Here is a 57,671-nt window from a genome sequence, read left to right on the forward strand (position 1 = left end):
GCGGATACCCGTGTGAAAGTAGGTAATCGTCAGGCTCCCCTTAAAAACCCCTTGTAGCACTAGCTACAAGGGGTTTTTGCTTTGGGCTCTCGCTCTGTGCGCTCGCTTTGCCCTCACGCTTTGCATCCGCAGTGGCGCGCCACGTTTAACTCGTGTTGATCGCCGCTTCTGAGGTCCGTCGGGCGCCTCGGTGGCGATGCATTTACCCAATGCACTGCGTCCACTGCGGGCCGATTTCTTCAATTCCCCTCCTGTTGCTTTGCTGCCGCGGCGCGGGACCGACGTCTTGGTATTCATACCGCAGCTGTGCCGACGCTTTATATCTACGCGTTACATCCACGCTTTGCACCGATATTTGGCAGCCGAGGCTTTGGCTGCCGGATCCCGTTGCTGCGCCCGTGTCGGCTAGTCTGATTTCCACGAGGCGTCCGGAAGAAGACGACGCGCTCCGTTATCTCGGTGTACGTCACGTAATGCCCTCCAATGCTCCCAACCTAATCGCAGCGTGGCCTGCGGCTAGTGCCGTACTTTTTGCGATGCTTTGTATCTGATCGGCCTCAACGGTCAGCCGCTACTTTCGATAAGCGCGATGCACTCATGAGCACTATCGCAATGACGAGATCGCGGTGGTTAAGGCATTGCGAACTGATGCTGCCCTGGAGTCAGGATGGCCGCCCGGTGGCCTCGGCCACTGTCGATCGGAGAGATAGCACCCAAGAGCACTGCGGCTTGAAAAGATCGCGGGGGCTTCGGCGCTTTGAACTGACGCCAGCCCGCAAGTCGATAATGACCCGCAGGGTAACGGTGATTTTCGGTGGATTGGGACGATGACGGACTGTGGGGCAGCGCCGTCGTTGAGAGGGCTACCAACTTGCGGATACCGCTGCCATCGTCCTGTGACTGAGAGGCGGGGAGATACGAGTCGATGCCCTCAATCTGCCGGGTATCGACTCGTAAAAACAACTGAAACAGCTAGGCAGCTAGCCGACGACGTTGGGCGTCGGTGCGGTAATTCTTTAGCGCGCTGTGGCCAAGACTCTGCGCACGATGACTACGCAGATGCCGACGAATACGATCAGTGCGAGCCATTCGGAAGTCGGGGCGAAGCTGCTGCCGACAAGCGCGAGAGGGGCGTCCGAGCCAGTGAAGCCGACGACCATCGCCATCGCAACGCCAACGAGACTTTCGCCAACGATCAGGCCGGATGCCAGTAACACGCCACGTCGCTCTGCCGCTTCCGCGTATGGGCCGTAGTCCTCACCCTTCGCCTTCGCACGTGCCTTCAATACACGCTGTGCAATCCATCCCAGCAACGCACCAATCACCAGCACCGAACCGATCGTCGGCGGCAAGTAGATGCCGATACCCACGGCAATGACCGGTACACGTGCAACACCACCGCGCTTGGCCAACATCGCATCGATGGCAATCAACGTGAGACCGAGCACCGCACCGATGCCCAGCATCGACCAGTCGAGCTGGTGCGTGAAGATACCCTTGGCAATCGCCGTCATCAGAATCGCCTGCGGCGCCGACAATGCTTGCGACGGATCCATTCCCGGACGCGGCAACGCATCCGTAAATCCGTAAGCGTTGTAGAGCAGGTTGAGCACCGGCGGAATCACCGCCGCACCCACCACGCAGCCGACGAGCAACGCGACCTGCTGACGCCACGGCGTCGCGCCCACAAGCCAACCCGTCTTCAGATCCTGAAGGTTATCGTTCGAGATGGTCGCGATAGCGATGACGGCAGCCGTCGTGAAGAGTGCCAACGCAATCGCCAGCTTGCTTCCCGCGCCCGTGTCGAGCAACCCACTCGCCTGGCTGACGCTCAGAATCAGCAGCGAGACGAGTACCACAGCCACAATCCCGATGCCCGAAATCGGACTGGCAGACGATCCCACCAACCCGGCCATGTAGCCGCACGCGGCAGCCACCAGAAAACCGAAGACGACCGCAAACACCACGCTGCAAATGACCAACGTCGCGATCGCACCGAACGACAGCGGCGCATCCGCCAGGAACACTCCGAACGTCACGACCCAGACGGCCACACACAGCAACGTCAGCCCGATCACCCAATACGGCGACAGATCCTGCTCCGTTCGCGCCAGCGCACCTGCCCCGCGCGCACCACGCGACTTACCCAACGCGGCAAACGACGTCTTCACGCCATCGACCATCGGCTTTGCCAACGTAATCAACGTCCAGACAGCGGCCACGCCGATCACGCCGGCGCCGATGAAGCGCACCTTGTGCTGCCACAGCCCGTTGGCGAACGCGGCAATCGCCAAGCCATCGGGATTCGGCGTGATGGAAGTGAGCACCGGCACCGCGATACCCCACGTCAACACAACGCCGAGCAGGATCGCCAGCCCGGACACGATACCGATGAGATAGCCGGCACCGATCAACGCGAGCGAGAAACCCGTCGTGAGACGAAAGACAGCGGCACCCGCAGGAATCCACGCAGTGATGCTTTCGCCGAGCACCTTCAGTCCGGCCGTGGCAAACGCGAAAAGCGCCGACACCACGCCGCCGAACGCAATCTCCCGCACGCCACTGGATTCGTTACCCGTCGCGGCCTTCTTGCCGGCCGTAGGCGTGCCTTCATCCCCCTCACTGCCGACGCGCAGAATTTCCGCCGCCGCGACACCTTCGGGATAAGGCAGGTCGCTGTCGACGACCATCGCGCGTCGCAGCGGAATGGTGAACAGCACGCCGAGAATGCCACCCGACGCACAGATCGCCAGCGTCAGGCCGAACGGAAAGCCTTGCCAATGCCCGATCATCAGCAAACCGGGCAAGACGAAGATGATCGACGAGAGCGTGCCGGCTGCGGACGCCTGCGTCTGCACCATATTGTTCTCGAGGATGTTGCCGCCCCGCAGCGCCCGCAATACGGCCATCGAAATGACGGCTGCGGGAATCGAGGACGAAAACGTCAGACCGACCTTGAGGCCGAGATATACGTTGGATGCGGTGAACACTACGGTGATCAGCGCACCGAGGATCATGCCGCGCACCGTCAGCTCGGGAAGCGAGACGGCGTCGGGAATTCGGGTCGGATGAGATGCCATGTACGAATCGGGGGGGATTTTTCGCCCAATGGGAATGTGGCGCAGATTGTATGCGTCCACGTGGTGTATCGCCAGTCTTGACGCGCGCGCTAGAACAGTCGTTCGAATCTGACCCTATGAAGCGTGCATCTCCGCGTAACCTCGTTCATCCCCGTCTCACATACGCCATACGCAGAATGCTGCCTACATCCATCTGCTTTCCAGATGGAATCTAACTTTTCTCAATTGATTTATTGATGGATGATGCGGGTTTTCCCTAGAAATAAATGAATGCGCCGGATAGCTCGGAAGTCACGCAGACAACCGGACCGGCGCGAAGAAGCAAAGGAGTTTTCCGATGTCCAGTCTGCATACCTCAACACGTCCGGTTCCCCACACTCGCGACACCCGTCGTTGGTGGGTACTGGCTATCGTGTCGGTGGCGCTGCTGCTCATCGTGATCGACATGACGGTGCTCTATACGGCACTGCCGCGTCTGACCCACGATCTCGCAGCGACGGCCTCCGCCAAGCTGTGGATCGTCAATGCCTACGCACTCGTCGTATCGGGTCTGTTGCTCGGCATGGGCACGCTCGGCGATCGCCTTGGCCACAAGCAACTGTTTCTCGCCGGCCTCGTCGTTTTCGGCATTGCATCGCTTGCTGCGGCCTTCGCGCCGAGCGCCAATGTGTTGATCGTCGCGCGCGGCTTCCTCGGTGTGGGGGCTGCGATGATGATGCCCGCTACGCTTTCGCTGATTCGCCTGACCTTTGCCGATCCCCATGAGCAAGCGCTCGCTATCGGTATCTGGGCGTCGGTCGCCTCGGGCGGCGCGGCGTTCGGCCCGATCGTCGGCGGGGCGCTGCTCGAACACTTCTGGTGGGGCTCGGTCTTTCTGATCAACGTACCCATCGTGCTGATCGCGCTGCCGGTGGCCTGGTGGCTGATCCCGAATCGTGGAGCGACGTCGACGCAACCATGGGATTGGCTCGGCTCGTTGCTCTTCATGGTCGGTCTGATCGGCGTGACGTACGCGATCAAGAGCGCGGGCAAGATGTCGCCCGACTGGACGACGGTCGGCGTCGCGGTGCTCGTCGGCGCCGTCTTCCTGTGGGCGTTCGTCAAGCGTCAGCAACGCAGCGAGCACCCACTGCTCGACTTCGGACTGTTCCGCAATCCGGTGTTCGCCGGCGCCGTTGCCGCAGCACTGATCGCTGCTGCCGCGTTGATCGGCATGCAACTGGTGTTCAGTCAGCGTCTGCAACTGGTCCTGGGTTACTCGCCGCTTGCCGCCGGACTGGCGGGGATGCCGTTGTCGCTGGCGGCGTTCGTCGCGGGGCCGATTGCGGGACGTATGCTGCCGCGCACGGGAAGTACGCGCTTGCTGTCGATTTCGCTAACGATGTCTGCCGCCGGCATGGCGGGCTACCTCTTCCTGCGTGATTCCGGGTTCGTCCTGTGGGGACTCGCGCTGGTGATCCTCGGCCTTGGCGTCGGGGCGACGATGACCGCAGCGTCGCACACCATCATGCAGAGTGCGCCGCCGGAGCGCGCGGGCATGGCCGCGTCGGTGGAAGAAGTGTCATACGAACTCGGTGGCGCGCTCGGCGTTACGTTCATGGGTAGCTTGCTGACGTTCGTCTACGGCCGTGCGATGGATGTGCCGCAAGTCGCTTCGTTGCCCGACACCGTGCGCGATAGCCTCGACGAAGCGCAGATCGTCGCCGAGCATCTTTCGCCGGGAATGGCTGATGCGCTCACGACGTTGTCCAACACGGCCTTCAATCAAGGCTTCGACGCCGTGATCGGCACCGGGGCATTGCTGCTGCTCGTCACTGCTATCTGGGGACGCTGGCACGCACGCAAGCGCTAACCGGTCGTCTTCATCCCTACACAGCACCTACCGCAAGGAACACGACAGCCAGTGTGCGATACGCACACCGTCCAGTCGTGAGCCTTCGGGGGTATCGCTACCGAGCATGGTCACGATGACGGGACGCGTCTTGTGCACCATCACGCGCATCACCATGTTGTGTCCCGACTCGTTGATGAAGCCGGTTTTCTGCACGCTCGCGTGGACCTTCCCGTAGCGCACCAGTCGATTCGTATTGACGTACTGCAACTGTCCTTTGCCCGTAGGCACGAGCTGCTGGTTATCAATCGAGTAGCGGCGAATGAGCGGATATCCGTTCGACGCGCGCACCAGTCGCGCCAGTTCGCGCGCCGTCGACACGTTTCGCGGCGACAGCCCTGTGGAATTCTCGAAGCGTGTATTCGGCATGTTGAGCAGGCGCGCCTTGGCATTCATCGCCGAGATAAACGCGGGACGTCCGCCCGGATAGTCGCGGCTCAGCGCTGCCGCCGCGCGATTCTCGGAGGCCATCAGCGAGATGTGCAGCATGTCGGCACGCGAGAGTGTCGATCCCACCGCCAGACGCGAATGCGTGAACTTGAGCGTGTCGAGATCTGCGCGGGTGACGCTCAGCGGCGCACGCATTGCCGGGCCGCTATCGAGCCAGACGACCGCCGTCATGAGTTTCGAGAGCGACGCGATGGGGCGCACCTGATCTGCGTTGAGCGCGAACAGTGGCGTGTGGGTCTTCTCGTCGACGATATAGACGGCCTTCGAGAACAGGCGCTTGCGCGACGCTGGCGTGAAGCCGCATCGCGCGAGCAGACGCGGCTTGGCGTCGGTGCTCACTTGTGCAGAAGCGGGCGCCGTGCTGGTCGTAGCCGTGGCCGCCCCTGGCGCTCCAGCCGCCACACTCCCGGCGCCCGCAACGACCGCCGCCTTGGCCGCTGCCTTGCGTTGGGTCGCCGTCGGCGCCCGTTGAGCTGTCGATCTCGCTGCTTTGGCATGACGCGGCGGCACAGCCTTCTTCGCGCCTCGCGCGGCCCGCGATTTCACCGAATGACTCGCCGCACGCTTGCGCGAGGCGCTTGCCGTCGCCTTGCGCTGCGGGGCTGCCTTGGCCTTCTTTGCCACGGGCTTTTTCTTCTTGACGACGTCGTGGCGGCGTTTGCCGGTACTGGTCTGATGCGCAGTGGCAGCGAGGGCGTCGCTCACCGGCAGCCCCGCAATCAGCAAAATGACGCCGAACATCACCAGACGGGCGAGGGCAATGGCGCGAGGCGACATGCGGTAAAGGCGGGGCAGGGACGGGCTGAGCAGCGGGTACCACAAGGCGGACATCTTCGCGCGGTTCCGTAGAGACAAGCGGTGGGCGGGTGACTCGCGTCGGCAAAAGAGCCGCGCTGCGCGGCAGACATCGCCACACAAAGCACGGACGCAATTCACGGGGAAACCTGTTGGACGACGCGTCAGCGAGGAGTTCCTGACTTTCTCGATCGCGTATTACAAAAAGTTACATGTGCAGAACCTTCGGCGTACGAATGCTCTTCGCACGGCGACCCATTAGCTTTACGCAATTGGTTATTGGACGCTCCCGGGCGTCGCTTCCTAGACTGTGCGTTCGCCTCAACCGGCGTTACCGATACCAACATCAAGGGGAGTTTTCATGCAACGCCGCCAATTGTTTCGTCTGCTCGGCAGTCTCTCGATCGCATTCGCCATCGGCACGGTGGGGTCGCTGGGGACGATGGCCGCCCACGCGGCCGACAAGCCGCTCAAGGTCGGTGTGCGTGGCGGCGTCGACGAGGAAATCTGGGAAGTGGTCACGAAAGTCGCGAAATCGCGTGGCCTGAACGTCGAACCCATCGTCGTGAGCGGCACGGCCAGCCCGAACGAAGCGCTCAACAACGGCGATCTCGACGCCAACTCGTTCCAGCACATTCCGTTCCTGCGCGATCAGATCAAGCAGCGCGGCTACAAGCTGGTGTCGGTCGGCGACACGCTGATCTCGCCGATCGCTTTCTATTCGAAGAAATACAAGTCGCTCGAGTCGCTGCCCGAAGGCGCGAAGATCGGCTTGCCGAACGACCCGAGCAACCAGACGCGCGCGCTCGTGATCCTGCGCGATCATGGCCTGATCAAACTGCGCGATGGCTTCGATCCGTACACCGGCACGGCCACGCTCTCCGACGTGACGGCGAATCCCCGCAAGCTCCAGTTCATCGAAAGCGCGTCGGTCGTGCTCGCACGCTCGTTGCCGGATGTCGACGCGTCGGCCATCGTCAACAGCTTCGCGTATCAGGCGGGCCTGATCGCCACGCGCGACGGCATCGCGGTGGAGAAGCGCGAGAACAATCCGTACGTGAACATCATCGCCGTGCGCGAGAAGGACAAGAACGCTCCATGGGTCGCGCCGCTGGTCAAGGCCTATCAGTCTGAAGAAGTGCGCAAGTTCATCGAGACGAAGTATCAGGGCTCGGTGGTGCCGGCGTTCTGACCTGAGCGCATGAACCTACGACCTATCACCCGTCACCTGTGAGGAGCGGACGATGACGACACGAAACGCCGGCGCAGCCCCCGTCACCCGTCTGCCTACGGCAGCCGCACGCGAGGTCGCGCACATTACCTTCGACGGACTCGGCAAGGTCTATCCGGGGGCATCGAGCGCCGCGCTGCAAGACATCTCCTTCGCGGTGCAACGCGGCGAGAGCTTCGGCATCATCGGGCGCAGCGGTGCGGGCAAGTCCACGCTGCTGCGCACGATCAACGCACTGGAGTTGCCGAGCGCGGGGCACATCAAGGTGGATGGCGTGGACATCGCATCGCTCGACGACGAGGCGCTGGTCGGCCTGCGTCGTCGTGTGGGCATGATCTTTCAGCACTTCAATCTGTTGTCCGCGAAGACCGTCTTCGAGAACGTCGCGTTGCCGTTGCGGGTAGCGGGCGTACCGAAATCGCAGATCGCGCCGCGCGTGAACGAACTGCTCTCGCTCGTCGGTCTCTCGGGGAAGGCAGACGCCTATCCCGCCATGCTCTCGGGCGGGCAGAAGCAGCGCGTGGGCATTGCTCGCGCCCTCGTGCATCGCCCTGAAATCCTGCTGTGCGACGAAGCCACGTCCGCGCTGGATCCGGAGACGACCGACGCGATCCTTGCTCTGCTCGGCGACGTGCAGCGCGAATTCGGGTTGACGGTCGTGCTCATCACGCATGACATGGGTGTCATCCATCAGGCTTGCGACCGCGTACTGGTGCTCGATCAGGGACGCATCGCCGAACTCGGCCCGGTCGACGAAGTCTTCGACAATCCGCTCGCCGAGGCCACGCGAGCGTTGCTGCGTCCGCTGCAACATGCGTGGCAGGGTCGTCTCTCGCAACGCGCGCCGACGACTCGGCAGGCGCACGCCGTCTGATCTTTCTGGACATTCCATGCTCGACAAATATCTGCGCGCGCTCGGCGAAACCTTGTTGATGGTCACGAGCGCCTGCGCCATCGTCTTCGCGCTCGGCATGCTGCTCGCCGTCGTGCTGGTCGTCACGGCACCCGGCGGGCTGGCGCCTCGCCCCCGCTTCAATCGTGCACTGTCGGTCGTCGTGAACCTGTTTCGCGCGGTGCCGTTCATCATTCTGTTGGTGGCGTTGCTGCCGGTCACCCGCTGGATCGTCGGCACGACGATGGGGACGTGGGCCGCCGTGGTGCCGCTCGCCGTGCATCTCATCCCGTTCTTCGCGCGCGTGACGCAGGTCGGTCTGCGCGAGATCGACCCGGGCCTGATCGAAGCGGCCCGCGCGATGGGCTGCCGTCGGTGGCACATCATTCGGCACGTGCTGTTGCCGGAAGCCTTGCCCGCCATTCTGGGCGGTGCGACGGTGACGGTGATTGCGATGGTCGGTGCGTCGGCGATGGCGGGCGCGGTGGGTGCGGGCGGACTCGGCGATCTTGCGGTGCGCTACGGCTACGAGCGCTACGAGACCAGCGTCATGTTCAACGTGATCGTCATTCTCGTGGCGCTGGTCACACTGGTGCAGTTCGCGGGCGAACGACTGGCACGTCGCGTCGATCATCGTCGCTGAGACGAAGCACCGAAGATTCGAGGACACAAAAAACGGGGCCGCGATTGCGGCCCCGTTTCATTGGCGATCACTTACATCGCCGACGATCCGGACGATGTCCGGACCGGATCGTGCATCAGTACCCGAGTGCGAGACCCGTGTTACGACGCGGATCGTTCGCGCCGTAGAAACGGTTCTTGCCGATCGGCTTGCCGCCGAGCGACGGGGCGCCCACGAGAATCGCTGCAATGTGGTTCGCCGGTTGCGGACCTGCGAACTTCTGGCCCCAGCTTTCCAGAATCTTCTGCGTATCCGGGCTGAGGGCGAACGGCTCGATGTTGGTCGCTTCCGGCATCCACTGCTGGTGGAAGCGCGGCGCATCGACCGCTTCTTGCAGGTTCATGCCGTAGTCGATCATGTTGAGCATCGTCAGCAGCGTGGCCGTAATGATGCGGCTACCACCCGGCGTACCCACGACCATGACCGGCTTGCCATCCTTCGTGACGATGGTCGGGCTCATCGACGACAGCGGGCGGCGGCCCGGCCCGATGGCGTTCGCTTCACCCTGGATCAGACCGTACAGGTTCGGCACGCCCACCTTGGCGGTGAAGTCGTCCATTTCGTCGTTGAGCAGCACGCCCGTACCGTTGGCCATGACCTTGGCGCCGAACCAGTCGTTGAGCGTGTAGGTGACCGACACGGCGTTGCCGTCTTTGTCGATGATGGAGTAGTGCGTGGTGTTGCTGCCTTCATGCGGCGGCACACCCGGCTTGATCTCCTGCGAGATACCGGCCTTCTGCGGCTGGATCGCGGCGCGAATCTTGGCGGCGTAGTTCTTGTCGAGCAACTGCGCGATCGGGTTCTTCACGAAGTCCGGGTCACCCAGATAGCTGTTGCGGTCGACGTAAGCATGACGCATCGCTTCGATGGTGTAGTGCACGCCCTGAGCCGAGTGATAGCCCAGCTCCTTCATCGGGTAGCCTTCGAGAATGTTCATGATCTCGCAGATCACCACGCCGCCCGAGCTCGGGGGCGGTGCCGACACCACGTGATAGCCGCGGTAGTCGCATTCGACCGGCGCGAGTTCACGCGTCTGGTACTGGTCGAGATCGGCCTGCGTGATGATGCCGCCACCGGCCTTCATCGATGCCACCAGCTTGTCGGCGACTTCACCCTTGTAGAAGCCGTCGGGGCCCTTCGCGCTGACCAGCTTGAGCGTGCGCGCGAGGTCCTTCTGCACCAGGCGCTCGCCCGGCTGGAACGGCTGTCCCTTGTTCAGGAAGATGGCGCCCGAGTTGGCGCGGTCCTTCTCGAAATCCTTGGTGGACGTCCACAGCATGTCGACGTCGCCCTGATCCAGCACGAAGCCCTTGTCGGCCAGCGTGATGGCCGGCGCGAGCAGTTGCTGACGCGTCTTCGTGCCGTACTTGCTGCGCGCGTATTCCATGCCCGAAACGGTGCCCGGCACGCCCACGGCCAGATAGCCGGTGGTGGAGGCGCCCTTGATGACGTTGCCGTCCTTGTCGAGGTACATGTTAGCCGTCGCGGCGAGCGGGGCCTTTTCACGGAAGTCGAGGAAGGTCTTGCGGCCGTCGGCGAGCTGGATCGTCATGAAGCCGCCGCCGCCGATGTTGCCCGCTGCCGGGTACACCACGGCGAGTGCGTAGCCCACGGCAACGGCTGCGTCGACGGCATTCCCGCCGGCCTTGAGCACATCGACGCCGACTTTCGACGCGAGGTGCTGGGCCGTCACGACCATGCCGTTCTCTGCGCCGACCGGAGCCTGCGATGCCGCGTGAACGTTGAACAGCGCACCGGCCAGCGCCGTGGCCAGGAGAGCTTTGGTGAAGGTTGGGTTTTTCATCGTCTTTCTGTGGTTCTTGTCGTAAGCGAGATAGAAAGGGACTTCAACTGCGGAGGACTTCAACTCCACATTCGACGGACGCACGACGGGCAGCTCACCCTCGTGCACGTGCCTGAGCGAGTGGCACAGCGCCGGGATGACGTCTCCGCTGCCGGTGTGTCGTACATTGGGAAATATCCGTCGACCATCGAACGTTAACGCATAACGGGTAATTGGGGAAAGATGTGCCAAAAGTCCGGGCGACGGGCCACGACACGCGACCGGGTGGCTCTGGACAATTGGCAAAACTGCGCGCAAGCCTTCAATGACGTGCGCTCGACGTGATTTGGGGTCAGATGCCGGAGGGGATTTGTCCGTCGAAACGGTGAGGATCGCGAGGCGAAACAGCAGGAAAAGTTCGGAAACCGCCCGATGATGTTGCGTTATCACTACGTTGTGACGTGCGTAGTGTTATGGCGAGCATGGCGTGACGACAGCGAGGATCGCGCTCAAATCTTGAGCAGCGAATGGCGGATTGAGCCAGATTGAACTGCGTGTTGAGTATTTGTTGAGTATTTCTTGGTCTTCGTCGAGGCGGCCCATTCAATCCCGGCCGCGCCGCTCTCGCGGCGCGTCGCCGGCATCATCCGATAAGCATCACACGAGCATCAGATCAGCAGGTCTTCGTAGAAGGCGCCGAAGGCACGCGTCGGATGGGCGATCTGGATCTCGAGAATCCAGAGGCCGCTGTTGGGCGTGCCGTCCAGATCGGCCAGCCTGCCGCCCTTGTGGATGGCGTGCGGGAAGTCGCTCACGCGATGGCCCTTGATGTCGAGGTTGAGGACCCAGCCCATCGCTTCGGCCTGCGTCTTCGCGAACTCGTACAACGCTTGCCCGGTCACGCCTTCGGCGCGCCAGTGAGCGTGCACGATGTCGAACAGGCGCTTGGCATCGTCGGCACAGCGCTGCATCTCGGCATCGGTGCCGGTCGTGCGGGTGAAGCCGCAGTCGCCTTCATGGGCCCCGAACACCACGCCGATATCGATGAAATAGATGTCGTCGTCGCCGAGCACCGGATCGTTATCGCTGCGTTCGCTGAAGGTGCGCAACGTGTTTTCGCCGAAGCGGATCAACACCGGATGCCAGATGCGGTCCATGCCGAGCGTGCCGAGCAGCGCCTTGCCGGCCGCAATGGCTTCCGACTCACGCATGCCGGGCTTGATGATGGCGGCGATTTTTTCGGTCGCTTCCCATGTGAGGGCCTGCGCCCGCTTCATGGCCTCGACGCTGTACTTTGCTCCGACCGCTTCGCGTCGAGCCAGCTCCGTCAACTCCATCGAATTTCTCCACTGATTGTTTTGGCTTGGGGGGACGTCCGTTCGCGTTGCAACCTGCGGAACGAATGTCATGGCATCAAGGATAAGGCCTAACTTGTATAATTCGAAGCGCCATTTGTCGGGTGTTTGATTGGGCCACTATGAATGAGCCCGGTTGCCGACAAGATGCCTACGTCATCTTTTGTCTCCACCACGCTCGCTCCCGAATCCATCGCCCTATGCGCCGACGTCACGTAAGCCAGTCGCTCGAACTGCCGCTCTCCGACCGTCATGAGAAGGAGACGCGTCAGGCGTGGGTGTATCGCTGTGTGCGCGAGCGCATCGTGTCGGGCGCATTGCGGCGCGGTGACCGTCTGCCGTCCACGCGCACGCTGGCCGAGCGCTGGGGCGTGTCGCGGGGGATCGTCGAACTCGCTTTCGAGCAATTGACGCTCGAAGGCTATGTGGCGAGTCGTGTGGGGGCGGGGACGGAAGTCGTCGCGGACCTGCCGGGCGCGGGGGCGTCCACGGATCGGATGAACCCGTCCGTCGCCCCGCCTGAACCGTTACCCGAAAATGCGGCGTCGCTCGCTTCGAAGACCGGGCGCTCGCCCGATGCCGCGCTGTTCTCGCTACCGGTATGGCGCAAGCACATGAATCGCGCGCTGCGCACGGTGACGCCGGAACTGCTCGCCGACACCGATCCGCGCGGTTACCTGCCGCTGCGCGAGAGCATCGCCCGCTATGTGCGCATGACACGCGGCATTGCTTGCGAGGCCGCCGAGATCGTTGTGACGACGGGTATCCGCCACGCCATCGATCTCGTGACGGAAGTGCTGGCCGACGACGCCACCGCGTTCTATCTCGAAGATCCCGGCTACAAGAATCTGTCGTCGCTGATCCGCGCGCCGTTGCCGCGTTGCGTGAGTGTGCCGGTCGATGACGAGGGCTTCGTCGTGGAAGCGGCGGACCGTGCGGGTGAAGGTCGCTCTGGCATCGCCTACGTCACGCCGGCCCATCAGGCACCGCTCGGCACGACGATGTCGATCAACCGTCGCATGCAGTTGCTGGAGTGGGCTGCCGCACGCAACGTGTGGATCGTCGAGGACGATTACGACAGCGAGTTCAGTTACGGCAGCGCGCCGTTACCCGCACTCAAGGCCATCGACACGCACGGCCGCGTGATCCATTGCAGCAGCTTCAACAAGACGCTGTTTCCATCGCTACGCATCGGGTACCTGTTGGCGCCGCCGGCGTTGCTCGCGCGGATTGCGGGGTTGCGCTCGGCATCGGGCCGAGCGAACAGCCTCATCGAGCAGATGGCGCTGGCGAGCTATATCGACGCCGGGGATTTCGCGCGACACCTGCGAGCGTCGCGCAGCGTTTATCTGCGACGTCGCAATCTGCTGCTCGAAACGTTACGCGCGCGGATGGTCACCCCGTGTCGCGTCACCGGCGAGCACGCGGGTTTTCACTTTGTACTCTGGCTGCCGACGCCGATGGATGAGGCGGCGCTCGTCGCGACGTTGCGCGAACAGGGCGTTTTCGTGGAGGGGCTCAGGGAGTTCACGCGAGCGCAGGCGATGCCACCTGCGCTCGTGCTTGGCTACGCCGCGCTGGAAGAAGCGCGGCTGCCGGAGATTGCGACGCGAATAGCCCTGGCCATCGACATGATGGCGCAGGTGGCGCAGGTGGCGCAGGCGGGCGGATGAATTCGCGTCGAGGTCGAACGAACGTGAGACCGAACTTCAGGCCGAACGCTTGCGCATTTCGAGCCGGATGACGAACCAGCCGGCCACGGCCGACATGATCGCCAGCGCGTACCACGTCAGCAGATAGCTCATGTGGTTGTTCGGGAACTGCACGACGGTCAGACCGCCGACCGGGTAATCGCGGTCCTGAGACTGGGCGCGGCTGGTGACGGCTTCGGCATCGTTGGTGATGGCGTTCGCAATGTCGCTGGCGCCGGGTTTGGCGTCGGCATCGAGGAAATACGGCGCGACGTCGGCCTGCGAGAGTCCGCGCGCGGCGGCAATGGCGCTCACATCGCGCGAATACCAGAGATTCTCCGACGGCACGTTCTTGCGCAGGAAGCCACCGACCGGCTCAGGCATGCGCAGCAGGCCCGTGACCGTGACTTCGCCAGCGGGGGCGGGCGGCACCAATTCCTTCCAGCCCGGCGGCACGAAGCCGCGATTGACGAGTACGTCGCCGCCATCCGTCGTGTGCAACGGTGTGAGCACCCAGTAGCCGCCGCCCAGATCGGTCACGGCTTGCACGAGTGTGTCCTTATCGAACCGGTAGGTGCCGGTGAGCGAGACGTGGCGATATTCGTCGGTTTCCGCGTTCACGGCGGGCCATTGTGCGCGCGTCGGCGCGGCGGATGGCGGCGCATGCACGCGGGAATTCACCCGCTCGATCAGGTCGAGCTTCCAGGCGCGGCGTTGCAACTGCCACGTGCCGAGCGAGGCAAACACGCTCACGAGCACCAGCGTGATGACGCCAAGGATGACCAGCCGGAGGGGGGAGGGTTGGGCGGGGGCGCCGGAAGCGCGCGGGGGACGCTGTGCGTCCCCCGAGTTGTGAAGTCGATCGCTACTCAAGGGAAATGCCGTTCAAGGGAGGTTTTTCGTATCCTGCATCATACCCGGCATCATGTTTTGGTTCAGGTGATACATCACCCAGAGCGAGCCCGAGAGCGTAATGACGACCAGCACGATCGTGAAGATCAGCGAGAGCATGTTCCAGCCGCCCTCGGACTTCGCGTTCATGTGCAGGAAGTAGATCATGTGCACCACGATCTGAATGGCCGCGAGGAAGAGGATCATGATCGCGGTCGTGCTGGATTTCTCGAACACGCCGCCCATCACGAACCAGAACGGAATCGCGGTGAGCACGACCGACAGGATGAAGCCGGTCGCGTAACCGCGCAGGGTGCTGTGCGGTCCTTCGTCGCCATGATCGTGATCATGGTCGTGGTCGTGCCCCTCGGCACCGTGCAGGGTGGAGTCATGGGTGCTCACGGCAGCACTCCCATCAGATAGACGAACGTGAAGACGCCGATCCACACGACGTCGAGAAAGTGCCAGAACATCGACAGACACATCAGACGACGGCGATTCGGCGCGGTGAGGCCGTGCTTGCCGATCTGCACCAGCAGCGTGATCAGCCAGACGATGCCGAACGTGACGTGCAGTCCGTGCGTGCCCACCAGCGTGAAGAACGACGACAGGAACGCGCTGCGCCACGGCCCGGCGCCTTCATGAATCAGGTGCCCGAACTCATACAGTTCCAGCGAGAGAAACGCGGCACCGAGCAGGCCGGTCACGATCAGCCAGGCGGTCACCGCACTCTGGCGGCGCTTTTGCATCTCCAGCATCGCGAAACCGTACGTGATGGAGGAGAGCAGCAGGAACGTGGTGTTCAGCGCGACGAGCGGCAGATCGAACAACTCCGCCCCGGTCGGTCCGCCGGCGTAATTGCGACCGAGCACGCCATACGCCGCGAACAGACAGGCGAAGACGAGACAGTCGCTCATCAGATAGATCCAGAAGCCGAGCAACGTGCCACCCGGCGGGTGGTAGTCGGTCGACATCATGAACTTCAGGCTCGCGTCGCCCGGGGGCGCCGGCGTGTGAGCGGCATGGGCGCCGCCGCCGAGCGGGGCGTCGCCTGCCGGGAAGGGTGCGGTCGTCTCAGACATGCTGGGCGAGCAGTCGCGTGCGCGCTGCCTCCGTGTGTTCGACCTGATCGGCCGGGATGTAGTAGTCGCGGTGATAGTTGAACGTGTGGCCGATCGCCACCGCCAGCAGCGAGACGAATGCCACGATCACCACCAGCCACATGTGCCAGATGAGCCCGAAGCCGCACACCGTCGCCAGACCCGCGAGGATGATGCCCGCGCCGGTGTTCTTCGGCATGTGAATCGGGATGAAGCCATCTTCCGGACGCTTGAAGCCATGCTGCTTCATCTGCCACCACGCGTCGTTGTCATGGATGAGCGGCGTGAAGGCGAAGTTGTAGACCGGCGGCGGCGACGACGTGGACCATTCCAGCGTGCGTCCGCCCCATGGATCGCCCGTGTCGTCGCGCAACTGATCGCGGCGTATGAAGCTCACCACGAGCTGGATGATGAAGCAGCCGATGCCGATGGCGATGAGCAGCGCCCCCACGGCGGCGACCTGGAACCAGATCTGGAGCGACATATCGTCGAAGTGGCTCACGCGGCGCGTCACACCCATCAGGCCCAGCAGGTAGAGCGGCATGAAGGCGACGTAGAAGCCGATGAACCAGAACCAGAACGAGCACTTGCCCCAGAACGGATCGAGCTTGTAGCCGAACGCTTTCGGGAACCAGTAGGTGATGGCAGCGAACACGCCAAACACGACCCCGCCGATGATCACGTTGTGGAAGTGGGCGATCAGGAACAGACCGTTGTGCAGCGAGAAGTCGGCGGGCGGCACGGCGAGCAGCACGCCGGTCATGCCGCCGATCACGAACGTCACCATGAAACCGATCGTCCAGAGCATGGGCACTTCGAAGTGGATCCGACCGCGATACATCGTGAACAGCCAGTTGAATATCTTCGCCCCGGTCGGTATCGAGATGATCATCGTCGTGATCCCGAAGAACGAGTTCACACTGGCGCCCGAGCCCATCGTGAAGAAGTGGTGCAGCCACACGAGGTACGACAGCACCGTAATCACGACCGTGGCGTAGACCATCGACGCGTAACCGAAGAGCCGCTTGCCGGAGAACGTGGCGACGACTTCCGAGAACACGCCGAACACCGGCAGCACGAGAATGTAGACCTCCGGGTGGCCCCAGATCCAGATGAGGTTCACGTACATCATGGCGTTGCCGCCGAGATCGTTCGTAAAGAAGTTGGTGCCGGCGTAGCGATCGAGCGCGAGCAGTGCGAGCACGGCGGTGAGCACCGGGAACGCGGCGACGATCAGCACGTTGGTGCACAGCGAGGTCCACGTGAACACCGGCATGCGCATCATCGTCATGCCCGGTGCACGCATCTTCACGATGGTCACGAGCAGGTTGATCCCGGAGAGCAAGGTGCCCACCCCCGCGATCTGCAACGCCCATATGTAGTAGTCGACGCCCACGTCCGGGCTTTGCAGAATGCCCGAGAGCGGCGGGTAAGCCAGCCAGCCGGTGCGTGCGAATTCGCCGACGAAGAGCGACATCATCACGAGCACCGCGCCGCTCGTCGTCATCCAGAAGCTGAAGTTGTTGAGGAACGGGAAGGCCACGTCGCGCGCACCGATCTGCAACGGCACCACGAAGTTCATGAGCCCGGTGACCAGCGGCATCGCCACGAAGAAGATCATGATCACGCCGTGCGCGGTGAAGATCTGATCGTAGTGGTGTGGCGGCAGATAACCCATGTTGTCGCCGAACGAGACCGCCTGCTGCATGCGCATCATCGCGGCGTCGGCGAAGCCGCGCAGCAACATGATGATGCCCAGAATCACATACATGATGCCGATCTTCTTGTGATCGATACTCGTGAACCACTCTCGCCAGAGATAGCCCCACAGCTTGAAATAGGTGATGGCGCCCACTACCACGATGCCGCCGATCGCCACGCCCGCAAAGGTCGCGAGCAGGATCGGTTCGTGGTACGGGATGGCCTCTAGCGTGAGGCGGCCGAAGATCAGCTTGACGATGTCCATAAGCTCGAACCTGGGATCATTCGCGCGCGAGGCGCATCATTGTCGACGGTTGGGCGCGGTGGTCCATCACTGCGCAAGCGCGGTGCCGGGAACGCGTCTGGCCTCCGACGCGAACTGCACGGTGTTCTGTGCGGTGCACATGGCGTCGGAGAGCAAGGCGTCGGTGCTGCGCGAGCGCGCCCGGCTGGCATGCGAGTGATTGGGCTGATCCATCATGTCCTTCAGACAGGTCTGTCCCGGCTGGACACAACGGTTCAGGATCGCGTCGTAGAGATCGGGCGCGACATCGGCGTAGTACTTCACCGGCACCCATTCGCTCGGTTTCGCGAGCGCCTCGTACTTGTCGCGCGAGAGGTTCTCGCCGCGGGCCTTGACCTGTCGCACCCACGCGTCGAATTCGTCCGCCGTCATGCCGTGGAATTTGAAGCGCATGCCCGAGAAGCCGGCCCCGCTGTAGTTCGCGGAGAAGCCGTCGTATACGCCGGGCTTGTTGATGACCGCATGCAGCTTCGTTTCCATGCCCGGCATGGCGTAGATCTGACCGGCCAGCGCAGGCACGAAGAACGAATTCATCATCGTCGTCGACGTGATCTCGAAGCGAATCGGTCTGTCGACAGGCGCGGCCAGTTCATTGACCGTCGCAATGCCCTGATCGGGGTAGAAGAACAGCCACTTCCAGTCCATCGCCACCACTTGCACGGTGAGCGGCCGGGTGTCGGGCGGTATCTCGCGTTTCGCGTCGATGCGCTCGAGTGGCCGGTACGGATCGAGCTTGTGGGTGCTGACCCAGGTGAGCGCCCCCAGCGCGATGATGATCAGCAGCGGCGCGGCCCAGATCAGCAGTTCGAGCAGCGTCGAGTGATCCCACTCGGGGGTGTAGACGGCGTTCTTGTTCGATGCCCGGTATCGCCAGGCGAACAGCAATGTCAGCACGATCACCGGCACGATGATCAGCAACATCAGAACGGTGGAAATGATGATGATGTCCCGCTGCCTCACCGCGAGATCCCCCGAAGGCGACATCAGAACGGTATTGCAGCCGGACAACAACGCCACGAGGGCGAAGGCGGGGAGCAAAAGTACCCCGCGAGGGAACTTGGGGGAAGTCATGCTGCGATCGATGGAACCGTAGCCTTAGACCGTGACCATCATGGACTGCCCTCCCGCATGCAGCAATTTAGGGTAAACCCTATGGCGGCAACTCGAGATACCTGCGATGCTTTTCTGGCACGAGTGTTTCATCGTCAGCCCGCGCCATCCCGATCCGACCGATCCGTGAGGGGGTCCGATAATGTCAAGCAGTGCTCATCATTCGCCCACGCCGGGCGTACCCGCCGCACCGACGGCGCACGATCACGGGAGCAAGTCCCGCATCGCGCCGGAGGAAATTGCGGTTGGCGTGGTCGTTGGACGCGCCTCCGAGTACTTCGACTTTTTCGTGTTCGGCATTGCTGCCGTGCTCGTCTTTCCACACGTCTTCTTTCCGTTTGCCGACGGGCTGCACGGCCTGCTGTACTCGTTCACGATCTTCTCTTTCGCCTTCATCTCGCGTCCGTTCGGCACGGCGCTGTTCATGAACGTGCAACGCCGCTGGGGACGCAGCGTGAAGCTCACGGCGGCGCTGTTCGTGCTCGGCACGGCCACCGCCGGCATGGCTTTCCTGCCGGGGCACGCGGTGCTCGGCGATCGTGCGATCTGGCTGCTCGCGTTCTTCCGGCTGGTGCAGGGCATCGGCTTCGGCGGGTCGTGGGACGGGTTGCCGTCGTTGCTCGCCATGAACGCACCGCCGCACCGTCGCGGCTGGTATTCGATGATGGGGCAGTTGGGCGCACCGATCGGGTTCATCATCGCAGCGTCGCTGTTCCTGTTCCTGCACTGGAGTCTGGAGCCCGACGACTTCCTCACGTGGGGCTGGCGCTATCCGTTCTATGTCGCCTTCGCCGTGAACGTGGTGGCGCTCTTTGCGCGGCTGCGTCTGGTGGTCACGCATGAATACACGGCCATGCTCGAAGAGGGGCAGCTGGAGCCGATCAGCACGCGCGAGATGGTGCGCTCGCAGGGCTACAACATCTTTCTCGGCGCGTTTGCGGCACTCGCGAGTTACGCGTTATTCCACCTTGTGACGGTCTTTCCGCTGTCGTGGATTTCGCTGCAAAACACGCAGGATCTGAACAGCGTGCTGATCGTGCAGCTATGCGGCGCGGTGATCGCGATCATCTGTACGGTGCTCTCGGGACGCATCGCCGACCGCATCGGACGCCGCACGAGTTTGGGCCTTTTCGCGATCTTTATCGCCATCTTTGCCCTATTTGCACCGTTCCTCATGGGCGGCGGGTCGACACGTCAGGATATCTTCATTCTGGTGGGCTTCGGCCTGCTCGGTCTGTCGTACGGACAGGCGGCCGGCACGGTGACGTCGAACTTCGAGCAGCGCTTCCGCTACACGGGGGCGGCGCTGACGACCGACTTCGCGTGGTTGCTCGGCGCGGCGTTCGCGCCACTCGTGGCGCTCGGGTTGTCGGCCGAATTCGGGCTGATCGCCGTGAGCGGTTATCTGCTCTCCGGCGCGGTGTGCACGCTGCTCGCGCTGCGCATCAACAAGGCGCTGGAGACGCGCGACTGACATCGGTCACACGTCATGCAACATGCCCGCGATGGCGGCGGTGATGTTGTAGGTGCGCGAATCGTGTGCGCGATGAATCATGCCGACGGTGCGCAGCAACGGCGGCTCGGCAATCGGCACGATGCGCAGCGACGGATCGGATTGCCAGTCGCCACGATGCAGCAAGGGCAGCACGGACACGCCGACGTTCTTGCGCACCAGCGCGACGATCGTCTCGATGGAGTTCAGCTCCAGATATTCCGTCACGCTTAGTTTCGCCGCGCGCAGTGCCTGCTCCACCACGAGCCCGGTGCGAACGCGCCGGTCGAAGCGCAGGAACGCGTGCGCATCGAGAACGCGCTGCGGGTCCGGCTCGGTGACCTCGCGGTTCACCACCATCACCATGGGCTCGGTGTAGAGCGGCGTCCACACCAGTCCGTCCTGACCGCTGGCATGCGCGTCGTCCGCGCGGCCGACCACGGCGGCGATATCGACTTCCCCCTGTTCCACGAGATCGGTCAGTTCGTCGGAGCGTGCCGACGTCAGGCGAACGTCGAGCCGGGGATGCGCCGTCTTCAATTCCGCGACTACGAGCGACAGCGCGCCGATGACGGACACCACCGCACCGATGGTCACGGGGCCCTGCATGGCGTCGATGGGTGTGGCGGTCAGTTCGGCGGTCAGCGCGAGAATCTGCTCGACGCGAGGAAACAGATCGCGCCCCTGGCGGGTGAGCGTGATCTGTCGTCCGCGTCGGTCGAATAGTCGCTGGCCCACGGCGTCTTCCAATCCCCGCATCTGGAGACTGACTGCGGCCTGCGTCAGCGCAGCGCGCTCGGCCGCCGCCGCGAACGACCCGGTTTGCGCGACCAGCCGGAACGTTTTCAGCATGCGCAGCGTGAGCATTTCGATGGGTGTCCCAATGTTAAAAATTACTTAAGCATGAAAAAGAAATATTAATATTTCTTTTGCTTCCGTGGGGGACATAATCGTGTCATGCAGATCCCTCATGACCGGCGAGCCAAGGTTTCCCGGGCGAGAGGGCAGAAAGACCGACCCACACAACGCGCCCCATGACCATGCCCGCAGACGCTGGGCCGGTGCTTGATGTCACCGGACTGTCGCTGAAGTTCTCCAAGGCGGCCGACGCGCCGAATCTGATCGACGGCGTTTCGTTCGCCGTGCATCCCGGCAAGACGCTGTGCATCGTCGGCGAGTCGGGGTGCGGCAAGAGCGTCACGTCGCTGGCCCTCATGGGCCTGCTGCCCAGCCCGCCCGCGAACGTTGTCGCCGGGCGCGCCGTCTTCGAAGGCAGGGACCTGCTCGCGCTGGACGAACGCGACTTCGCCGATCTGCGCGGCAATCGTCTGGCGATGATTTTCCAGGAGCCGATGACCTCGCTCAATCCGTCGTTCACCATCGGTCATCAGATCGAGGAGGGCATTCGGCGTCATCGCGGGCTGGACCGGCGCGCAGCACGGGCCGAAGCCCTTGAGATGCTCAAGCTCGTGCGCATTCCTGCGCCGGAGACCCGACTGGACAACTATCCGCACGAGCTGTCCGGCGGCATGCGCCAGCGCGTGATGATCGCCATGGCGCTCGCCAACCGGCCCGCGCTGCTCATTGCGGACGAACCCACCACGGCACTCGACGTCACCATCCAGGCGCAGGTGCTCACGCTCATCCAGACGCTGCAACGCGAGACCGGCACCGCCGTCGTGCTCATCACGCACGATCTGGGCGTGGTCGCTGAAGTGGCGGACGACGTCGCCGTGATGTACGCCGGGCGCATCGTCGAGTACGGCACGGTGGGCGAAATTTTCGATGACCCGCAGCATCCCTACACCATCGGCCTGATGGGGGCGATACCGTCCATCGGCAAGCGAGAGGGCACGCTCGCGACGATTCGTGGCTCGGTGCCGTCGCCGGAGCGCATGCCTGCCGGGTGTCGTTTCGCGCCGCGCTGTCCGTTCGCCGAGGCGCGATGCGTGCGTGAAGCGCCCCCCGAGCGCACGTTGTCGGGCGCGCACCGGGTGGCTTGCTGGCTTGCCCCGGTCGAGGCGCTGACACCGCCGCCGTCCGTTCGTGACGAGGTGGCCGCATGAGCGCCAATCCCACACCGCACACACCCCACACGTCGCCGGTGCCGATTCTCGAAGCACGCGACCTGACGAAGCACTTCGGCGGTCACCGCATCGGCTTCTCGCGCGCGCCCACGGTCTATGCCGTGAACGGCGTGTCTTTCGCCGTGCAGGCGGGCGAGACGTTCGCCATCGTAGGCGAGTCCGGTTGCGGCAAATCGACGCTGGGTCGTCTGCTGCTGCGCCTGCTCGACGCGACGCGCGGTGAAGTTCGCTATCAGGGCGAAGACATCATGACGCTCGGTGCGAACGCGATGCGGCGTTTGCGCCGGGAGCTTCAGATCATCTTTCAGGACCCGTTCGCATCGCTCAATCCGAGCATGACCGTCGGCGGTCTGATCGGCGAGCCGATTGGGCTGCACGGTCTGGCCCAAGGTCGCGCCAAAGATGAGCGCGTGGCCGAGTTGCTGCGAACGGTCGGCCTTCAACCCGATTACGCGCAACGGTTCCCGCATGAGTTTTCCGGCGGTCAGCGTCAACGCATCGGCATCGCGCGGGCACTGGCCGGCGAGCCGCGCGTGATCATCGGCGACGAACCGGTCTCGGCGCTGGACGTCTCCGTGCAGGCGCAGGTCATCAATCTGCTGGAACGACTCAAGCACGACTTCGGCCTCACGCTCATCATGGTCGCGCACGATCTGGCGGTCATCCGTCACATGAGCGACCGTGTGGCCGTGATGTACCTCGGCGAGATCGTCGAACTGGCGAGCGCCGATGCGCTCTTCGACAACCCGCTGCACCCCTACACGCAGGCGTTGCTTCAGGCGATTCCGGCGAGCCGCCCGCATCTGCGTCGTGAACGCGCGCCGCTCGGCGGCGAGCTGCCAAGCCCGACCGCACCGCCGCCCGGCTGTCGCTTCCATCCGCGTTGTCCGCATGCGCGTGCCGCGTGTCGCGAGCAGCAACCGATCACCGAAGTGCTGCCCGACGGACGACAGATTGCCTGCCACTTCTGGCAAGAGATTCAGAACGCCGGCGCCAGCCCCGCACGCGCGGCGGCACCGAGCGAAAAGCTGGGCGAGCGTCTGGCGCTGTATCGCGCAAGACAAGCGCAGGGCGACGCCGCCATCACGTCAGCCACGACCGCCACGTCCGGCGCATAACACCACATTCACCACACCATCACACAACCAAGGGATCACACGCATGCGCAACGTTCTGCTCGATCTTGTACTGGCGACGGCTCTGACGACCGGCGCGGCTTCGGTCATGGCGCAATCGACCGCGCCGTCCACCCTGCGCATCGGCTTGCAGGAAGACATCGGCTCGCTCGATCCGGCGCGCAGTTCGCAGGTCGTCGACCGCATGGTGCTTCGCTCGCTGTGCAGCTCGCTTGTGGATATCAGCACCGATCTGAAGTTCGTGCCGATGCTCGCGACCGCATGGAATGTGAGCGCCGACGGCAAGACCTGGACGTTCAAACTGCGCAAGGGCGTGAAGTTCCACGACGACGAGCCGTTCAATGCCGCCGCCGTCAAGGCCAACCTCGACCGCGCACGCACCATGTCGGCGAGCAACCGCAAGAGCGAGTTGTCGTCCATCGATCATGTGGACGTCGTCGACGATTCGACCGTCAACATCGTGCTCAAGACGCCGGACTCGGCGCTGCTCGCCACGCTGTCCGATCGCGCGGGCATGATGCTCGCGCCGAACACGCTCAAGGACGATGCCGCCGTGCAGTCGCGTCCGGTGTGCTCGGGCCCGTACAAGTTCGTGCAGCGCGTGCAGAACGACCGCGTGGTGCTGGAGAAATTCGCGGGCTTCTGGGAGGCCGACAAGTACCCCATCCAGAAGGTCATCTATCTGCCGATTCCGGATACGACGGTGCGTCTGGCGAACGTGCGTTCGGGCTCGCTCGACATGCTGGAGCGTCTCTCGCCGTCGGATGTGAAGTCGGTCAAGCGTGATGCGAACCTCACTTTTATCTCGATGGACGGGCTGGGTTACTACGGTCTGACATTCAACGTTGCGGCCAACGCCAACAAGGCACTGCGCGACAAGCGCGTGCGTCAGGCGTTCGATCTGTCGATCGATCGCGACGCCATCAATCAGGTCATCGGCGGCGGCATCTTCACGCCTGCGAATCAGGCGCTGCCGCATTCGGGCCAGTATTACGACACGTCGATCAAGACCACGAAGCGCGACGTCGCCAAAGCCAAGGCATTGCTGAAGTCGGCCGGTTTCGAGAAGGTAGAGGTGACGCTGAGCTTCGGCAACAGCACCGTCTCGAACCAGATGGCGCAGATGTTGCAGGCGATGCTCGCCGAGTCGGGCATCACGCTGAAGCTGCGTCCGATGGACTATGCGGCGGCGCTCGACGCCGCGCACCGCGGCGACTTCGACGTGCTCTACAACGGCTGGTCGGGCCGCGTGGACCCGGACGGCAACCTGCATCAGTTCGTATCGTGCAAGGGCAACCTGAACTACGGTCAGTACTGCAATGCCGACGTCGACAAGCTGCTGAACGATGCGCGGGTGAAGTCCACGGTCGCCGAGCGTAAGCCGCTGTACGACGCTGCTAACAAGATCCTGTCCGACGAAGACCCGATCCTCTATCTGTACGTGCAGCCGTGGCCGTATGTGCTCACGAAGAAGGTGCAGGGCTTCGTCGCCTATCCGGACGGTCTGATCCGTCTGCGCGGCGTGAGCCTCAAGGGCTAAGGGGACTGCCGCCATGCTGCGCCTCGTCGTCCATCGTGCGCTGGTTGCGATTCCCACGCTCATCATCGTGTCGATGATGATCTTCGGGCTTCAGAAGATGCTGCCCGGCGATCCCGTGCTCGCGATGGCCGGCGAGGACCAGAACCCACAGGTCATCGCCGCGCTGCGCGAAAAGTATCACCTCGACAAGCCGCTGCCGACGCAGTACGCGCTGTGGATCGGCAGCGTGCTGCGCGGCGATCTCGGCAACTCGCTGCGCACCGGTGAGCCGGTCACGTCGCTCATCGCTCAGAAGCTGCCCGTTACGCTGCAACTGGCGATGTTCGGGCTGGTCATCGCGATCGGCATCGGCATTCCGCTGGGCATTCTGTCGGCGGCCAATCGCGGCAAAGCCATCGATTACGGCTCGAACGTGCTGGCGCTCTCGGGCATGTCCATCCCGAACTTCTGGCTTGGCATTCTGCTCATCTTCCTGATTTCGGTGCGCTGGCAGTTGCTGCCGTCGTCGGGCTACGTGCCGCCGAGCGAAGACTTGTGGATGAGCTTCAAGACGATGGTGATGCCCGCGTTCGTGCTGGGGGCGGCGCTCGGTGCGCAACTGATGCGCCACACGCGTAGCGCGATGCTCGGCGTGCTGCGTACCGACTACATTCGCACGGCGCGCGCCAAGGGGCTGTTGCGCGGCACGGTGGTGCTCAAGCACGCGTTTCGCAATGCGCTGATTCCCATCGTGACGGTGCTGGCGCTGTTGTTCGGCGAACTGCTGGCGGGCGCGGTGCTCACGGAACAGGTCTTCACGATCCCGGGCTTCGGCAAGCTGGTCGTCGACGCCGTGTTCAACCGCGACTACGCGGTGGTGCAGGGCGTGGTGCTGGTGACGGCCGTCAGCTTCATCGTGCTCAATCTTCTGGCCGACGTGCTTTACGTCTTGCTCAACCCGCGCCTGCGTCGCGCCTGAGACCCCTTCGACTATGGCTGCTATTCAGACGTCATCCACGACACCCGCGACATCCGTGGCACCGGGCGCAGAGGCGAATCGGCCTGCGTCGTCTCCCGTGCCTGCGGCGAGCGCGGAGCGACTGCCGCGCCGGCGCTACCGCGGACTGCGCAAGTTCATGCGCAACAAGGCGGCGGTCGCAGGCGCGATCATCGTGGCGTTCGCGGTGCTCGTTGCGCTGCTCGCGCCATGGATCTCGCCCTACGATCCGATTGCGACGAGCTTCCTGACGGTGCGTCAGGCACCGAGTGCGTTGCACTGGTTCGGCACCGACGAACTGGGACGCGACATTCTCGCGCGCATGATCTTCGGCGCGCGCGCCTCGCTTGCTGCGGGTGTGGTGTCCGTGGGTATTGCGGTGATCATCGGCGTGCCGCTCGGCCTGCTCGCGGGCTACTTCGGCCGCTGGGTCGACGCCATCGTCTCGCGACTGGCCGATGCACTGCTGTCCATCCCGTTCCTGATTCTGGCGATTGCGATGGCGGCGTTTCTCGGCGCGAGTCTCACGAACGCAATGATCGCCATCGGCGTGTCGGCCATGCCGCGCTTCGTGCGCCTCGCGCGCGCGCAGGCACTCACCGTGAAGGCGGAAGAATATGTCGAAGGCGCACGCGCCATCGGCCTGACGGACGCGCGCATCATCGTGCGCTACATCCTGCCGAACGTGCTGCCGCCGATCATCGTGCAGGCCAGCCTGACGGTCGCCACCGCGATCATCGCCGAGGCGAGCCTGTCGTTTCTCGGGCTGGGGCAACTGCCGCCGCTGCCGTCGTGGGGCTCCATGCTCAACACGGCCAAGGACTTCGTCGAGCAGGCGCCCTGGATGTCCATTTTCCCCGGCATCGCCATCTTCCTGACGGTGCTCGGTTTCAACCTGCTGGGCGACGGTCTGCGCGATGCGCTGGATCCTCGTGAGCAATAAGCGTCCGACCCCGGCAGAATCCTTCCAACCAACATACATAAAAGGACAGCAGCGACTCCCATGACGCAATTTAACTGGCAAAACCCGTATCCGACACTGCGTATGCCGGTGTTCGCCCGCAACATCGTATCGACGTCGCATCCGCTCGCGGCGCAGGCCGGTCTGCGCATCCTGTGGCAGGGCGGCAATGCCGTCGACGCCGCGATTGCCGCCGCAGCGTGCATGACCGTCGTCGAGCCGGTATCCAACGGTCTGGGCGGGGATTGCTTCGCGCTGGTGTGGGACGGCAAGCAAGTGCACGGCCTGAATGCCTCGGGCACGGCGCCCGGCGCGTGGAACGTCGATTACTTCCGCAAGAAGTACGGTGAGGAGCATGGCATCGCGAAGCAGCCGATTCGGGGTCTCGACACCGTGACCGTGCCCGGCGTGATCGCCGGCTGGGAAGCCCTGCATGCGAAGTTCTGCAAGCTGCCGTTCGCCGACCTGATGGCGCCGGCCATCGAGATCGCCGAACGCGGTCACGCCGTGGCGCACATCGTGGCGCGCAAGTGGGCGGCAGCCGTGCCGGAACTCAAGAACCAGCCGGGCTACGCGCAGACATTCATGCCGAACGGCCGCGCGCCGACGACCAGCGAGATGATGCGCATGCCGGGGCACGCGCGCACGCTGCGTCTGCTCGCCAAGGAAGGCCCGCGCGCCTATTACGAAGGAGAGATCGCCGAGCGTATCGCGGCGTGGAACGTCGAGCACGGCGGCGCGATGACGGCCGAAGACCTGCGCGGCTATCGTGCTGACTGGGTCAAGCCCATCGAGAAGGATTACCGTGGCTACACCGTGCACGAGATTCCGCCGAACGGGCAGGGGATCGCTGCGCTGATCGCGCTGGGGATTCTCGACAAGTTCGACGTCTCCAGCCATGCCGTCGACCGCGTGCATTCGCAGCACTTGCAGATCGAGGCGATGAAGCTCGCCTTCGCCGATCTCTACAAGTACGTGGCCGACCCGCGCTCGATGGAAGTGACGCCGGAGCAGATGCTCGACGACGCTTATCTCACCGAGCGCGCGAAGTTGATCAACCCGGACAAGGCGACGCATTTCGATTTCGGCATGCCGAAGTCCGGCGGCACGATCTATCTGACGGCCGCCGACGAGCAGGGCATGATGGTCAGCTTCATCCAGTCGAACTACATGGGCTTCGGCTCGGGTGTCGTGGTGCCGGACTACGGTATCGCGCTGCAAAACCGCGGCTGCGGTTTCTCGATGGATCCCAAGTCGGCGAACGTGGTCGAGGGCGGCAAGCGTCCGTTCCACACGATCATTCCGGCCTTCCTCACGCAGAAGGTGAACGGCCAGCACGAGGCGGTGATGAGCTTCGGCGTGATGGGCGGCGACATGCAACCGCAGGGGCATCTGCAATCGGTCGTGCGCATGCTCGACTACGGTCAGCAGCCGCAGGCGGCTTGCGATGCGCCGCGCTGGAAGGTGAACCGCGACTTCACCGTCGATATCGAATCGACGATGAATCGCGAGACCGTCGACGGGCTGGTGGCGCTGGGCCACAAGCTCAAGTCCATTGACGATCCGTACATGGACTTCGGCTCGGGCCAGTACATCTGGCGTCTGGATCGCAACGATCCGGAGCGCGGCTACGTGGCCGCGAGCGACAGCCGTCGCGACGGTCTGGCGGCTGGCTACTGATCAGCGCCTGATCGGCTTCACTGTCCGTTGCCGGTCGGACGGCCTCGCCCCGAGGTGACGTCGACCGGTCGAGCACGGGTAGCACGCCGGGGGACGGTGTGAGGACCGAAACCTCATTCCGTCGCCCGGGATGTCCCCGTCAGTACGCACTCACTCATCTCGGATTCCTACACGGTGGTACGGCATTGGCTCGACGTGAAGCTTCTGTTGATTCATCGAATCGTCACAGTTCACCCGCAATAATCACGGCGCACGAGGAATCTACAAACTAATTCGGCGGCCGATCTACTGCGTCAACTCACGCGTGGCACCGGGCGCCGGTGCGACCCGGGGAAATGACGCAATGACCATCCGTCATCGAATTACGCTATTGGTGATCCTGACGTTCGTCGCGCTCTCGATCATCGGCGGCTACGCGGTCTACCAGACGCGCGCCAGCGCTCAGAAAGTCCGACAGGTAACGGAAGGCGTGGTGCCCAGCGCGCTGGCTTCCGCCGATCTCGTCTCGCAAGTCAAGGCGGTGCAGATCGCCACCATGACGCTGGTCTACGCGCCCGACGATACCGTCGTCGAACAGGCGCTCGACAATCTCAAGAAGCTGCGCGGCGATATCGACCAGTCGCTCGCCCGTCAGGCTGAAGGCGCCGCCAGCGACGCGCAGAAAGGGCTGGTGACGCAGGCCCGCGAGAGTGTCGAGAACTACTTCAACGCTATCAACGACACCGCCAAGCTCAAGCAGGCCGGTAAAACCGAGATGGCGCAGGCGTTCCTCTTCGCGATGGTCGCGCAGTACCGCGACGAACTCGAAGGCGTGGTCAACACGCTGCGCGTCGAGAAGAACCGCCAGAAAGACTCGGCCATCACCACGCTCAACGACACGCTCTCGACCACCACGACCGCCATCGGCATCGTGACAGGGCTGGCGATCGTGCTGCTCACGGCGATCGGCGCGTTGCTGTACCGCCAGATCACGCGTCCGCTCTCACGCATGCAGGCCATGATGAGCGAGATTGCGAACAGCCAGGACTTTACCCGCCGGGTGCCGGTCGGCCGCATGGACGAAATCGGACACTCCATCGTGGCGTTCAACGGCATGATCGAGAAGATTCAGGAACGCTCCGCACAGCTCAAGCAGAAGACGGCCGACATTCAGGCGATGTTGCAGAACATGCAGCAGGGCATTCTGACCGTGGTCGACGGCTCCAAGGTGCACGGCGAGTATTCCGCCTATCTTGAGGCGATCTTCGAGACGCAGGACATCGCCGGTCGCGGCGTAATGGATCTGGTGTTCGGCGACAGCGATCTCGGCTCGGACGCCCTCTCGCAAGTCGAAGCCGCCATCGACGCGTGCATCGGGCAGGACGCTATCAACTTCGCGTTCAACGAACACCTGCTGGTCGGCGAGATCGGCAAGCGCATGCCGGATGGACGCATCAAGCAACTCGATCTGACGTGGTCGGCGATCACCGACGAAAGCGACACGATCCTGCGACTGATGCTGTGTGTGCGCGATGTGACCGAGTTGCGCGAACTCGCCGCCGAAGCCAATGAGCAGAAGCAGCGTCTGGAGATGATCGGCGAGATTCTGGCGGTGAGCCAGGAGAAGTTCCATCACTTCATCGAAAGCTCGTCGGACTTCATTCGCGAGAACGAGCGGATCATCCGCAAGCACTCGCAGGCCGACAGCGCGGCCATCGCCGAGCTGTTCCGCAACATGCACACGATCAAGGGCAACGCGCGCACGTACAACCTGCAATACCTGACGAACGTCGTGCACGAGACCGAGCAGAGCTATCACGAACTGCGTCAGCCGGACGTCGCCCGCCTGTGGGATCAGGACGGCATGATGCGTGAACTCGAACGCGTGCGCGAGGCCGTCGACGCCTACGCGCACATCAACGAAATCAGCCTTGGCCGCAAGGGCCCGGGGCGTGCTGCCGACGAGCAATCGATGGTGGTCGACCGCGCTCACATCCGCGCCAGCCTGCGCATGCTCGAAGCGGCCGATCCGAACGATCTGCACCAACTGGTCGCCATGCGCGACGCCGTGCATCAGACGCTGCGTCTGCTCGGTACCGAAGGCGTTGGTGAAGCGCTGGGCGGCGTGCTCGACTCGCTGCCGTCGCTGGCCGGCGAACTCGGCAAACCGGCCCCGGCCGTGCGCATCGACGACAACGGCTATCGCCTGCGCGCCCCGGCCGTGCGGATTCTGCGCGACGTGTTCATGCATCTGTTGCGTAACTCGATGGACCATGGCCTGGAAGGGGCGGACGAGCGTCGTGCCAAGGGCAAGCCGGCCGCGGGCACCATCGACATCGAAGTCGGCCTCGATCACAACATGCTGCAAGTCACGCTGACCGACGACGGTCGCGGACTTGCCCTGCACCGGATTCGCAGCATCGCCGTGCAGCGCGGCTGGATCACCGCCGAGACGTATGTCACCGACGAGCAGATTGCGCAGTTCATCTTCCGCCCGGGTTTCTCGACGGCCTCGGAAGTCACCGAAGTCTCCGGGCGCGGTGTCGGCATGGATGCGGTGCAGGACTTCGTGCGTCGCGAACATGGTCGCATCGAACTGCGCTTCACCGACGAGCGCAAGGGCGCCGAGTTCCGTCAGTTCCAGACGGTGGTGTGCCTGCCCGATAACCTTGTCGTCGACGGGTTCGACCTGAACAGTGTTGCCGCTGATGCCGTCGATTTGCCCGCACTGGACGCTGTCGTGCCGCGTATTGGATTGAACGCGGGATTGAATGCGGGAACGAATGCGGAGATGGGCGCAGACACGAAGGCCGCCCCGGACAAGTCGCACGACGACCTGTCCCAAACCGGGAAGGTCTGACGCCTGAGCACTCGACAAGCACGATGGACGAGGCGGCGCAGACCTGAAGGGTTTGCAGCCGCCGCGCCATTTTTTGCGTGATGAATGTAGGGACGGCATGGGCGTTTCAGGCGTCGATGGCGTTCAGGGAGAAGCACGGATGGAAGCAGTTCAATGGCTACTGGCGGGTGCGCTTGCGGGCATCGTCGGTGCGGGCGCTGTGGGTTTTATCGCGCATCGCTGGCGCATGGCGCAGGCCACGGCGCACTGGCGCGCACTGACGAAGACGCACGACGAGGCGCTCGAACAGGCGCTTGAGCGCGAGCGTGTGGCGCTCGCCGACAAGGACGCGCTCGCGCAAACGCACGACGACGCCATCGCCACGTTGCAGGCAAAGCTGACGCAAGCCGAGCAGGATTTGCAGACGGCGCTCAAGTCGGAAGCCCTCGTGCTCGAAGCCAAGGCGATGTGGCAGGGCGAAGCGCAGCGCATTGCCGGGGAAGCGGCGCGCCTGCGGGGGCTGGCGGCCACCTTCGAGCGCTGGCACGAGCAGATGATTTCGCTGATGACGCAGAACCAGGACATGCACGCGAAGAATCACGAGTTGGCGTCGATCGTGCGCCACGTGCTGATCGTGTCGCTCAACGCGTCCATCGAAGCGGCGCGCGCCGGGACCGCCGGTCGCGGCTTCGGTATCGTCGCCAGCGAAGTGCGCGCGCTCGCCACGCGTTCGGAAGAACTGTCGAAGAGCTATCGCGACAGCCTGCATCGCAACGACGTCACGACGACCGCGACGTTCCAGGACATTCAGGCGGGCGGGAAGATGATTGCGGCATCGCTCTCCAGCGTCGAGGCGCTGGCGCAGCAACTGCATTCCCGTCTCCATTGAGTTGTCTTACGCGTCGTTATTTCTCTCAAGCATCCGTCAGCCAACAGGTTTCGTTGTGATCAGCGCTCACGCTCGCGACAGTTTCGAACGCATTCTCCACAAGGCAGCACGCACGCGTCTCGCGCGTTCGGTCGATGCCCCGTGCGACATCGCGCCGCTCGGCGTGCGCCACAGCGCGAAGGGCGACGCATCGGTGCAGGACGATGGCGTAGCGCTCACCGTGCGTCACGCCAACGTGGTGGTGCTCACCATTTCGGGCATCGACTTCCGCATGCTGCTCGTGCTGCATTTCGACGAGGACGACGCGACGAAGGCGTACTTCGTGGGCGACGATCAGGACAAGTCCTTTCGCGAGGCCTTTCTCGAAATCAGCAACCTGTGCTGCGGGGCGATCAATCAGGAGTTGCTGAGGTACTTCCCCGATCTCGGCATGTCGACCCCGTACGTGCTGAGCGCGCGCTGCGTGCCTCACCTCATGCAGCTCAAACCGAATCATCTGGCGTCGTGGGACATCACGCTCGACGGTTCGGTCAGTCTTGCCGCCACGCTATGCGTCTGTGCGCATGCACCGCTGGACTTCAACGCCGAAGTCAGCGAGACGCAGGACAGCGGCGGCGAACTCGAATTGTTCTGAGACGACTGCGCTTCACTGCCGGGTTGCAGCCCGCATCTTTTCTCGCCTCTTACGCGCTTTCCGTACTACGCCCTAGGAAATTACGACAATGAACCGAAGCACCCCCCGCGAGTCGGTCGGCCAGTTCCTGATCCTCGAAGACAGCGTCGAGCACGAGTACCCCGACGCGCTTGTGCGCGGCATGATCGACATCACCGACGGCGTGTTTCGCGGCCTGTTCGGCGACATCGAAGTGAGTTGCGATTCGCCCAGCGTGGTGCGCGATCGCATCATTTTTGGCGAAGTGTTCAGCCTGATCCCGCTCGAGAGCGCCTGGTGTCGCGGCTACATGATGATGCAAGCCGAGCAGGTGCCGTTCATGCAATTGCTGGAGCACACCGGGCGCTGCGAAGGGCAGGCCGGCTTTCGCGAACTGAACGGCATGCTGGGTGAGCTGACGAACCTCGTCTGGGGCGCTTTCAAGAATCGCTACATGGGCGATCCGCTGGCCGTCGACCGCACTCAGGTGCAGGTGCCGCTGCTCATCAATCACAAGCAGAAGTACATCACGTTCGGTACTGACAACCCGCAGTTGTGCTTCGTCTACCGCCTGACCGATCCGGTGAGCGGACAGATCGTCACGCTGCATCAGCATTTCGTTTTCAGCCTCAACTGGTCGCCCGAAGCGTTTCGCGAGGCGGCACAGGGCACGGCCGAGCCCGTCGAGACCGGAGCGCTGGAACTGTTCTGAGATTCCGGCTCGACACCTGCCACTGCACATTCACTTTTACACACAAGGACAACACCATGTCGAAGATTCTCGTGGTCGACGATTCGAGCACCGTGCGCGACGAAGTCGCCGGTTTTCTGCGCAAGAACGGCCTGGACGTGGACACCGCCGTCGATGGTAAGGACGGCCTGGCCAAGATCAAGGCAAGCCCCGGCGTGCGTCTGGTCATCAGCGACGTGAACATGCCGAACATGGACGGCCTGACGATGGTCGAGAAGATTCGCGGCGAACTCGCGAACGCCTCCGTCAACGTGGTGATGCTCACCACCGAAAGCAGTCCGGCCATGAAGGAGCGCGGCAAGGCCGCCGGCGTAAAGGGCTGGATCGTCAAGCCGTTCAAGGGCGATGCAGTGCTCGAGACGTTCCGCAAGCTCGCCAGCTAAAACCGGCAATGTGAGCGTGCAGGACATTCGGTGACTTCCGGCTTTGAGGGGAGCTGGGAATACCGATGGCGCTTGTCGCTCATGCCGCTCATCGATGGGATGAATCGCGGGCAGACCGTCGCCACCGCACGGTGGCGGCGTTACACTGCTGACTTTCCCGCATCACGCGAAAATCTGCGCATTCTCGCTTTCTCATCATGAGCGTCGTCCCACAGAAAAAGAAGTCTGTCGCCGCCACGTCGTCGACGGCCATCGCTTCCTCCTCGTCTTCCTTGCCCGACGCGATCGTGCATGAGGCGGGATCCGAAGCTGTGCATGGGGCGGCAGACACCGCGTCGGATGTGCGCCCGCGTCGCGCCAAGCAGCGCCTGACTTACGTCATCGCGAGTCTCGATCGTTTGCTGCGCCGCCACATGTCGGAAGCGCTGGCGCCGCTGGGCCTCACGCTCGCGCAATTCACGGCGCTTTCCGTGCTCGACGCGCGAGGCAAGCTCTCCAACGCGCAACTCGCGCAGCGCTCGTTCATCACGCCGCAGTCGGCCAACGAAGTGGTCAGCATCATGGCGTCGCGTCAGTGGATCACGCGCGAGCCCGATCCCAATCATGGCCGTATCGTGTTGCTGCAACTGACTGACGAAGGGCGTCGTGTGCTCGCGCAATGCGAAGCCGTCGCCAAGGAAATCGACACGCGCATGCGTGCGGGTGTGCCGCGTGAAGACGCCGCCGCCATTCAGCGCCATATCGAAACGTTTGTGCGCAATCTGCGCGACTGACGCCGGGGTTGTCCCGCGCTTTCCAGCCACTTCCCGCCTTTTCCCTCTTTTTCTCGCGACTTCCCCCTCCCGGTCTGTACCGCATCGCAGTGAACCGTTAATACGGCGGCGATGCGCACCCGTCGCGAACCTCGTCAGCGCAGCCCCGGCATGCCGTAGCGCACGCGCGCGGCTTCGCGCATGGCGCTGATGAGCATCTGCTCGGGCGGTGTGGGCACCGTGTCGTTGCGCCACAAAATGCCGATGGACTCCTCGGTGCCTTTCGTCGCGAAGGGCAGGGCGCACAGTGCGCCATCGGCAAGATCGTCCTGCACCGTGATCTCGGAGGCGATCCAGACGACGTCGTCGCGCAACGTCATGGCGCGCGCAAGCGACATCGACAGCAGCTCGGAATAGTCGTCCAGCGTGCCCACGCCGTGCGCGCGCAGGAAGCTATCGGCCGTGTGACGAAGAATCGTGCCGTGCGGTGGCAGCACCACGTGATAGTTCGCAATGTCGGCCATCGACACGCTGCGTTGCTGCACGAGCGGATGCTCGGGCCGCACGACCACGCACAGCGGCGTGGCGCACAGGTGCTCGAAGGTGAGACCCGCCATGCCTTCCGGATCGGACATGCGCCCGAGGGCGAGGGTGACCTGACCGGATTTCAGTTGGGTGAGCAGTTGCTGGTTCGCCCCGGTGTGCACCTGCACGACGATGCCGGGCCACTCGCGCCGGAAGGCTTCGAGCACGCCGGGCATCATCGCGGCGGCCAGCGTGGGCAATACCGCGATCTCGATCACGCCGCCGGTCTGGCCGACGGCGCGCGAAAGCACGTCGATGCCCTGACGCAGCGCGCTCACACTCGCGCCCGCGTGCCGCAGGAACAATTCGGCCTGCGCGGTGGGCCGGGCGCCGTTGCGGCCTCGGTCGAACAGCCGCACGCCCAGCAGGCCTTCCAGCTCGGCAATCGTCTTGCTGACGGCCGGTTGGGTAATGGACAGCGCTTCGGCCGCGCGCTGCAAGCTGCCATGCTGCGCGACCGCCAGCAGGCATTGCAGATGGCGCAGCTTGATGCGCCCGTCGAGAAGGTGTCTTTCCATGCCGGAAAGTTATGAAAAACCTAAGAAAATGTCAATAAATATATCCGTTGATTATGGATATAGTGTCGAAAACAAGCTGGCGATCGGCCAACGTGCCTGCCAGATCAGTCAACACAAAATGGAGTGAGACCATGTCGAAGACGACAACCGTCCTGCGCCCCCGCGACTGGGATTCCCATCCCAAGCTGATTGACAGCGGGTACAAGTCCACGGCGCTGCGCGGGCCCAAACAACTGCTCGTGCCGGTCAGGCAGAACCTCGCGGACCTGCGCTCGCCGGTCTACGGCAACGGCATCATCGGCGCGCTCGACGGCGATCTCACGCGTAATGCCGTTCGTAATGGCGAACCGCTGGGCGAGCGCATGATCGTCACCGGCCGTGTGCTCGACGAAGGCGGCCGCCCGGTGCCGAACACGCTCGTGGAGCTGTGGCAGGCCAACGCATGCGGGCGCTACGTCCATAAGGTCGACCAGCACGACGCGCCGCTCGATCCGAACTTCCTCGGCGCTGGCCGCGCGATGACCGATGCCGACGGACGCTACAAATTCCTGACGATCAAGCCGGGCGCCTATCCGTGGAAGAACCACCACAACGCATGGCGTCCGCAGCATTTGCACTTCTCGGTGTTCGGGCATTACTTTGCGACCCGGCTGGTGACGCAGATGTACTTCCCGGGCGATCCGCTCCTCGCTTACGACCCGATCTTCCAGGCGACGCCGGCGCAGGCCCGCGACCGTCTGATTGCGCGCTTCTCGATGGATATCACCGAACCGGAATACGCGCTGGGGTACGAATTCGACATCGTGTTGCGCGGTGCCGACCAAACGCCGATGGAGTCCTGAGCCATGTCCAACACGTCAGATCTCAAGCAAACGCCGTCGCAGACCGTCGGTCCATACTTCGCCTACGGCCTGTCGCCGGAACAATACCTGTACGACTTCAAGAGCGCTTTCACGCCGGTCGTCGCGAGCGATCGCGCTGACGGGGAGCACATTCGTCTGATCGGTCAGGTATTCGACGGCGCAGGCAATCCGATCAACGACGCCCTGATTGAAATCGTGCAGGCCGACGCCCATGGGCGCTACGTGCAGACGGCCGACGATATCGAGCGCACCGGGTTCGCCGGGGCGGGCCGTTGCGGTACCGGTACGGATGCCGAGAACCGTTTTGTCATCGAGACCATCAAGCCCGGCGCGGCTGTGCAGGGAGACGCCCCGCGCATCGACGTCGTGCTGACGATGCGGGGCTTGCTCAATCATCTGTTTACGCGTATCTATTTCGACGACGAGGCTGCGGCTAACGCGCTGGACCCCGTGCTGCAACAAGTGCCGGCCGAGCGTCGTCACACGTTGATCGCCCGGCGCGAGACGAACGGTGGACGGGTGACGTACCGGTTCGACATCCGTATGCAGGGGGACGAGGAGACGGTGTTCCTCGACCTGTGATGTCGCACACGTCATCGGCAACCTAAACCGATACGTCAGACCAGGACTGGCGCGGCTTCGGGCTGCCGGCATGCGAATGCCGGTGGCCCGTGGCCGTATCTGCATTTTGCAACGCACCAACAACGCACCTAACATCGATTTCCCGATGACGGAACTGCTTGATTCCTTGCTGCGCGGCGCGGCCGTGTCGACGCGATTTTCCCGCGACGCCACGCTCCAGAGCATGCTCGACTTCGAAGTGGCGCTGGCCGCCGCCGAAGCCGAAACGGGGCTGATCCCGGCCACCGCCGTCGCGCCGATTACCGCGGCCGCGCGCGCCGGCGACCTCGATTGGGAGGCGCTGCGCGACGCTGCTGCCTGCGCGGGCAACCTCGCCATCCCCCTGATCAAACAACTTACAGCGCGCGTGAAGACGCTCGACGCCGATGCCGCCCGCTATGTGCACTGGGGCGCGACCAGTCAGGACGCCATCGACACCGGCCTCGTACTACAGATACGCGGCGCCCTCGATGATCTCGGCACCGATCTCGATGCGCTGATTCAGCAACTCGCGGCGCAAGTGCGCCAGCATCGCACCACGGTCATGATCGGACGGACGTGGCTTCAGCACGCCTTGCCCATCACCTTCGGCCTCAAACTGGCCGGCACGCTCGACGCATTGCTGCGTGCGCGCGCCGACCTCACGAGCGTGCGCGATCAGGTGCTTTGCGTGCAGTTCGGCGGCGCGGCGGGCACGCTGGCCTCGCTCGGCACGCACGGCCCTGCGGTGGCGGCGGCGCTGGCGCGTCACCTCGGATTGTCGGACGCGGCGACGCCCTGGCACGGGCAACGTGACCGGATCGTGCGCGTGGGGAGCTGGGCGGCATCGCTGACGGGCTCGCTCGGCAAGTTCGCGCGCGATACCGCTCTGCTCACGCAGACGGAAGTCGGCGAGATCGCGGAAGCCTCCGGCCCGGGGCGCGGCGGCTCGTCCACCATGCCGCACAAGCGCAACCCGGTCGGTTGCGCGGCAATCCTCGCGGCAGCCGCGCGCACGCCGCAACTCGTTGCCACGCTGTTCGGCGCGATGCAACAGGACCATGAGCGCGGACTCGGCACCTGGCATGCGGAGTGGGAGACCTTGCCCGAACTGCTCATGCTGTGTGGTGGTGCGCTGGCGACGGCGCGCACGCTCGTGCAGGACTGGACCGTCGACGTGTCTCGCATGCGTGCGAATCTCGACGTCACCCATGGGTTGATCATGGCCGAAGCCGTGACGATGGCGCTCGGCGAATCGATGGGGCGACTCGAAGCGCATCGGCGCGTGGAGGCCCGTTGTCGCGATGCGCTCGCGCAGGGGCGTCACCTGCTCGACGTGCTTCGCGAGGACGCCGACATCACCCGCATTCTGTCCGGCGAGGCGCTTGAACGCCTCACGGATCCCCAACACTATCTCGGCGCTGCCGACACGTTCGTGAGCCGTGTGCTCGCACAGGTGGACGTGGCAACGGTCGCGCCGTCTTCACCTTCCGGCAGGACATCCCAATGAACGATCAGGAACGCTACGACAACGGCATGGAAGTGCGACGCGGCGTGCTCGGCGACGCGCACGTGGACCGCACGCTCACCCGCCGCAACGAGTTCAACGACGACTTCCAGAACTTCATCACGCGCTTCGCCTGGGGCGACATCTGGACCCGCCCGGGCCTCACGCGCCACATGCGCAGCATGATCACGCTCTCGCTGCTCATCGCGCTCAATCGCGGCGACGAATTCCGCATGCATGTGCGCGCCGCGTTCAACAACGGTGTGACGCGCGAAGAGATGAAGGAACTGTTCATGCACGCCGCGCTGTACGCCGGCCTGCCCGCGGCCAATCAGGCGATTCACGATGCCGAGAAGGTCTTCGCGGAGATGGAAGCCGCCGAGCCGGGATCGACGACGCGCGCACCGAAGTCCGCGACGCCGGACGCACAAGGTTGAGGGAACAAGACAAATGACCGTGGAATGTCTGATCGACGTGGGCGATGCCCAACTGCGCGTGGCTATCGATGGCGACGACCATGCGCCGGCGCTCGTGCTCTCGAACTCGCTGGGCACGACGCTGGAGATGTGGGCGCCGCAAGTGCCTGCGCTTGCACGTGAATTCCGTGTGATCCGCTACGACACGCGGGGGCATGGCGGATCGTCCGTCACGCCCGGGCCGTACGTGATCGATCAATTGGGGCGCGACGTCGTCGCTCTGCTCGACGCACTGGACATCGAGCGCGCCAGTCTCGCCGGTGTGTCGATGGGCGGCATGACGGGCATGTGGCTGGGGATTCACGCGCCGCAACGTCTGGACCGCCTCGCCATCGTCTGCTCGTCGGCCCATATCGGCGCCGAGGACGTGTGGAACGGCCGCATTCGAGCCGTGCAGGCCGACGGTATGAACGCCGTGACGGATGCCGTCGTCTCGCGCTGGTTCACACCGGAATACGCGCAGCGTGAGAGCGCCACCGTCGAACGGATGAAGGCGATGTTCCGCTCGCTCGCCCCGGCGGGTTATGCCGCGGCATGTGCGGCGGTGCGCGACATGAACCAACTGGATGAGATCGCCGCGATCACGGCGCCGACGCTGATCGTGACCGGCGCCGGCGATCTGGCGACGCCACCTGCCATGTCGACGGCCATGGTCGAGCGCATTCGCGGCGCGCAGCAGGTCATCGTGCCCGGGGCGCATCTGTCGAACATCGAGTGCGCCCCTGCCGTGACCGACGCGTTGCTGAGTTTCCTGCGCGGCTAAACGGTTTCGATGGCGCCGATGTCGTTCCGTCGGCGCGATCGTCAGTCACCTTGGTATGTCGCCCTCGCGGGATGCTCGGGCTACATCAGGGCAACAGTTCGGCAGATAGCGCCGAGTCGTCGCCCAGATGCGCGTGTTGCGCCGTACGCCGGAAGGCGGACGGCGTCACACCGACATGGCGCTTGAACACGCGGCAGAAATACGCCGGGTCCTGAAACCCGAGTTCGTAGGCGACGTGCGAGACCGGCGCGGGAATATAGATGAGCTTGCGTCGTGCTTCGAGCATCAGACGATCCTGCACCAGATCGAACGCCGATTTTCCCGAGATACGCCGGCACAGACGATTGAGCTTGCTCTCCGTCACATGCAGGCGTTCGGCGTAGGCGGGTACGGCCCACGCCTCGGTGTAATGCGTTTCCACGAGCGCGCGAAACCGCGCGAACAGATCCAGTTCCGTGCGTCCCGTGCGCGTGGCGGAATCGTGATGCGCATGCAGGCGTGCGAGCAATAGCAGCACGCTGCGCGTGAGCCATCCGACCATTTCCGCATGCCCCAGTTGCGGGCGCGAAAACTCGTCCATGATGAGACCGAGCAGCGTGTAGAGGCGATCGCGTGTCTGCGGCGCATCGGCCAGCGCAAACAGCCACGGCTTGCGAAGCAGCGAGGTCATGTCGGCATCCGCACCGATGGCGGCGTCGAACGGCACGCTCTGCGCCATGGTGAGCACGAAGCCATGCGCGCCGCGCGAGAAGCGGAAGTTGTGCACGGCTGACGGGTGCACCGTGATGACGGCGGGGCCTTCGACTTCCCACGTCGCATCGTCGACATTTGCCTCGACCTTGCCTTCGAAGATCGCGAGCACCTGAAACAGACCCAGATGGCGATGCGTATCGATATGCCAGTCGTAGAGACGGCTGCGTGTCTCGATCCATTCGATATGGACGAAGTCGCCACTGTCGGTTTCGGTCAACTCACCGTACAACGAGAATTCCGGAATCGCCTCGCGCGCCGCGCGCAGCCGGGATGACGCGCCTGACATACTGGTTTTCCCTTGGTCGAAGTTGTCGAAAAAGTACAAGAAAGTCGCCGATTCATCCATTCAACGCGACGTGCGCGCTCCATAAGATATGACGCATTCGCCCCTCGTGACAAGGCGTTAAAAAAGCACTTAGGACAGGCGCACGGGCATGCGTGTTTACGCGTAGTCCTAAGTGGGTGCAGCGAGCGTGAGACAACCAAGAAATGCAATTCGTCCGCTGCCGGGGCTTCCCTCTTTTGCCTCGCTTTTGCCTGATTCATGTCGCGAGATGCCCGGTGCAGGTGTGCCGGACGTGGGCGGTGCAATCACAGGAGACAACCTATGCGCACCCATTACCCCGTCGTCATCGTCGGCGCCGGTCCCGCCGGCTTGCTGCTTTCCCATCTGCTGCATCTCAAGGGTATCGATTCGATCGTGCTCGAATCGCGCTCGCGTGCGTCGGTCGAGTCGACCATTCGCGCCGGTGTGCTGGAGCAGGGCACGATGGACATCCTCAACGACACGGGCGTGGGTGAGCGCATGCGCCGTGAAGGCGCGGTGCACCACGGTGTCGAACTTGCCTTCGGCGGGCAGCGTCATCGCATCGCGCTGACCGAGCTGACCGGGCGCTCGATCACGGTCTACGCGCAGCACGAGGTCATCAAGGATCTGATCGCGGCGCGTGAAGCGGCGCAGGGCGAGATCCTGTTCGATGTATCGGACGTGTCGGTTCACGACGTCGACAGCACGCAACCGAGCGTGCAGTTCACCGTGGACGGACAACCGCGACGCCTCACATGCGATTTCATCGCCGGCTGCGACGGCTTCCACGGCGTGTGCCGTCCGGCCATGCCCGCGTCGGTGCGTAAGGAATACCAGCGCGTGTACCCGTTCGGCTGGTTCGGCGTGCTGGTCGAGGCCCCGCCGTCGTCGGACGAACTGATCTACGCTGCGCACGAGCGAGGTTTTGCACTGATCAGTACGCGCTCGCCGACGGTGCAGCGCATGTACTTCCAGTGCGATCCCAACGAGCGTGCCGAGACGTGGAGCGACGCGCGCATCTGGGAAGAACTGCACACGCGCACGGAGAGCGACGACGGCTGGCGTCTCACGGAAGGCCCGATCTTCCAGAAGAACGTCGTCGCCATGCGCAGCTTCGTCGCCACGCCGATGCAGTACGGACGTCTCTTTCTCGCGGGCGACGCTGCGCACATCGTGCCGCCGACCGGCGCGAAGGGGATGAACCTCGCGGTGGCCGACGTGTGGCGACTGTCGCACGCGCTCGATGACTTCTTTCACCGGGACAGTGAGACGGCGTTGCAGGGGTATTCGGAGGCGGCGCTCAAGCGCATCTGGCGTGCGGAACACTTCTCGTACTGGATGACCCGCATGCTGCATCGTCTGGACGACGCCACGCCGTTCGAGCAACAGATGCAGCGCGCCGAACTGGAGTACGTGGTGAGTTCGCGTGCGGCGTCGCTGATGCTGGCGGAAAACTACGTCGGCCTGCCGCTCGCCTGAGTCGGAGCCGTCTGAGCGGGCCTGATGGGGCGGCAGGCCGTGGCCGCCGTCTCAAGGACCACACCACCGGTGTGCTATAACCGCCACCGGTGGCGTCACGCATAACCGCCCGTTATGGATGGCCTGACGAAAGATCATTTCGACAGGCGGGATATGGACGTACATTAGCGGCAGAAATCTGCTTTGCCGCAGTGCCGCCATGCCGCATCAAGACGGCAGGACGGCCAGCCCCCGGCTCGCGCGCCACCCCCGACACACGGATGCGCACCGGCGGTGATCGATTTCCAAAAAATAATGGAATGAACAACGGAGCGCTTGCGCCCCGAGGAGACAGCGTCATGAATCATCCGCGCACGGTGGACGTGCCCGCCTACATCAACGCCCAGCGCTTTTCCCGCTATCAGTGGCTGGTGCTGATCCTGTGTTTCTTCATCGTGGCCATCGACGGCTTCGATACCGCCGCCATCGGTTACATCGCGCCGTCGCTGGTGCAGCAATGGCATATCGACAAGGGCTCGCTCGGCCCGGTACTCTCGGCGGCGCTGTTCGGGCTGGCGGGCGGGGCGATCTTCGCCGGGCCGCTGGCCGACAAGGCAGGCCGCAAGACCGTACTCGTGTTGTCTGTGGTGTTCTTCGGCGTGGCGAGTCTTGCCACGGCCTTCGCACAGGATCTTCAGACGCTGACCGTGCTGCGCTTTCTGACGGGCCTCGGACTCGGCGCCGCGATGCCGAACGCCGTGACGCTGATTTCCGAATACGCGCCGGAAGCGCGCCGTGCCGTGATCGTCAACACGATGTTCTGCGGCTTTCCGCTCGGTGCTTCAGTTGGCGGCTTCGTGGCCTCGTGGCTGATTCCGCATTTCGGCTGGCATAGCGTGCTGGTGCTCGGCGGCGTGCTGCCGCTGGTGCTCTCGGTGTTGCTGATTGCGTGCCTGCCGGAGTCGGTGAAGTTCCTCGTGGTCAGGCAGAAGCCGGTGGCGCGCGTGCGTCGCATCCTGTCGCGTATTGCGGGCGAATCGTTCGATGATGTGAATACCTTCACGGTGAACGAAGCCGCGCCGAAGCGCGCAGGTTCAGCCATCGGCGTGGTGCTCTCGAAGCAGTACGGTTTTGGCTCCGTGATGCTGTGGGTGACCTACTTCATGGGCCTCGTGATCTTCTATCTGCTCACCAGCTGGATGCCGATCCTGTTCAAGGACGCGGGCTTCACGGTCGAGCGCGCCGCACTGATTACGGCTTTGTTCCCGCTCGGCGGCGGTATCGGCACGATCCTGTCGGGCTGGCTGATGGACAAGTTCAACGCGCAGAAGGTGGTGGCGTTCGGCTACGCGCTGACGGCGGTGCTGGTGTATGCGGTCGGTCAGGCGATCGGCGACATCGGCATGCTCGTCACGCTGATCTTCCTCGCGGGCACGGCGATGAACGGCGCGCAATCGTCGATGCCGTCGCTGGCTGCCATGTTCTACCCGACAAATGGCCGTGCCACGGGCGTGGCATGGATGCTCGGCATCGGACGCTTTGGCGGGATCGCGGGCGCATTGCTCGGCGCGGAACTCGTGCGCCGTCATCTGGGATTTTCCGCGACGTTCTCGCTGCTGGCGATTCCGGCGGTGATCGCGACGATCGCACTGCTCGCGAAGAACGCATGGGAGCGCACGCGCGGCGACGTGCCGGCGCAGAACGCGGCCGAAGCCCGCAATTCCGCGGCGATGCACTGATCGACTGATCGACGATTGACCTGGCAGTTGCTGTACCGGACGCGGCGCCTTGTGCGCCGCGTTTTTTATTGCAGGCAGAGCGTGAGCGGAACGTCAGCGGAACCTCAGCGTTTCCCGAGCCCGTCGATCATCGCCATCGCGGCGGCCGGGTTGCGCTCCTTGAAGCCGCTGATGACATAGAGGAACACGTCGCGATGTTTGACCTTGGGCGGTGCTTTGGCGACGGTGTCGAGATCGTCAGGCATGCCACCGACGGCGAACGTCGTCGCGCGGTCCAGCCATTGCGCCATCGCCTTCGGGGCATACCCGAGTTTGTAGCGCTCCTGCGTGCCCATTAACCGCGCATAGACGAAGGGTGCCGTGATGTCGGCGATGCATGGAAACTTGGCGTCGCCGGCCAGTACGATGGCCATCTCGTACTTGCGCGCCAGCGCGACGAAGTCGGGTGTCGCAAAGCTCTCGTGGCGCACTTCCAGCGCATGACGGATCGTGTGTCCGCCCGCCGTTGTCGGCAGCAGATTCAGGAAGTGCTCGAAGTCTTCCGCGTCGAACGTCTTTGTCGGTGCGAATTGCCAGTTCACCGGGCCGAGCTTCTTGCCCAGCTCCAGCACGCCGCTGTCGAAGAAGCGCGCCACGGAGTCGCCCGCTTCGGCCAGCACGCGACGATGCGTGGCGTACCGCGACGCCTTCACCGAGAACACGAAGTCGTCTGGCGTTTCTTCGAACCAGTTGCGAAACGTCGCAGGCTTTTGCGAGCCGTAGAACGTGCTGTTGATTTCGATGGAGGTGAGGTGTCGGCTCGCATATTCGAGTTCGCGGCGCTTGGGCCACTTCTCGGGATAGAACGTGCCTTGCCACGGGGCGAAGTTCCAGCCGCCGACGCCGATGCGAATGCGCGTGTCGTCGGTGGCGGGAGTCGGCGTCTTAGGGGAGCGGGTCGTCGCCATCGGGGTGTGACGCACGCGGCGGTGCGTTGTCGGTGGGATCAAGTCCCCGATGGTGGATCAACGACGTGGCGCGCGTCAACCTCGTACGAATGCGCGCCACGTGCCAATGGATATCGACGCTCAGGCGCGCTTGCGTCCCAGATGCAGCATGCGCTCGCGCACCTCTTCTTCGGAGCGCCAGTGTTCGGCCGGTTTCACCAGATCGCTGCGACTGATGATGCCGACGAGCTTGCGTGACGTCGCATCGCTCACCACCGGCAAACGCTCCAGATGATGCGCGGCGAAACGCGCGGACACGATGCGCCCGGTCTCCGAGGCCAGCGCGACGAGCGGCGGATTCACGCCGTACAACTGCCCGAGCGTTTGCAGTCCCTGCGTCTGCGCGCGAGTGAGCGCCTGCCGGTCGACCATGCCAAGGACGGCGCGCGACGCATCGACGACCGGGTAGGCGCGATGACGCTGACTCGCACCGAACGCCTGCTGCGCGGCGTCGTCGATGGACATCTCGGCGCGCAGCGATTCCGGTTCACGTGTCATCAATTCACCCACGTGCAGGCGTTCCAGCGGATCGACCCCGTATTCGCGATGGATGTGGCGCCCGCGGCGCGCGATCTTCTCCGTCATGATCGAGCGCGGCATGATCCAGATCGTGACGCCGTAGGACACGCCGCAGGTCAGCAGCAGCGGCAGCAGGGCGTTGACGTCGTGCGTCAGTCCCAGTGCAAAGACGATGGCCGTGAGCGGTGCGCCAAGCACGCCTGCGAGCGTGGCGGCCATGCAGACGAGCGCCCAGAGTGTGATGTCGCCGCCGGGCAGCACGGGCGCGAGCAACGTGCCGAGGCCCGCGCCGATCATGAGCAGCGGCGCGAGCACGCCGCCGGACGTGCATGACCCCAGCGCAATCGCCCAGATGAGCGCCTTGACGAGCAGCAGCGCGAGCGCGGCGTGCATCGTGAAATGTCCGGCAAGCAGATCGGCAATGACGTCGTAACCGACGCCCAGCGCGCGCGGTTCGAGATAGCCGCCAATGCCCACGGCGAGACCGCCGATGGCAGGCCACCACATCCAGTGCACGGGCAGCTTGTGGAAGGCGTCTTCGATGGCGTACAGCGCGCGCGACATCCCGGCGGAAAGCAGACCCGCGCACACCCCGGCAATCAGGCATGAGACGAGTGCAATGGGCGAGACGGCCGGCGTCGTCATCGGAAAGAGGGGCCCAGCTTCGAGCAGCAGCGGGCGGGCGAAACCGGCGACGGCGCACGCCACGATCACCGGCAGCAGACTGCGCGGCCGCCATTCGAACAGCAGCAGCTCCACGGCCAGCAGCACGGCGGCGACCGGTGTGCCGAAGACTGCTGTCATGCCCGCCGTGGCGCCGGCCACGAGCAAGGTCTTGCGCTCGGCGGCGCTCAGGTGGAAGTACTGTGCGATGAGCGAGCCGACGGCGCCGCCCGTCATGATGATCGGGCCTTCCGCGCCGAACGGGCCGCCGCTGCCGATCACGATGCCGGACGAGAGCGGCTTGAGCACGGCTACGCGCGGCGACATCTTGCTCTTGCCGAACAGAATCGCCTCGATGGCTTCGGGAATGCCGTGTCCGCGAATCTTGTCGCTGCCGAAGCGCGCCATGATGCCGACGATCAGACCGCCGATGACAGGCAGGGCAATGACCGCGATGCCGAGTGTGTTTTGCGACGGCGAGTGCGCGGCGAACGAGAGGGTTTGATAGAAGAAGAGGTTGGTGAACCCCTGAATCAGATTGAGCAGCAGCCACGCAGCGGGCACGCCGCACAAGCCGATGACGGCCGCCAGCGCAATGAGACGCGGCAGCCCCGGTGCCCGCGCGAAATCGCGCGCATGCGCGGGAAGCGCCATCGGGGCGTGCGTCGACGCCGACGCCTGTGCCGGAGTGGAATGAGGAGCAGAAGCCATGACGGTACCGGGATTACAGATGGACACCACGAATGTGGAAGATGTCGGCGAAGGTGCTCAGTTCGTTGCGATGCTGCGCGGCGAGATTCGCCAGACACGCTTCGCCCGCCGGGGACAGATGAATTTCCACGACGCGCCGGTCGCTCTCGTTCTGACGACGCGTCACGAGCCCGGCCTTCTCGCAGCGGGCGACGAGCGCGACCACGCTGTGATGCACGGCCTGAAGCCGCTCCGCTAATTCACTGATAGACGCCCACTCCCGCCCGGGGATACCTTTGACGTGCAGCAACAACAGATACTGCTGCGGTGTGATGCCTCCCTCGCGTGCCGCCGTCTCGCTGAAATTGAGAAAGCGCCGCAGCCGATAACGAAATTCCGAGAGCGCCTCGAAGTCGCTCTTCGTCAGGGCGTGCGCTGTGATCGGCGCGTCGGGCACCTCGGGGGCATGTTGCGGCGCCGGATGGTCCGGGGGAGTCGATGCAGTCATAAGTCAGCGGCTAAGAATATGGGAGACGTCTGAAAGCCGGAATATATATCACATTGCGATATAAGTGACGGTCTTAGGGATAGCCGGGGTGACAAATCTGGGCGGTCACGTGCAGAATCGCGAAAAAACGAGACTCAGTCGTTACTGGAAACTCGATCCCCGCCAGGACGTAGCAGTGCCGGAGTGTGGTTTGCCAATCGTCGCTAGCCGGCGCAGGCGTCTTCCGAGCGGGCCGACCTCTGACAGGGAGGAGACATGGCTTCCACGGTCCGACGCCGCTGGCGTACGGGAACGTTGTTGTTGCTGTCGGTGGCACTCGGTTCGACCGTTGCCGCTTATCACTACGCCACCGGTTTCGAAATCGGCGGCGGTGTCTTTCAGCAGATCGGTTTCGGACGTCAGGGCACGTCGTCCGGACCGGGCGCGCACGCGCGCGGCGCCCCGCGGCAATGCGCGGGAAGCGATTGCCGTGACGACGGCGAATCTCCGCCACGCTGAACCCCACGTTTCAAACGCCTTCCTGAGCACGGATACTCCGGATCGGCTCCGCCCGGACCGTCGATCCGTCGTCCCGGCCCTGCGCTTGTTGTGCGGCGGCAACGCATGCTCACGGCCAATCTGACTGTCACAGGCCGCGTGCTAGCATCGCGGCACTAAACCAGAACGATGCCGGATACCACGGCAAACGTCAGGGGCGCAACATCTCAGCGGGGAATGTAGTGAAGTTTGATTTCGGAATACACCGTAGGACCGGTCGCGCCTATTGCTACGCGATCTCACCCTCTGCAACGACGATCGACACGGGCATGCGCGAACGCGGTTCGCCGTCTCAACGATCCGGGTTGTCAGCCGACGCTCGCCAATCCTCGTTCTCGACGTGGCCCAACGCCATCTAACGTCCTCTAACGTCTCTCCCCCTTTTTTGAGTCGCAAGTAACACATGAACTGCAAGGCAATGGCTTTTGCCGTGGCGACGCTCGCATGCACGGCGCATGCGCACGCCATCGAAATGTACGGCACCGTGGGCACCGAAGGTCTGGGCTACGGTATGGGTGTCGGTATCACGCGTCATATCGGTGCGCGTGCCGACGTGAATGGATTGGCGCTGTCGCATAGCTTTACGGCCGGTCAAGTGCGCTACAACGGCAAGGCGCGTTTCCTGCACGGCGGCATTTATGCGGACTTTTTCCCGGCCCCCGCAACGTTGCCGTTCCGCCTGACGGCTGGCGTGCTGGTCGGCAACGACCATGTCGATCTCGTGGGCCACGCGGTGCAGGACGTCTATGTCTATCGCGGCGTAGCCTATCCGACGGCAGGGCAGTCGGTGACCGGCCGTATCAAGCTGCCGACGGTGCGCCCGTATCTCGGTATCGGTTTCGGCCATGCGCCGGAAGGCACGCCCGGCTGGTCGATGTCGTTCGATGCAGGTGTCGCGTACGGCCGGCCGAAGGTCGACCTCAACGTGTCGCCGTTCATCACGACTATCGTCGGACAGGCAACCGTCGATGCACAGCGTCAGGAGCTTCAGGACAAGGCCGACCGGCTTCGCTTCTACCCTGTCGTAAAGCTCGGCGTGACGTATCGCTGGTAATGCACGTTTGCGGCCCGGCGAAGCGCAACGCTTGCCGGGCCGTGACCGCCAGCGTCATTCGTCTCGCTCGTTACACGGCGATTGCGCTTCACATGCGGCGTCTTCGATCTGAATCGTGGCGTGCTCCACGTTGAAGCGCGTGGCCAGTCGTTGCTGCACGGCGACCATCGCGTCGCGCGTGCTCACGCCGGGCGCGGGCACGGCATGCAAGGTGATCATGTGACGCTCGCCCGTAATCGACCACGCGTGGATGTGATGCACGCTGCGCACCTGCGTGACCGTGGCTTCCAGATCGGCCTTGATTTCCGTGGGGTTGAGCGAGTCGGGCGTGCCTTCGAGCAGGATGTGGGCGGATGACTTCACGATGCCCCACGCACTCTTCAGAATGATGACCGCCACGAAGATCGACAGCAGCGGGTCGATGGGCATCCAGCCGGTGAGCAGAATGACGACGGCCGCGACGATCGCCGCCGCTGAGCCCAGCATGTCGCCCAGCACATGCAACCAGGCACCGCGCATGTTCAGATTCTCGCGGTTGCCGCCATGCAGCACCATGAACGCGGCGATGTTCGCGAGCAGCCCCGCAAACGCCACGATAAGCATCGTCGTACCCACAATCGGTACCGGCTCGGCAAACCGCCGGATCGCTTCGATCACGATCCATCCCGCAATCACGAATAGCGCGCATCCGTTGACGAATGCCGCCAGCACTTCGAGCCGCTTGTAACCGTAGGTCAATTGCAGCGTCGCCGGTCGCTTGCCGTAGTGAATCGCGATCCAGCTAAAAGCGAGCGCGGCCGCATCGCTCACCATGTGGCCGGCGTCGGCGAGCAGCGCAAGCGAACCGGAGAGCAGGCCGCCGACGATTTCGATCACCATGAAAACCGCGATGAGCACGAAGGCGATGCCGATCCGCCGCTGATCGGTCACGCCACTGGCATGACTATGACCTGCGTGGCTGTGTCCCGCATGGCTGTGTCCGGCGTGCGTGTGGTGAGCGTGATCGTGATCGCCGTCTCCATCGCTGCCGTTGCGGTGCGGATGATCGTGGTCGTGCGCTTCGTGCGATAGGTTTGGCATGGCTTACCTCGCGTCGGGATGCCTCGATTGTAATCCTGCGTTTCTTGTCTGCCTTCGCGTCTACCGGATGACGGCACGCCGAAGGCGCGCCCGTCCTAGGCACAGAGGCGGGGAGCTAGAGGTCGCGCGGTAATATCCCGCGATGGACTCCCTCCTTGCCGCTTCCGCCCGCGCGCTGGCCGCGGGCGATCCGCTCGGCGCATTGCGCCGTGTCGCCCTTCGCGACGATCCGCCGGCGCTTGCGCTGCGCGGAATCGCGATGGCGCAGCTCGGCGATTATCCCCTCGCCCGCGATCTGCTCAAGCGGGCGGCGCGTGGCTTCGGTGCACATGAAGCCCTCGCGCGGGCACGGTGCGTCGTCGCCGACGCCGAAGTCGCGCTCGCCATGCGCGATCTCGGCGGCACCCTTCGCGCATTGCAGACGGCGGCGGCGTATCTCGCGTCGCATGGCGACGCACCCAACTCCATGCTCGCGCGGCTCATCGTGGCCCGGCGTCTGCTGCTGATGGGCAAGCTCGATGCGACGGCGCAGGCCATCGATGAGGTGCCCCACAGTGATATCCCGGCACGTCTCGTTGCCGTGCATGCCCTGATTGCGGCGGAACTGGCGCTGCGCACCCTGCGCGTCGACGACGCGCGTCATGCGCTTGGCCGCGCAAGATCCGCCGCCGACACCGCCGGTGTGCCAGCACTGCGCGCCGAGATCGACGGTCTTCATGACGTGCTGACGCGCCCAGCGGCGAGACGGTGGCAGCGCGGCAGCGAGCAGACGGTGTCGATCGAAGCCGCCGCAGCGCTGGTGCACTCCGACACGCTGGTGATCGACGCCTGCCGTCGTGGTGTCGGCACGGGCAACGTGTGGCGTCCGCTGGCGAGGCGTCCGGTGCTCTTCACGCTCGCGTTGACGCTGGCCCGCGCCTGGCCGGGAGATGCCTCGCGCGAACGGCTGATCGCCGAAGCGTTTCACCTGCGCCGCGCCGAGGATATGGACGAGACGCATCGCGCACGTCTGCGCGTCGAGATCGGGCGTCTGCGTACGCTGCTTCGCGGCATCGCCGATATCGATGCCACGGCGGCCGGTTTCGCGCTGCGACCGTGTGGTCGCGCAGGCAGCACAAGCGAGCCGGATGTCGCCGTGCTGCTTCCGCCCATCGATGGCGAACGGGCATCGCTCGTTGCGCTGCTGGCCGACGGCGCCGCGTGGTCGACGTCGGCGCTCGCGCTGGCCCTTGGCGCCAGTCAGCGCACGGTGCAGCGCGCGCTCGGCGATCTGCAGGCGCAGGGACGGGTTCGTGCGATCGGGCTGGCGCGCGCGCGTCGCTGGATGGCGCCTCCGCTCACCGAATTCACGACGATATTGTTACTCCCTGCCGGATGGGCGTTTGGCTAGAGTGGACTTGCGCGCCGAACGTGGCGTCTCTACAGAAGACAGGAGCCTGACATGACGAGCAAACCCCAGCAGCAAAGCCACCTTCAACCGACCGCCGTGAGCGCGGCCGACATCACCAGCGAATATGGTCCGTTCCCGGGCTTCGATCGCATCCACGGCGTGACCTTCGATGGACGGCAAGTATGGGCCGCTACCGGCGACGCGCTGGTGGCCTTCGATCCGTCGAACGGCGCAGTCAGCCGCACGCTCGATGCGCCGAGCGATGCCGGCACCGCATTCGACGGCAAGCATCTCTATCAAATCGCGGAATCGCGCATCGACAAGATCGATCCGTCGACCGGTCGCGTGCTGCATTCGATCCCGGCGCCCGCCGACCGGGGCAGCAACTCCGGGCTCACGTGGGCCGAAGGTAGCCTGTGGGTCGGTCAGTACCGCGACCGCCGCATTCTGCAAATCGATCCGGCGGACGGACGCGTGTTGCGCACCATCGAGTCCGACCGCTTCGTCACGGGCGTGACGTGGGCGAACGACGAACTGTGGCACGGCACGTGGGAGAACGAGCAGAGCGAACTGCGTCAGGTCGACCCGACCAGCAGCGAAGTGCTCAAGCGCGTGCAGATGCCGGATGGCGTGGTCGTGAGCGGCCTGGAGTACGACGGACACGGGACCTTCTACTGCGGCGGTGCAACCAGCGGCAAGGTGCGTGCCGTGCGCTACCCCAAGGGCTGATCGCCCCCTAGTCCGCATGGCCGCCGCCGGGGTCGCGGCGATGCCATAGCCGCCAGGCTATCGACACTGATAGTCTGGCTTTATCGTATAGATTCTAATAATCAATTTCTATTGATTGATAGCATTCGGCATACTGGCAACACTTTCCACCCCGTCCAAGAGACAACGTCATGCCGATCATCAACACCCAGATCAAGCCGTTCAAAGCCAACGCCTACCAAAATGGCGACTTCATCACCGTGACCGACGAGACCCTGAAGGGCAAGTGGTCGGTGGTGGTGTTCTACCCGGCCGACTTCACCTTCGTGTGCCCGACCGAGCTTGGCGATCTGGCCGACAACTACGAAGAATTCAAGAAGCTGGGCGTTGAAATCTACAGCGTCTCGACCGACACGCATTTCACGCACAAGGCCTGGCACGACACGTCGGACACGATCCAGAAGATCCAGTACCCGATGGTTGCCGACCCGACGCTGGCGATCTCGCGCAACTTCGACGTGCTGATCGAGGAAGAAGGTCTGGCCCTGCGCGGCACGTTCGTGATCAACCCGGAAGGCGAGATCAAGCTGTGCGAAATCCATGACAACGGCATCGGCCGTGACGCCAAGGAACTGCTGCGCAAGGTGCAAGCCGCTCAGTACATCGCCGCTCACCCGGGTGAAGTGTGCCCCGCCAAGTGGACGCCGGGCGCTGAAACGCTGAGCCCGTCGCTCGACCTGATCGGCAAGATCTAAGCGTCACGCATTACCGAAACCGCATCGTCGTTTCGTTGCTGTAAGCGCCGCTCCCGTCACAGAGCGGCGTGTCCTGCCGGCGCGCGGGTCCCCCCTAAACCCCGCTGCGCCGGCACCCAACCCCGAATTCCCGACAACTCATCTGCGCCAGCCGACGGCCGACGCGGTGGACCTCGCTCACCCTATCGAGACGGAAACAAAGCCATGTTGGACGCGAACCTCAAAGCCCAGTTGCAAACGTACCTCCAGAAAGTCACGCGCCCCATCGAGATCGCCGTGTGGCTCGACGATAGCCCCAAGTCTGCCGAAATGAAGGCGCTGGTCGACGAGATCGCGCCGCTGTCGGACAAGATTGCCGTCGTGTCGCGTGATGACGCCAACGAGCGTCGTCCGTCCTTCGCGATCGGCACGCCGGGTGAGGCACCGCGCATCCGTTTCGCAGGATTGCCGATGGGTCATGAGTTCACGTCGCTGGTGCTCGCGCTGCTGCAGGTCGGTGGTCATCCGCTCAAGCTCGACGACGACACCATCGCGCAGATTCGCGATCTCGACGGCGATTTCCGCTTCGAGACGTACATTTCGCTGTCGTGCCAGAACTGCCCGGAAGTCGTGCAGGCACTGAACGTGATGGCGCTCATCAACCCGCGTATCCAGCAAGTCACCATCGACGGTGCGCTGTTCCAGAGCGAAGTCGAAGCGCGTCAGGTGATGGCGGTGCCGACGGTGTTCCTCAACGGCGAATCGTTCACGCAAGGCCGCACCAGCGTGAAGGAACTGCTCGCGAAGCTCGACACGGGCGCGACCGCACGTGCGGCCAAGGCGCTCGAGAACAAGCCGGTCTACGACATGCTGATCGTGGGCGGTGGCCCGGCAGGCGCAGCCGCAGCCATTTACGCGGCGCGCAAGGGCATCGTGACGGGCGTCGTCGCCGAGCGCTTTGGCGGCCAAGTGCTCGACACGATGGCGATCGAAAACTTCGTCTCCGTCACGCACACCGAAGGGCCGAAGTTCGCCACGGCGCTGGAGCAACACGTGAAATCGTATGACGTCGACGTGATCGACACGCAGCGTGCCGAAGCCTTGATCCCCGGCAAGATTCACGAAGTGCATCTGGCCAGCGGCGCGGTGCTCAAGGCGCGTGCCGTGGTGCTGGCGACCGGCGCCCGCTGGCGCGAAATCGGCGCACCGGGCGAGCGCGAATACCGCAATCGTGGTGTCGCCTACTGCCCGCACTGCGACGGCCCGTTGTTCAAGGGCAAGCGCGTTGCCGTGGTCGGTGGCGGCAACTCGGGCGTGGAAGCGGCGATCGATCTGGCGGGCATCGTCAAGGAAGTCACGCTGATCGAATACGGCACGCAACTGCGCGCCGACGAAGTGCTTCAGCGCAAGCTGCGCAGCCTGCCGAACGTGCGCGTGCTGATGAATGCGCAAACGACGGAAATCGTCGGTGACGGCCAGAAGGTCAACGGTCTGACGTATCTCGACCGTGCAACGGGCGAGCGTTCGACGATTGCGCTCGAAGGCGTGTTCGTGCAGATCGGTCTCGTGCCGAACACCGAGTGGCTCAAGGGCACGGTCGCGCTCTCGCGTCATGGCGAGATCGAAGTCGATGCCAAGGGCGCGACGTCTGTGCCGGGCGTGTTCGCGGCGGGCGACGTGACGACAGTGCCGTTCAAGCAGATCGTGATCGCCGTTGGCGAGGGCGCCAAGGCATCGCTCGGCGCGTTCGAGCATCTGATGCTCAGTTCGGTCGAAGACGAGATGGTGGCGGAAGCCGCTGCCGTGGCGGCCTGATCCCGAAGACGGTGTTTGCGGTCACAGGACCGCAGCACCGATCGACATGCAGTACGCGAAGCGCTCATGACATCGTGCATGGGCGTTTTGCTTTTCTGTGCGACGTCAGCCGCCCGGCCTTCGCCGCTCACCCATCGATACGCTCGACGCTGACATTGCCTGCGCCCGACACCGTGCCGGTAATCCGTAGCATCGGGTCGAGCCAGTCCGTCATGGCCCAGATGTCGTGGGTGACACGGCGTTGCCATACGCGCAGCGGCGTTTCGCTCATCGGCAGCCCCGAGAGGTCGATGGCGCTCATGCCTTCCAATGTGGTGCCGCCGACCTTGACGAGACTTTCCTTGCGCGTCCACAGACGCAGCCACGCCAGCGCACGCGGCGACGGCGCGTGATGCGTAAATGCCACGCTCGCGAACGCGCCGAGTCGACTGCGCTCGCGCGGGTTCACGCCTGGCAGGTCGATGTCGAGCGATAACGCTTCGTCCCAGTGTTCGATGTCGATGCCGACCGGCGCGATGGCGCACGCTGCCGCGACCGCACCCCGGGTGTGGCTCAGGCTGACATGCAAGCCGGGATGGGCAGGCAGGCGAGGGCGTCCGTGCGCACCGCCGCATTGTTCGCAGCGCTGCACGAGGAGGTAGGTGCGCGCGGCGGCCCCCGGTGTGTCGGGGCAGCCCGTGACACGCGCCGCTGCCACGCGCGCAAGGATATGTGCCGCCACATAATCATCCCGATCGGCCGGTCGGGAAAAGGCATCGGCGCGCTTGCTCTCGTCCGGCGTCAAATGTGCCGTCCATCCCCTGAAGCGAGTCAGAACACTGGTCGATGTCCCGTATAGCGCAAGCCCGGTGAGCCCGGCGAGCGTGCTGAACGTATTGCGTGTGCCGAGCCCCTCTGACCCGCTCGGCTTGTCATGGGCTTGCGTGGCCGTATTGTCGTTTGTCATCGTGTGTCGTGCGCCGCTTCGGCGGCGAGGACAAATGACGGACTCCAAGCAATTTGAATGCCACCGTGAACCCGTCGCTTCGCGCGGCAGCGCTCGCAAAGCCTGTCACGAGTTCGACGAGCGCCCGCACGCACGGACACCTGTCGCAACGTGCGACAGGTGTCGCAGTGCCGGACAGCTGTACGGTCCCGTCGAGCGGAGACGAACGGTCTCGCGTCGCACCATTTTCACGACGTTTCGTGCACGACAAAACAGGGTCCGACGCAGCGATCGTGTGCAGGCATGCGGGTTGTGAGAGGGTGGCGGGCGTCGCGCTTCCGGCATGAGGGAAATATCAGGCTGGCGAACACCGGAATGGTTCGAAACTTGCATGGTGATGACGACGTACCGGTGTCGCTTGTCTGCCATCTTTGCGACGCCGGACTCACGACCACACCACAGGAGTTTTGCGATGCTGCCAACACGCCGGCTTGGGAATCAGGGACTGGAAGTCCCCGCCATTGGACTCGGTTGCATGGGCATGAGTTATGCCTATGGCCCCTCAGACGATACCGAGTCGGTTCGCGTATTGGAACGGGCATTGGAAATGGGATGCAACTTCTTCGACACCGCGGAGGTGTACGGACCGTTCGAGAACGAACGGCTGCTCGGGCGTGTGCTCAAGGGGCGTCGCGACAAAGCGATCATTGCGACCAAGTTCGGATTCCGCTTCGAGAATGGTGCGGTGACGGGGGCCGATAGTCGTCCCGAGCACATTCGCGAGGTCGTCGATGCGAGCCTCTCACGGCTGGGTACCGATTACATCGATTTGCTCTATCAGCATCGCGTCGATCCCAATGTGCCGATCGAAGACGTGGCGGGCACGGTCGGCGAACTCGTCAAGGCAGGCAAGGTGCGCTACTTCGGATTGTCGGAAGCGGGTGAGCGAACGATTCGCCGCGCGCACGCCGTGCATCCGGTCAGCGCGCTGCAAAGCGAATACTCGCTCTGGCACCGTGATCTGGAAGCGTCGATCCTGCCGTGCCTGCGTGAGCTGGGCGTAGGGCTCGTGCCCTTCGCACCGCTCGGACGCGGCTTTCTTACGGGCACGGCACGCCGCGCAGAGGACTTCCCGGAGGGGGACTCCCGCCGTACGTCCGACCCGCGTTTGCAGGGCGAAAACTTCGACGCGAACGTGAAGCTGGCAAAGACGCTCGCAGGCTATGCGACACAGATCGGTGCAACGCCGGCACAACTGGCGCTCGCGTGGTTGCTCTCACGCAGCGACGACATCGTGCCGATTCCCGGCACCCGTCGGGTGGGGCGTCTGGAGGAAAACCTTGGGGCGGCGAGCCTGCACATCGAGCCCGCCATGACGCGCACGCTCGACGCGCACTTCGGTGCAGGGGCGACTACCGGA

Annotated in this window: 48 protein-coding genes and 1 pseudogene (1 of these 49 running past the window's edge); 32 read left to right on the plus strand and 17 right to left on the minus strand. The window is 63.9% G+C overall.

Features of this window, described 5'->3' with window-relative positions; translation table 11 throughout:
* Positions 1-1,016 precede the first annotated feature (1,016 nt).
* Complete coding sequence (locus A9762_RS11200; RefSeq protein ID WP_069342129.1) at positions 1,017-3,080, minus strand: OPT family oligopeptide transporter; 2,064 nt, start codon at positions 3,078-3,080, stop codon at positions 1,017-1,019.
* Positions 3,081-3,417: 337 nt separating this feature from the next.
* Here A9762_RS11200 and A9762_RS11205 point away from each other — a divergent pair, with 337 nt between their 5' ends.
* The gene (locus A9762_RS11205; RefSeq protein WP_069342130.1) at positions 3,418-4,932 is read left to right on the plus strand and encodes an MFS transporter; all 1,515 of its coding nucleotides are present in this window, start codon (positions 3,418-3,420) and stop codon (positions 4,930-4,932) included.
* 27 nt (positions 4,933-4,959) lie between these two features.
* Here the strand turns inward: A9762_RS11205 and A9762_RS11210 are convergent, their stop codons facing one another.
* On the minus strand, positions 4,960-6,252 hold the full coding sequence (locus A9762_RS11210) for a serine hydrolase (protein ID WP_240493514.1): 1,293 nt from the start codon (positions 6,250-6,252) through the stop codon (positions 4,960-4,962).
* A 325-nt stretch (positions 6,253-6,577) separates the two neighbouring features.
* Here A9762_RS11210 and A9762_RS11215 point away from each other — a divergent pair, with 325 nt between their 5' ends.
* The 3 genes and pseudogenes from A9762_RS11215 to A9762_RS11225 all read left to right on the plus strand — a co-directional run bounded on the left by A9762_RS11215 (position 6,578) and on the right by A9762_RS11225 (position 8,982).
* Positions 6,578-7,408, plus strand: coding sequence for a MetQ/NlpA family ABC transporter substrate-binding protein (locus A9762_RS11215; RefSeq protein WP_069342131.1), 831 nt, complete (start codon positions 6,578-6,580; stop codon positions 7,406-7,408).
* Positions 7,409-7,460: 52 nt separating this feature from the next.
* Positions 7,461-8,300, plus strand: a pseudogene (locus A9762_RS11220) (methionine ABC transporter ATP-binding protein); the annotation flags it as partial.
* 37 nt (positions 8,301-8,337) lie between these two features.
* Positions 8,338-8,982, plus strand: a complete 645-nt coding sequence (locus A9762_RS11225; RefSeq protein WP_069342133.1) for a methionine ABC transporter permease — start codon at positions 8,338-8,340, stop codon at positions 8,980-8,982.
* A 115-nt stretch (positions 8,983-9,097) separates the two neighbouring features.
* On the opposite strand, the gene ggt is transcribed toward A9762_RS11225, so the two are convergent.
* Together ggt and A9762_RS11235 are read right to left on the minus strand one after the other, a co-directional pair.
* Entirely contained in the window at positions 9,098-10,720 is a 1,623-nt protein-coding gene (ggt, locus tag A9762_RS11230) for a gamma-glutamyltransferase (RefSeq protein WP_240493522.1), read from the minus strand.
* A 752-nt stretch (positions 10,721-11,472) separates the two neighbouring features.
* Positions 11,473-12,141 (minus strand): M24 family metallopeptidase, encoded by a 669-nt coding sequence (locus A9762_RS11235; RefSeq protein WP_069342134.1) that lies wholly within the window; start codon positions 12,139-12,141, stop codon positions 11,473-11,475.
* A gap of 218 nt (positions 12,142-12,359) precedes the next feature.
* On the opposite strand from A9762_RS11235, the gene A9762_RS11240 reads away from it, so the two are divergent.
* Positions 12,360-13,832 (plus strand): PLP-dependent aminotransferase family protein, encoded by a 1,473-nt coding sequence (locus A9762_RS11240; RefSeq protein ID WP_069342135.1) that lies wholly within the window; start codon positions 12,360-12,362, stop codon positions 13,830-13,832.
* 36 nt (positions 13,833-13,868) lie between these two features.
* Here the strand turns inward: A9762_RS11240 and A9762_RS11245 are convergent, their stop codons facing one another.
* The 5 genes from A9762_RS11245 to cyoA form a co-directional block, all read right to left on the minus strand.
* Complete coding sequence (locus A9762_RS11245) at positions 13,869-14,723, minus strand: SURF1 family protein (protein ID WP_305778317.1); 855 nt, start codon at positions 14,721-14,723, stop codon at positions 13,869-13,871.
* A gap of 12 nt (positions 14,724-14,735) precedes the next feature.
* Complete coding sequence (gene cyoD, locus A9762_RS11250; protein ID WP_069342136.1) at positions 14,736-15,143, minus strand: cytochrome o ubiquinol oxidase subunit IV; 408 nt, start codon at positions 15,141-15,143, stop codon at positions 14,736-14,738.
* Positions 15,140-15,823: a cytochrome o ubiquinol oxidase subunit III gene (cyoC, locus tag A9762_RS11255; RefSeq protein ID WP_069342137.1), complete on the minus strand. Its 684-nt coding sequence runs from the start codon at positions 15,821-15,823 to the stop codon at positions 15,140-15,142. Before cyoC ends, cyoD begins: the two co-directional genes overlap by 4 nt.
* Positions 15,816-17,807, minus strand: coding sequence for a cytochrome o ubiquinol oxidase subunit I (cyoB, locus tag A9762_RS11260; RefSeq protein WP_069342138.1), 1,992 nt, complete (start codon positions 17,805-17,807; stop codon positions 15,816-15,818). The genes cyoC and cyoB overlap by 8 nt, the downstream gene beginning before the upstream one ends.
* 66 nt (positions 17,808-17,873) lie before the next feature.
* Positions 17,874-18,917 (minus strand): ubiquinol oxidase subunit II, encoded by a 1,044-nt coding sequence (gene cyoA / locus A9762_RS11265; RefSeq protein WP_083253837.1) that lies wholly within the window; start codon positions 18,915-18,917, stop codon positions 17,874-17,876.
* A 181-nt stretch (positions 18,918-19,098) separates the two neighbouring features.
* Between cyoA and A9762_RS11270 the strand changes: the two genes are divergently transcribed.
* Complete coding sequence (locus A9762_RS11270; RefSeq protein WP_069342139.1) at positions 19,099-20,430, plus strand: MFS transporter; 1,332 nt, start codon at positions 19,099-19,101, stop codon at positions 20,428-20,430.
* Between the two features lie 6 nt (positions 20,431-20,436).
* Here the strand turns inward: A9762_RS11270 and A9762_RS11275 are convergent, their stop codons facing one another.
* The gene (locus A9762_RS11275; protein ID WP_069342140.1) at positions 20,437-21,315 is read right to left on the minus strand and encodes a LysR substrate-binding domain-containing protein; all 879 of its coding nucleotides are present in this window, start codon (positions 21,313-21,315) and stop codon (positions 20,437-20,439) included.
* Between the two features lie 173 nt (positions 21,316-21,488).
* On the opposite strand from A9762_RS11275, the gene A9762_RS11280 reads away from it, so the two are divergent.
* The 12 genes from A9762_RS11280 (at position 21,489) to A9762_RS11335 (ending at position 35,094) form a co-directional block, all read left to right on the plus strand.
* Entirely contained in the window at positions 21,489-22,514 is a 1,026-nt protein-coding gene (locus A9762_RS11280; RefSeq protein ID WP_206093574.1) for an ABC transporter ATP-binding protein, read from the plus strand.
* Complete coding sequence (locus A9762_RS11285) at positions 22,511-23,653, plus strand: ABC transporter ATP-binding protein (RefSeq protein ID WP_069342142.1); 1,143 nt, start codon at positions 22,511-22,513, stop codon at positions 23,651-23,653. Before A9762_RS11280 ends, A9762_RS11285 begins: the two co-directional genes overlap by 4 nt.
* 43 nt (positions 23,654-23,696) lie before the next feature.
* Positions 23,697-25,211, plus strand: a complete 1,515-nt coding sequence (locus A9762_RS11290) for an ABC transporter substrate-binding protein (protein WP_069342143.1) — start codon at positions 23,697-23,699, stop codon at positions 25,209-25,211.
* Between the two features lie 13 nt (positions 25,212-25,224).
* Positions 25,225-26,169 carry an ABC transporter permease gene (locus A9762_RS11295; RefSeq protein ID WP_069342144.1) on the plus strand — a complete coding sequence of 315 codons (945 nt, stop codon included), beginning with the start codon at positions 25,225-25,227 and terminating at the stop codon, positions 26,167-26,169.
* Between the two features lie 13 nt (positions 26,170-26,182).
* Positions 26,183-27,130: an ABC transporter permease gene (locus A9762_RS11300; RefSeq protein WP_240493515.1), complete on the plus strand. Its 948-nt coding sequence runs from the start codon at positions 26,183-26,185 to the stop codon at positions 27,128-27,130.
* A 60-nt stretch (positions 27,131-27,190) separates the two neighbouring features.
* The gene (locus A9762_RS11305; protein ID WP_069342146.1) at positions 27,191-28,828 is read left to right on the plus strand and encodes a gamma-glutamyltransferase family protein; all 1,638 of its coding nucleotides are present in this window, start codon (positions 27,191-27,193) and stop codon (positions 28,826-28,828) included.
* 343 nt (positions 28,829-29,171) lie between these two features.
* Positions 29,172-31,667: an MCP four helix bundle domain-containing protein gene (locus A9762_RS11310; RefSeq protein ID WP_240493516.1), complete on the plus strand. Its 2,496-nt coding sequence runs from the start codon at positions 29,172-29,174 to the stop codon at positions 31,665-31,667.
* A 139-nt stretch (positions 31,668-31,806) separates the two neighbouring features.
* A complete protein-coding gene (locus A9762_RS11315) occupies positions 31,807-32,535 on the plus strand; it encodes a methyl-accepting chemotaxis protein (protein WP_069342147.1) in 729 nt (242 codons plus the stop codon).
* 55 nt (positions 32,536-32,590) lie between these two features.
* Positions 32,591-33,169 carry a hypothetical protein gene (locus A9762_RS11320; protein ID WP_069342148.1) on the plus strand — a complete coding sequence of 193 codons (579 nt, stop codon included), beginning with the start codon at positions 32,591-32,593 and terminating at the stop codon, positions 33,167-33,169.
* An 88-nt stretch (positions 33,170-33,257) separates the two neighbouring features.
* Positions 33,258-33,899: a chemotaxis protein CheX gene (locus A9762_RS11325; RefSeq protein ID WP_069342149.1), complete on the plus strand. Its 642-nt coding sequence runs from the start codon at positions 33,258-33,260 to the stop codon at positions 33,897-33,899.
* A 56-nt stretch (positions 33,900-33,955) separates the two neighbouring features.
* Entirely contained in the window at positions 33,956-34,321 is a 366-nt protein-coding gene (locus A9762_RS11330) for a response regulator (protein ID WP_039400475.1), read from the plus strand.
* A gap of 197 nt (positions 34,322-34,518) precedes the next feature.
* Positions 34,519-35,094: a MarR family winged helix-turn-helix transcriptional regulator gene (locus tag A9762_RS11335; RefSeq protein ID WP_083253838.1), complete on the plus strand. Its 576-nt coding sequence runs from the start codon at positions 34,519-34,521 to the stop codon at positions 35,092-35,094.
* 134 nt (positions 35,095-35,228) lie between these two features.
* Here A9762_RS11335 and pcaQ read toward each other — a convergent pair whose 3' ends face one another.
* The gene (pcaQ, locus tag A9762_RS11340) at positions 35,229-36,176 is read right to left on the minus strand and encodes a pca operon transcription factor PcaQ (RefSeq protein WP_069342150.1); all 948 of its coding nucleotides are present in this window, start codon (positions 36,174-36,176) and stop codon (positions 35,229-35,231) included.
* 131 nt (positions 36,177-36,307) lie between these two features.
* Between pcaQ and pcaH the strand changes: the two genes are divergently transcribed.
* The 5 genes from pcaH (at position 36,308) to pcaD (ending at position 40,385) form a co-directional block, all read left to right on the plus strand.
* A complete protein-coding gene (pcaH, locus tag A9762_RS11345) occupies positions 36,308-37,018 on the plus strand; it encodes a protocatechuate 3,4-dioxygenase subunit beta (RefSeq protein WP_069342151.1) in 711 nt (236 codons plus the stop codon).
* Between the two features lie 3 nt (positions 37,019-37,021).
* Positions 37,022-37,621: a protocatechuate 3,4-dioxygenase subunit alpha gene (pcaG, locus tag A9762_RS11350; RefSeq protein WP_069342152.1), complete on the plus strand. Its 600-nt coding sequence runs from the start codon at positions 37,022-37,024 to the stop codon at positions 37,619-37,621.
* A 145-nt stretch (positions 37,622-37,766) separates the two neighbouring features.
* Positions 37,767-39,149 carry a 3-carboxy-cis,cis-muconate cycloisomerase gene (locus tag A9762_RS11355; RefSeq protein WP_069342201.1) on the plus strand — a complete coding sequence of 461 codons (1,383 nt, stop codon included), beginning with the start codon at positions 37,767-37,769 and terminating at the stop codon, positions 39,147-39,149.
* Complete coding sequence (gene pcaC, locus A9762_RS11360) at positions 39,146-39,583, plus strand: 4-carboxymuconolactone decarboxylase (RefSeq protein WP_069342153.1); 438 nt, start codon at positions 39,146-39,148, stop codon at positions 39,581-39,583. The genes A9762_RS11355 and pcaC overlap by 4 nt, the downstream gene beginning before the upstream one ends.
* Before the next feature lie 13 nt (positions 39,584-39,596).
* Positions 39,597-40,385: a 3-oxoadipate enol-lactonase gene (gene pcaD / locus A9762_RS11365; RefSeq protein ID WP_069342154.1), complete on the plus strand. Its 789-nt coding sequence runs from the start codon at positions 39,597-39,599 to the stop codon at positions 40,383-40,385.
* Positions 40,386-40,470: 85 nt separating this feature from the next.
* Here pcaD and A9762_RS11370 read toward each other — a convergent pair whose 3' ends face one another.
* Positions 40,471-41,424 carry a helix-turn-helix domain-containing protein gene (locus tag A9762_RS11370; RefSeq protein WP_069342202.1) on the minus strand — a complete coding sequence of 318 codons (954 nt, stop codon included), beginning with the start codon at positions 41,422-41,424 and terminating at the stop codon, positions 40,471-40,473.
* A gap of 321 nt (positions 41,425-41,745) precedes the next feature.
* Between A9762_RS11370 and pobA the strand changes: the two genes are divergently transcribed.
* Both pobA and A9762_RS11380 read left to right on the plus strand, forming a co-directional pair.
* The gene (gene pobA / locus A9762_RS11375; protein WP_069342155.1) at positions 41,746-42,924 is read left to right on the plus strand and encodes a 4-hydroxybenzoate 3-monooxygenase; all 1,179 of its coding nucleotides are present in this window, start codon (positions 41,746-41,748) and stop codon (positions 42,922-42,924) included.
* A 338-nt stretch (positions 42,925-43,262) separates the two neighbouring features.
* On the plus strand, positions 43,263-44,642 hold the full coding sequence (locus A9762_RS11380; protein ID WP_069342156.1) for an MFS transporter: 1,380 nt from the start codon (positions 43,263-43,265) through the stop codon (positions 44,640-44,642).
* A gap of 104 nt (positions 44,643-44,746) precedes the next feature.
* Here the strand turns inward: A9762_RS11380 and A9762_RS11385 are convergent, their stop codons facing one another.
* The 3 genes from A9762_RS11385 to A9762_RS11395 form a co-directional block, all read right to left on the minus strand.
* Positions 44,747-45,589, minus strand: coding sequence for a DUF72 domain-containing protein (locus A9762_RS11385; protein WP_069342157.1), 843 nt, complete (start codon positions 45,587-45,589; stop codon positions 44,747-44,749).
* Between the two features lie 120 nt (positions 45,590-45,709).
* Positions 45,710-47,464: a chloride channel protein gene (locus A9762_RS11390; RefSeq protein WP_069342158.1), complete on the minus strand. Its 1,755-nt coding sequence runs from the start codon at positions 47,462-47,464 to the stop codon at positions 45,710-45,712.
* A 70-nt stretch (positions 47,465-47,534) separates the two neighbouring features.
* Positions 47,535-48,008 (minus strand): MarR family winged helix-turn-helix transcriptional regulator, encoded by a 474-nt coding sequence (locus A9762_RS11395; RefSeq protein WP_083253840.1) that lies wholly within the window; start codon positions 48,006-48,008, stop codon positions 47,535-47,537.
* Positions 48,009-48,263: 255 nt separating this feature from the next.
* On the opposite strand from A9762_RS11395, the gene A9762_RS11400 reads away from it, so the two are divergent.
* Positions 48,264-48,506 carry a hypothetical protein gene (locus tag A9762_RS11400; RefSeq protein WP_069342159.1) on the plus strand — a complete coding sequence of 81 codons (243 nt, stop codon included), beginning with the start codon at positions 48,264-48,266 and terminating at the stop codon, positions 48,504-48,506.
* A 442-nt stretch (positions 48,507-48,948) separates the two neighbouring features.
* Positions 48,949-49,599, plus strand: coding sequence for a hypothetical protein (locus A9762_RS11405; protein ID WP_069342160.1), 651 nt, complete (start codon positions 48,949-48,951; stop codon positions 49,597-49,599).
* A gap of 54 nt (positions 49,600-49,653) precedes the next feature.
* Here A9762_RS11405 and A9762_RS11410 read toward each other — a convergent pair whose 3' ends face one another.
* Entirely contained in the window at positions 49,654-50,679 is a 1,026-nt protein-coding gene (locus A9762_RS11410; protein ID WP_083253841.1) for a cation diffusion facilitator family transporter, read from the minus strand.
* 142 nt (positions 50,680-50,821) lie between these two features.
* Between A9762_RS11410 and A9762_RS11415 the strand changes: the two genes are divergently transcribed.
* The 4 genes from A9762_RS11415 to ahpF all read left to right on the plus strand — a co-directional run bounded on the left by A9762_RS11415 (position 50,822) and on the right by ahpF (position 55,326).
* A complete protein-coding gene (locus tag A9762_RS11415; RefSeq protein WP_069342161.1) occupies positions 50,822-52,069 on the plus strand; it encodes a DNA-binding protein in 1,248 nt (415 codons plus the stop codon).
* Between the two features lie 51 nt (positions 52,070-52,120).
* The gene (locus tag A9762_RS11420; protein WP_069342162.1) at positions 52,121-52,798 is read left to right on the plus strand and encodes a PQQ-binding-like beta-propeller repeat protein; all 678 of its coding nucleotides are present in this window, start codon (positions 52,121-52,123) and stop codon (positions 52,796-52,798) included.
* Between the two features lie 170 nt (positions 52,799-52,968).
* The gene (gene ahpC, locus A9762_RS11425) at positions 52,969-53,532 is read left to right on the plus strand and encodes an alkyl hydroperoxide reductase subunit C (RefSeq protein WP_069342163.1); all 564 of its coding nucleotides are present in this window, start codon (positions 52,969-52,971) and stop codon (positions 53,530-53,532) included.
* Between the two features lie 204 nt (positions 53,533-53,736).
* Positions 53,737-55,326, plus strand: a complete 1,590-nt coding sequence (gene ahpF / locus A9762_RS11430; protein ID WP_069342164.1) for an alkyl hydroperoxide reductase subunit F — start codon at positions 53,737-53,739, stop codon at positions 55,324-55,326.
* 127 nt (positions 55,327-55,453) lie between these two features.
* On the opposite strand, the gene A9762_RS11435 is transcribed toward ahpF, so the two are convergent.
* Positions 55,454-56,272, minus strand: a complete 819-nt coding sequence (locus tag A9762_RS11435; RefSeq protein ID WP_139133178.1) for a 4'-phosphopantetheinyl transferase superfamily protein — start codon at positions 56,270-56,272, stop codon at positions 55,454-55,456.
* A gap of 451 nt (positions 56,273-56,723) precedes the next feature.
* Between A9762_RS11435 and A9762_RS11440 the strand changes: the two genes are divergently transcribed.
* On the plus strand, positions 56,724-57,671 hold the 5' portion of the coding sequence (locus A9762_RS11440; RefSeq protein WP_069342166.1) for an aldo/keto reductase. It continues 51 nt past the right edge of the window; only the first 948 of its 999 coding nucleotides appear in the window; it begins with the start codon at positions 56,724-56,726; the stop codon falls past the right edge of the window.

Origin of the sequence: Pandoraea sp. ISTKB (assembly GCF_001721285.1) — a bacterium.
Classification (GTDB): Bacteria; Pseudomonadota; Gammaproteobacteria; order Burkholderiales; family Burkholderiaceae; genus Pandoraea; species Pandoraea capi.

Bases quoted from the DNA above. Each gene is read 5' to 3' on its own strand.
- A9762_RS11200 (WP_069342129.1), bottom strand. From the start codon at position 3,080: ATGGCATCTCATCCGACCCGAATTCCCGACGCCGTCTCGCTTCCCGAG.
- A9762_RS11205 (WP_069342130.1), top strand. From the start codon at position 3,418: ATGTCCAGTCTGCATACCTCAACACGTCCGGTTCCCCACACTCGCGAC.
- A9762_RS11210 (WP_240493514.1), bottom strand. From the start codon at position 6,252: ATGTCCGCCTTGTGGTACCCGCTGCTCAGCCCGTCCCTGCCCCGCCTT.
- A9762_RS11215 (WP_069342131.1), top strand. From the start codon at position 6,578: ATGCAACGCCGCCAATTGTTTCGTCTGCTCGGCAGTCTCTCGATCGCA.
- A9762_RS11225 (WP_069342133.1), top strand. From the start codon at position 8,338: ATGCTCGACAAATATCTGCGCGCGCTCGGCGAAACCTTGTTGATGGTC.
- ggt (WP_240493522.1), bottom strand. From the start codon at position 10,720: ATGGTCGTGACGGCCCAGCACCTCGCGTCGAAAGTCGGCGTCGATGTG.
- A9762_RS11235 (WP_069342134.1), bottom strand. From the start codon at position 12,141: ATGGAGTTGACGGAGCTGGCTCGACGCGAAGCGGTCGGAGCAAAGTAC.
- A9762_RS11240 (WP_069342135.1), top strand. From the start codon at position 12,360: ATGCGCCGACGTCACGTAAGCCAGTCGCTCGAACTGCCGCTCTCCGAC.
- cyoC (WP_069342137.1), bottom strand. From the start codon at position 15,823: ATGTCTGAGACGACCGCACCCTTCCCGGCAGGCGACGCCCCGCTCGGC.
- cyoB (WP_069342138.1), bottom strand. From the start codon at position 17,807: ATGGACATCGTCAAGCTGATCTTCGGCCGCCTCACGCTAGAGGCCATC.
- cyoA (WP_083253837.1), bottom strand. From the start codon at position 18,917: ATGACTTCCCCCAAGTTCCCTCGCGGGGTACTTTTGCTCCCCGCCTTC.
- A9762_RS11270 (WP_069342139.1), top strand. From the start codon at position 19,099: ATGTCAAGCAGTGCTCATCATTCGCCCACGCCGGGCGTACCCGCCGCA.
- A9762_RS11275 (WP_069342140.1), bottom strand. From the start codon at position 21,315: ATGCTCACGCTGCGCATGCTGAAAACGTTCCGGCTGGTCGCGCAAACC.
- A9762_RS11280 (WP_206093574.1), top strand. From the start codon at position 21,489: ATGCCCGCAGACGCTGGGCCGGTGCTTGATGTCACCGGACTGTCGCTG.
- A9762_RS11285 (WP_069342142.1), top strand. From the start codon at position 22,511: ATGAGCGCCAATCCCACACCGCACACACCCCACACGTCGCCGGTGCCG.
- A9762_RS11290 (WP_069342143.1), top strand. From the start codon at position 23,697: ATGCGCAACGTTCTGCTCGATCTTGTACTGGCGACGGCTCTGACGACC.
- A9762_RS11295 (WP_069342144.1), top strand. From the start codon at position 25,225: ATGCTGCGCCTCGTCGTCCATCGTGCGCTGGTTGCGATTCCCACGCTC.
- A9762_RS11300 (WP_240493515.1), top strand. From the start codon at position 26,183: ATGGCTGCTATTCAGACGTCATCCACGACACCCGCGACATCCGTGGCA.
- A9762_RS11305 (WP_069342146.1), top strand. From the start codon at position 27,191: ATGACGCAATTTAACTGGCAAAACCCGTATCCGACACTGCGTATGCCG.
- A9762_RS11310 (WP_240493516.1), top strand. From the start codon at position 29,172: ATGACCATCCGTCATCGAATTACGCTATTGGTGATCCTGACGTTCGTC.
- A9762_RS11315 (WP_069342147.1), top strand. From the start codon at position 31,807: ATGGAAGCAGTTCAATGGCTACTGGCGGGTGCGCTTGCGGGCATCGTC.
- A9762_RS11325 (WP_069342149.1), top strand. From the start codon at position 33,258: ATGAACCGAAGCACCCCCCGCGAGTCGGTCGGCCAGTTCCTGATCCTC.
- A9762_RS11330 (WP_039400475.1), top strand. From the start codon at position 33,956: ATGTCGAAGATTCTCGTGGTCGACGATTCGAGCACCGTGCGCGACGAA.
- A9762_RS11335 (WP_083253838.1), top strand. From the start codon at position 34,519: ATGAGCGTCGTCCCACAGAAAAAGAAGTCTGTCGCCGCCACGTCGTCG.
- pcaQ (WP_069342150.1), bottom strand. From the start codon at position 36,176: ATGGAAAGACACCTTCTCGACGGGCGCATCAAGCTGCGCCATCTGCAA.
- pcaH (WP_069342151.1), top strand. From the start codon at position 36,308: ATGTCGAAGACGACAACCGTCCTGCGCCCCCGCGACTGGGATTCCCAT.
- pcaG (WP_069342152.1), top strand. From the start codon at position 37,022: ATGTCCAACACGTCAGATCTCAAGCAAACGCCGTCGCAGACCGTCGGT.
- A9762_RS11355 (WP_069342201.1), top strand. From the start codon at position 37,767: ATGACGGAACTGCTTGATTCCTTGCTGCGCGGCGCGGCCGTGTCGACG.
- pcaC (WP_069342153.1), top strand. From the start codon at position 39,146: ATGAACGATCAGGAACGCTACGACAACGGCATGGAAGTGCGACGCGGC.
- pcaD (WP_069342154.1), top strand. From the start codon at position 39,597: ATGACCGTGGAATGTCTGATCGACGTGGGCGATGCCCAACTGCGCGTG.
- A9762_RS11370 (WP_069342202.1), bottom strand. From the start codon at position 41,424: ATGTCAGGCGCGTCATCCCGGCTGCGCGCGGCGCGCGAGGCGATTCCG.
- pobA (WP_069342155.1), top strand. From the start codon at position 41,746: ATGCGCACCCATTACCCCGTCGTCATCGTCGGCGCCGGTCCCGCCGGC.
- A9762_RS11380 (WP_069342156.1), top strand. From the start codon at position 43,263: ATGAATCATCCGCGCACGGTGGACGTGCCCGCCTACATCAACGCCCAG.
- A9762_RS11385 (WP_069342157.1), bottom strand. From the start codon at position 45,589: ATGGCGACGACCCGCTCCCCTAAGACGCCGACTCCCGCCACCGACGAC.
- A9762_RS11390 (WP_069342158.1), bottom strand. From the start codon at position 47,464: ATGGCGCTTCCCGCGCATGCGCGCGATTTCGCGCGGGCACCGGGGCTG.
- A9762_RS11395 (WP_083253840.1), bottom strand. From the start codon at position 48,008: ATGACTGCATCGACTCCCCCGGACCATCCGGCGCCGCAACATGCCCCC.
- A9762_RS11400 (WP_069342159.1), top strand. From the start codon at position 48,264: ATGGCTTCCACGGTCCGACGCCGCTGGCGTACGGGAACGTTGTTGTTG.
- A9762_RS11405 (WP_069342160.1), top strand. From the start codon at position 48,949: ATGAACTGCAAGGCAATGGCTTTTGCCGTGGCGACGCTCGCATGCACG.
- A9762_RS11410 (WP_083253841.1), bottom strand. From the start codon at position 50,679: ATGCCAAACCTATCGCACGAAGCGCACGACCACGATCATCCGCACCGC.
- A9762_RS11415 (WP_069342161.1), top strand. From the start codon at position 50,822: ATGGACTCCCTCCTTGCCGCTTCCGCCCGCGCGCTGGCCGCGGGCGAT.
- A9762_RS11420 (WP_069342162.1), top strand. From the start codon at position 52,121: ATGACGAGCAAACCCCAGCAGCAAAGCCACCTTCAACCGACCGCCGTG.
- ahpC (WP_069342163.1), top strand. From the start codon at position 52,969: ATGCCGATCATCAACACCCAGATCAAGCCGTTCAAAGCCAACGCCTAC.
- ahpF (WP_069342164.1), top strand. From the start codon at position 53,737: ATGTTGGACGCGAACCTCAAAGCCCAGTTGCAAACGTACCTCCAGAAA.
- A9762_RS11435 (WP_139133178.1), bottom strand. From the start codon at position 56,272: ATGACAAACGACAATACGGCCACGCAAGCCCATGACAAGCCGAGCGGG.